54 protein-coding genes (2 of these 54 running past the window's edge) are annotated in these 57,671 nt (G+C 40.8%); 26 read left to right on the top strand and 28 right to left on the bottom strand.

The window, feature by feature from the left end; translation table 11 throughout:
* The 7 genes from NSS65_RS04630 to NSS65_RS04660 all read left to right on the top strand — a co-directional run.
* Positions 1-436, top strand: the 3' portion of a protein-coding gene (locus NSS65_RS04630) for a glycerol-3-phosphate responsive antiterminator (RefSeq protein ID WP_024425304.1). 122 nt of this gene lie to the left of the window's left edge; 436 of the gene's 558 nt are visible here — the last part of the coding sequence; its start codon lies off the left edge, out of view; it ends in the stop codon at positions 434-436.
* A gap of 215 nt (positions 437-651) precedes the next feature.
* On the top strand, positions 652-1,467 hold the full coding sequence (locus NSS65_RS04635) for an MIP/aquaporin family protein (protein ID WP_024425303.1): 816 nt from the start codon (positions 652-654) through the stop codon (positions 1,465-1,467).
* Between the two features lie 15 nt (positions 1,468-1,482).
* The gene (gene glpK / locus NSS65_RS04640) at positions 1,483-2,979 is read left to right on the top strand and encodes a glycerol kinase GlpK (protein ID WP_034282273.1); all 1,497 of its coding nucleotides are present in this window, start codon (positions 1,483-1,485) and stop codon (positions 2,977-2,979) included.
* Positions 2,980-3,118: 139 nt separating this feature from the next.
* The gene (glpD, locus tag NSS65_RS04645) at positions 3,119-4,780 is read left to right on the top strand and encodes a glycerol-3-phosphate dehydrogenase (protein ID WP_065214172.1); all 1,662 of its coding nucleotides are present in this window, start codon (positions 3,119-3,121) and stop codon (positions 4,778-4,780) included.
* 194 nt (positions 4,781-4,974) lie between these two features.
* Positions 4,975-6,720: a phospho-sugar mutase gene (locus NSS65_RS04650; protein ID WP_034282270.1), complete on the top strand. Its 1,746-nt coding sequence runs from the start codon at positions 4,975-4,977 to the stop codon at positions 6,718-6,720.
* Between the two features lie 155 nt (positions 6,721-6,875).
* Positions 6,876-8,021: a GAF domain-containing sensor histidine kinase gene (locus tag NSS65_RS04655; protein WP_046310371.1), complete on the top strand. Its 1,146-nt coding sequence runs from the start codon at positions 6,876-6,878 to the stop codon at positions 8,019-8,021.
* Entirely contained in the window at positions 8,018-8,668 is a 651-nt protein-coding gene (locus NSS65_RS04660; protein ID WP_024425298.1) for a response regulator transcription factor, read from the top strand. Before NSS65_RS04655 ends, NSS65_RS04660 begins: the two co-directional genes overlap by 4 nt.
* Positions 8,669-9,041: 373 nt before the next feature.
* On the opposite strand, the gene NSS65_RS04665 is transcribed toward NSS65_RS04660, so the two are convergent.
* Complete coding sequence (locus NSS65_RS04665) at positions 9,042-9,290, bottom strand: YhdB family protein (protein ID WP_024426598.1); 249 nt, start codon at positions 9,288-9,290, stop codon at positions 9,042-9,044.
* Between the two features lie 248 nt (positions 9,291-9,538).
* Between NSS65_RS04665 and NSS65_RS04670 the strand changes: the two genes are divergently transcribed.
* Positions 9,539-9,802: a YqzG/YhdC family protein gene (locus NSS65_RS04670; RefSeq protein ID WP_224426432.1), complete on the top strand. Its 264-nt coding sequence runs from the start codon at positions 9,539-9,541 to the stop codon at positions 9,800-9,802.
* Positions 9,803-9,911: 109 nt separating this feature from the next.
* Here NSS65_RS04670 and NSS65_RS04675 read toward each other — a convergent pair whose 3' ends face one another.
* Together NSS65_RS04675 and NSS65_RS04680 are read right to left on the bottom strand one after the other, a co-directional pair.
* Complete coding sequence (locus tag NSS65_RS04675) at positions 9,912-11,387, bottom strand: catalase (RefSeq protein WP_024426596.1); 1,476 nt, start codon at positions 11,385-11,387, stop codon at positions 9,912-9,914.
* A 159-nt stretch (positions 11,388-11,546) separates the two neighbouring features.
* Complete coding sequence (locus NSS65_RS04680) at positions 11,547-11,978, bottom strand: Rrf2 family transcriptional regulator (protein WP_024425294.1); 432 nt, start codon at positions 11,976-11,978, stop codon at positions 11,547-11,549.
* A 183-nt stretch (positions 11,979-12,161) separates the two neighbouring features.
* Between NSS65_RS04680 and NSS65_RS04685 the strand changes: the two genes are divergently transcribed.
* Together NSS65_RS04685 and NSS65_RS04690 are read left to right on the top strand one after the other, a co-directional pair.
* A complete protein-coding gene (locus NSS65_RS04685) occupies positions 12,162-13,361 on the top strand; it encodes a globin domain-containing protein (RefSeq protein WP_046310376.1) in 1,200 nt (399 codons plus the stop codon).
* Positions 13,362-13,437: 76 nt separating this feature from the next.
* Complete coding sequence (locus NSS65_RS04690) at positions 13,438-14,850, top strand: SpoVR family protein (RefSeq protein WP_041116958.1); 1,413 nt, start codon at positions 13,438-13,440, stop codon at positions 14,848-14,850.
* A gap of 38 nt (positions 14,851-14,888) precedes the next feature.
* Here the strand turns inward: NSS65_RS04690 and garD are convergent, their stop codons facing one another.
* The 7 genes from garD to NSS65_RS04725 all read right to left on the bottom strand — a co-directional run bounded on the left by garD (position 14,889) and on the right by NSS65_RS04725 (position 24,046).
* Positions 14,889-16,466, bottom strand: a complete 1,578-nt coding sequence (gene garD, locus NSS65_RS04695) for a galactarate dehydratase (RefSeq protein ID WP_342467364.1) — start codon at positions 16,464-16,466, stop codon at positions 14,889-14,891.
* Between the two features lie 13 nt (positions 16,467-16,479).
* On the bottom strand, positions 16,480-17,184 hold the full coding sequence (locus NSS65_RS04700; RefSeq protein WP_034282256.1) for a FadR/GntR family transcriptional regulator: 705 nt from the start codon (positions 17,182-17,184) through the stop codon (positions 16,480-16,482).
* A gap of 71 nt (positions 17,185-17,255) precedes the next feature.
* On the bottom strand, positions 17,256-18,620 hold the full coding sequence (locus NSS65_RS04705) for an enolase C-terminal domain-like protein (RefSeq protein ID WP_176967551.1): 1,365 nt from the start codon (positions 18,618-18,620) through the stop codon (positions 17,256-17,258).
* Between the two features lie 27 nt (positions 18,621-18,647).
* A complete protein-coding gene (locus tag NSS65_RS04710) occupies positions 18,648-20,024 on the bottom strand; it encodes an MFS transporter (RefSeq protein ID WP_046310382.1) in 1,377 nt (458 codons plus the stop codon).
* Between the two features lie 65 nt (positions 20,025-20,089).
* The gene (gene gucD / locus NSS65_RS04715) at positions 20,090-21,556 is read right to left on the bottom strand and encodes an alpha-ketoglutaric semialdehyde dehydrogenase GucD (RefSeq protein WP_034282252.1); all 1,467 of its coding nucleotides are present in this window, start codon (positions 21,554-21,556) and stop codon (positions 20,090-20,092) included.
* Positions 21,557-21,577: 21 nt separating this feature from the next.
* Positions 21,578-22,504, bottom strand: coding sequence for a 5-dehydro-4-deoxyglucarate dehydratase (gene kdgD / locus NSS65_RS04720; RefSeq protein ID WP_061109609.1), 927 nt, complete (start codon positions 22,502-22,504; stop codon positions 21,578-21,580).
* Positions 22,505-22,684: 180 nt separating this feature from the next.
* Positions 22,685-24,046, bottom strand: coding sequence for an alkaline phosphatase (locus NSS65_RS04725; RefSeq protein WP_061109610.1), 1,362 nt, complete (start codon positions 24,044-24,046; stop codon positions 22,685-22,687).
* Between the two features lie 353 nt (positions 24,047-24,399).
* Between NSS65_RS04725 and NSS65_RS04730 the strand changes: the two genes are divergently transcribed.
* A complete protein-coding gene (locus NSS65_RS04730) occupies positions 24,400-25,230 on the top strand; it encodes a C40 family peptidase (RefSeq protein ID WP_041116968.1) in 831 nt (276 codons plus the stop codon).
* 452 nt (positions 25,231-25,682) lie between these two features.
* A complete protein-coding gene (locus tag NSS65_RS04735) occupies positions 25,683-27,083 on the top strand; it encodes an amino acid permease (RefSeq protein WP_061109611.1) in 1,401 nt (466 codons plus the stop codon).
* A 64-nt stretch (positions 27,084-27,147) separates the two neighbouring features.
* Here the strand turns inward: NSS65_RS04735 and NSS65_RS04740 are convergent, their stop codons facing one another.
* From NSS65_RS04740 to NSS65_RS04750, 3 genes are read right to left on the bottom strand one after another with little or no spacing between them, the layout of a single operon-like run.
* A complete protein-coding gene (locus NSS65_RS04740; protein WP_024425288.1) occupies positions 27,148-27,438 on the bottom strand; it encodes a hypothetical protein in 291 nt (96 codons plus the stop codon).
* Positions 27,426-28,484, bottom strand: coding sequence for an anti-sigma factor (locus NSS65_RS04745; RefSeq protein WP_061109612.1), 1,059 nt, complete (start codon positions 28,482-28,484; stop codon positions 27,426-27,428). Before NSS65_RS04745 ends, NSS65_RS04740 begins: the two co-directional genes overlap by 13 nt.
* A complete protein-coding gene (locus NSS65_RS04750; protein WP_024425287.1) occupies positions 28,477-28,968 on the bottom strand; it encodes a sigma-70 family RNA polymerase sigma factor in 492 nt (163 codons plus the stop codon). Before NSS65_RS04750 ends, NSS65_RS04745 begins: the two co-directional genes overlap by 8 nt.
* Positions 28,969-29,338: 370 nt before the next feature.
* Between NSS65_RS04750 and NSS65_RS04755 the strand changes: the two genes are divergently transcribed.
* Complete coding sequence (locus NSS65_RS04755) at positions 29,339-29,941, top strand: 1-acyl-sn-glycerol-3-phosphate acyltransferase (protein WP_024425286.1); 603 nt, start codon at positions 29,339-29,341, stop codon at positions 29,939-29,941.
* Between the two features lie 39 nt (positions 29,942-29,980).
* Here NSS65_RS04755 and NSS65_RS04760 read toward each other — a convergent pair whose 3' ends face one another.
* Both NSS65_RS04760 and NSS65_RS04765 read right to left on the bottom strand, forming a co-directional pair.
* Positions 29,981-31,312, bottom strand: coding sequence for a hemolysin family protein (locus tag NSS65_RS04760; protein WP_034282244.1), 1,332 nt, complete (start codon positions 31,310-31,312; stop codon positions 29,981-29,983).
* 58 nt (positions 31,313-31,370) lie between these two features.
* Positions 31,371-31,811 carry a MerR family transcriptional regulator gene (locus NSS65_RS04765; RefSeq protein WP_034667702.1) on the bottom strand — a complete coding sequence of 147 codons (441 nt, stop codon included), beginning with the start codon at positions 31,809-31,811 and terminating at the stop codon, positions 31,371-31,373.
* Positions 31,812-32,148: 337 nt separating this feature from the next.
* Here NSS65_RS04765 and NSS65_RS04770 point away from each other — a divergent pair, with 337 nt between their 5' ends.
* Together NSS65_RS04770 and NSS65_RS04775 are read left to right on the top strand one after the other, a co-directional pair.
* The gene (locus NSS65_RS04770) at positions 32,149-33,531 is read left to right on the top strand and encodes a hemolysin family protein (RefSeq protein WP_041116973.1); all 1,383 of its coding nucleotides are present in this window, start codon (positions 32,149-32,151) and stop codon (positions 33,529-33,531) included.
* Positions 33,532-33,621: 90 nt separating this feature from the next.
* A complete protein-coding gene (locus tag NSS65_RS04775; protein ID WP_034282242.1) occupies positions 33,622-34,014 on the top strand; it encodes a hypothetical protein in 393 nt (130 codons plus the stop codon).
* Here the strand turns inward: NSS65_RS04775 and crcB (NSS65_RS04780) are convergent.
* Genes crcB (NSS65_RS04780) through NSS65_RS04790 form a run of 3 tightly spaced genes read right to left on the bottom strand, consistent with a single transcriptional unit; the run spans position 34,011 to position 35,493 of the window.
* Positions 34,011-34,376 carry a fluoride efflux transporter CrcB gene (crcB, locus tag NSS65_RS04780; RefSeq protein ID WP_041116974.1) on the bottom strand — a complete coding sequence of 122 codons (366 nt, stop codon included), beginning with the start codon at positions 34,374-34,376 and terminating at the stop codon, positions 34,011-34,013. The two genes, NSS65_RS04775 and crcB (NSS65_RS04780), sit on opposite strands and share 4 nt — an antisense overlap.
* Positions 34,377-34,772: a fluoride efflux transporter CrcB gene (gene crcB / locus NSS65_RS04785; protein ID WP_041116976.1), complete on the bottom strand. Its 396-nt coding sequence runs from the start codon at positions 34,770-34,772 to the stop codon at positions 34,377-34,379.
* A gap of 4 nt (positions 34,773-34,776) precedes the next feature.
* The gene (locus NSS65_RS04790) at positions 34,777-35,493 is read right to left on the bottom strand and encodes a glycerophosphodiester phosphodiesterase family protein (RefSeq protein ID WP_034282238.1); all 717 of its coding nucleotides are present in this window, start codon (positions 35,491-35,493) and stop codon (positions 34,777-34,779) included.
* A gap of 305 nt (positions 35,494-35,798) precedes the next feature.
* On the opposite strand from NSS65_RS04790, the gene NSS65_RS04795 reads away from it, so the two are divergent.
* The 3 genes from NSS65_RS04795 (at position 35,799) to NSS65_RS04805 (ending at position 37,914) form a co-directional block, all read left to right on the top strand.
* The gene (locus NSS65_RS04795) at positions 35,799-35,900 is read left to right on the top strand and encodes a YhdX family protein (protein WP_017360338.1); all 102 of its coding nucleotides are present in this window, start codon (positions 35,799-35,801) and stop codon (positions 35,898-35,900) included.
* A 164-nt stretch (positions 35,901-36,064) separates the two neighbouring features.
* Entirely contained in the window at positions 36,065-37,153 is a 1,089-nt protein-coding gene (locus NSS65_RS04800) for a mechanosensitive ion channel family protein (protein ID WP_342467365.1), read from the top strand.
* Positions 37,154-37,167: 14 nt separating this feature from the next.
* Positions 37,168-37,914, top strand: coding sequence for an NAD-dependent protein deacylase (locus tag NSS65_RS04805; protein ID WP_080769816.1), 747 nt, complete (start codon positions 37,168-37,170; stop codon positions 37,912-37,914).
* 40 nt (positions 37,915-37,954) lie between these two features.
* Here NSS65_RS04805 and NSS65_RS04810 read toward each other — a convergent pair whose 3' ends face one another.
* Entirely contained in the window at positions 37,955-38,809 is an 855-nt protein-coding gene (locus tag NSS65_RS04810) for a polysaccharide deacetylase family protein (RefSeq protein WP_061109613.1), read from the bottom strand.
* A 296-nt stretch (positions 38,810-39,105) separates the two neighbouring features.
* On the opposite strand from NSS65_RS04810, the gene dat reads away from it, so the two are divergent.
* Positions 39,106-39,963 carry a D-amino-acid transaminase gene (dat, locus tag NSS65_RS04815; protein ID WP_111927062.1) on the top strand — a complete coding sequence of 286 codons (858 nt, stop codon included), beginning with the start codon at positions 39,106-39,108 and terminating at the stop codon, positions 39,961-39,963.
* Between the two features lie 45 nt (positions 39,964-40,008).
* Here the strand turns inward: dat and NSS65_RS04820 are convergent, their stop codons facing one another.
* A complete protein-coding gene (locus NSS65_RS04820; RefSeq protein ID WP_034282233.1) occupies positions 40,009-40,515 on the bottom strand; it encodes a universal stress protein in 507 nt (168 codons plus the stop codon).
* Between the two features lie 556 nt (positions 40,516-41,071).
* Between NSS65_RS04820 and NSS65_RS04825 the strand changes: the two genes are divergently transcribed.
* Together NSS65_RS04825 and NSS65_RS04830 are read left to right on the top strand one after the other, a co-directional pair.
* A complete protein-coding gene (locus tag NSS65_RS04825; protein WP_217008509.1) occupies positions 41,072-42,829 on the top strand; it encodes an ABC transporter transmembrane domain-containing protein in 1,758 nt (585 codons plus the stop codon).
* The gene (locus NSS65_RS04830) at positions 42,826-44,841 is read left to right on the top strand and encodes an ABC transporter ATP-binding protein (protein ID WP_217008510.1); all 2,016 of its coding nucleotides are present in this window, start codon (positions 42,826-42,828) and stop codon (positions 44,839-44,841) included. Before NSS65_RS04825 ends, NSS65_RS04830 begins: the two co-directional genes overlap by 4 nt.
* A gap of 117 nt (positions 44,842-44,958) precedes the next feature.
* On the opposite strand, the gene NSS65_RS04835 is transcribed toward NSS65_RS04830, so the two are convergent.
* The 7 genes from NSS65_RS04835 to NSS65_RS04865 all read right to left on the bottom strand — a co-directional run bounded on the left by NSS65_RS04835 (position 44,959) and on the right by NSS65_RS04865 (position 51,237).
* Entirely contained in the window at positions 44,959-45,576 is a 618-nt protein-coding gene (locus tag NSS65_RS04835) for an NAD(P)H-binding protein (RefSeq protein ID WP_041109935.1), read from the bottom strand.
* Positions 45,577-45,861: 285 nt separating this feature from the next.
* Positions 45,862-46,065 carry an alpha/beta-type small acid-soluble spore protein gene (locus NSS65_RS04840; RefSeq protein ID WP_024425744.1) on the bottom strand — a complete coding sequence of 68 codons (204 nt, stop codon included), beginning with the start codon at positions 46,063-46,065 and terminating at the stop codon, positions 45,862-45,864.
* Between the two features lie 236 nt (positions 46,066-46,301).
* Complete coding sequence (ugpC, locus tag NSS65_RS04845) at positions 46,302-47,408, bottom strand: sn-glycerol-3-phosphate ABC transporter ATP-binding protein UgpC (protein ID WP_251220776.1); 1,107 nt, start codon at positions 47,406-47,408, stop codon at positions 46,302-46,304.
* Positions 47,409-47,551: 143 nt separating this feature from the next.
* Positions 47,552-48,427 (bottom strand): helix-turn-helix domain-containing protein, encoded by an 876-nt coding sequence (locus NSS65_RS04850; protein WP_061109616.1) that lies wholly within the window; start codon positions 48,425-48,427, stop codon positions 47,552-47,554.
* A 20-nt stretch (positions 48,428-48,447) separates the two neighbouring features.
* Positions 48,448-48,657: a YheE family protein gene (locus NSS65_RS04855; RefSeq protein ID WP_003211787.1), complete on the bottom strand. Its 210-nt coding sequence runs from the start codon at positions 48,655-48,657 to the stop codon at positions 48,448-48,450.
* A 152-nt stretch (positions 48,658-48,809) separates the two neighbouring features.
* On the bottom strand, positions 48,810-50,168 hold the full coding sequence (locus NSS65_RS04860) for a YheC/YheD family protein (RefSeq protein ID WP_061109617.1): 1,359 nt from the start codon (positions 50,166-50,168) through the stop codon (positions 48,810-48,812).
* Complete coding sequence (locus NSS65_RS04865; RefSeq protein WP_176967545.1) at positions 50,125-51,237, bottom strand: YheC/YheD family protein; 1,113 nt, start codon at positions 51,235-51,237, stop codon at positions 50,125-50,127. The genes NSS65_RS04860 and NSS65_RS04865 overlap by 44 nt, the downstream gene beginning before the upstream one ends.
* 215 nt (positions 51,238-51,452) lie before the next feature.
* Between NSS65_RS04865 and NSS65_RS04870 the strand changes: the two genes are divergently transcribed.
* From NSS65_RS04870 to NSS65_RS04890, 5 genes are all read left to right on the top strand, one after another.
* Positions 51,453-52,586, top strand: a complete 1,134-nt coding sequence (locus tag NSS65_RS04870; RefSeq protein ID WP_326135015.1) for a DUF445 family protein — start codon at positions 51,453-51,455, stop codon at positions 52,584-52,586.
* Positions 52,587-52,707: 121 nt separating this feature from the next.
* Positions 52,708-53,064, top strand: coding sequence for a YlbF family regulator (locus tag NSS65_RS04875; protein WP_024425750.1), 357 nt, complete (start codon positions 52,708-52,710; stop codon positions 53,062-53,064).
* Between the two features lie 450 nt (positions 53,065-53,514).
* Positions 53,515-54,381 (top strand): Cof-type HAD-IIB family hydrolase, encoded by an 867-nt coding sequence (locus NSS65_RS04880; protein WP_039177545.1) that lies wholly within the window; start codon positions 53,515-53,517, stop codon positions 54,379-54,381.
* Between the two features lie 113 nt (positions 54,382-54,494).
* Positions 54,495-55,994, top strand: a complete 1,500-nt coding sequence (locus NSS65_RS04885; RefSeq protein WP_034282220.1) for a coproporphyrinogen III oxidase — start codon at positions 54,495-54,497, stop codon at positions 55,992-55,994.
* 75 nt (positions 55,995-56,069) lie between these two features.
* Positions 56,070-57,344, top strand: coding sequence for a SidA/IucD/PvdA family monooxygenase (locus NSS65_RS04890; RefSeq protein ID WP_081124166.1), 1,275 nt, complete (start codon positions 56,070-56,072; stop codon positions 57,342-57,344).
* A 37-nt stretch (positions 57,345-57,381) separates the two neighbouring features.
* Here the strand turns inward: NSS65_RS04890 and NSS65_RS04895 are convergent, their stop codons facing one another.
* Positions 57,382-57,671, bottom strand: the end of a protein-coding gene (locus tag NSS65_RS04895) for a cation:proton antiporter (RefSeq protein WP_111927074.1). Its footprint extends 934 nt past the window's final position; only the last 290 of its 1,224 coding nucleotides appear in the window; its start codon lies beyond the right edge, outside the window; its stop codon occupies positions 57,382-57,384.

Consider the following 57,671-nt stretch of genomic DNA (forward strand, 5'->3'; position numbering starts at 1 on the left):
CATCATGAATGAGGCAAATGCCCATCATAAAAAAATGTTTGTCCATGTCGATCTCATTCATGGGATCAAACATGATGAGTATGGAACGGAATTTATTTGTCAGGAAATGAAGCCGGCAGGAATTATTTCTACTAGGTCTTCTGTCATAGTAAAAGCTAAGCAAAAGAAGGTATATGCCATTCAGCGAATGTTTTTACTTGATACAAGTGCCATGGAAAAAAGCATGGAGTTCGTAGGGAAACATCGCCCAGATTTTATTGAAGTATTGCCAGGGGTTGTGCCGGATTTAATTACAGAAGTGCGCGAGCGAGCTGGTATTCCAATATTTGCAGGCGGGTTTATCCGCACAAAAGAAGATGTAGAAAGAGCACTTGAAGCAGGAGCTACAGCTGTGACAACATCGAATACAGCCCTTTGGAAAGCGTTCCAAAAGTGAAAAAGATAAAATGTGAAAATTGATTGACAACGTTTTCATCCTCTGATACTATAGCACTAAGTTAATATCATGTGATGGAGAAACGGAGATCCACAACAGCGCTTTACTAGGTGACAAATGACCCTGATGTAAAGTATGTTTGTTGTGGATCTTTTTTCTTTATCTATTTTTACACATTCATAGGGGATGGCAACTGAACCAGAGGAGGAATTTTCATGACACCATTTTGGGGTGAAGTCGTAGGTACAATGCTTCTCATTATTTTTGGAGGCGGTGTATGTGCGGCAGTCAATTTAAAGAAATCGCTCGCATATCAGTCCGGCTGGATTGTAATCGCTTTCGGATGGGGATTTGCAGTAGCCATAGCAGCTTATGCAACAGGTGGAATCAGCGGAGCGCATTTGAATCCAGCACTAACAATTGGGCTTGCGCTTGAAGGAAGTTTTCCTTGGGCTGACGTACCAATGTATATTGCCGGTCAAATGCTTGGCGCATTAATAGGAGCTATTATTGTCTTTTTACATTACTTACCGCACTGGAAAGCAACAGACGATCCAGGTGCAAAGCTGGGTGTATTCTCAACTGGTCCTGCGATTCCGCATACTTTTGCAAACGTACTTAGTGAAGTCATCGGTACATTTGTATTGGTTCTAGGAATCTTAGCGATTGGTGCAAATAAATTCGCAGACGGAATCAATCCGCTGATTGTTGGATTCTTAATTGTGGCAATTGGTCTTTCTTTAGGCGGAACAACTGGTTATGCAATCAATCCTGCACGTGATTTAGGTCCGAGAATTGCACATGCGATTCTGCCGATTCCAGGTAAAGGCCCATCGAATTGGAAGTATGCTTGGGTGCCAGTCGTTGGTCCAATTTTAGGCGGCGCATTTGGCGGTGTTTTCTACAATGCAGCCTTTAAAGCGAACATCACTCCAGCCTTTTGGATTGTAAGCGTTATTTTAGTTGTGGTATTGTTAGGACTCTATGTCTCTACGAAAAATCAAACAAATGCTGTAAATGAAAGTATGTAAGGGGAGGAAAACATCATGGCAAAAGAAAAATATATTCTCGCTTTAGATCAAGGGACAACAAGCTCAAGAGCGATCTTATTTGATCAAGAAGGCAAAATTGCTCATACAGCACAGAAGGAATTTAATCAATATTTTCCGAACCCAGGCTGGGTAGAACATAATGCAAATGAAATTTGGAGCTCTGTTCTATCCGTCATTTCAACTGCTTTAATTGAATCAGGCATTGAAGCAGATCAAATCGCCGGTATCGGAATTACGAACCAGCGTGAGACAGCAGTTGTTTGGGATAAACATACAGGCGCACCCGTTTATAATGCAATTGTTTGGCAGTCTAGACAAACGTCTGGCATTTGTGAAGAGTTAAAAGCGCAAGGACACAATGAAACGTTTAGAAATAAAACGGGTCTTCTCATTGATGCTTATTTCTCAGGGACAAAAGTAAAATGGATTTTAGATAATGTAGAAGGTGCTCGTGAGAAAGCAGAAAATGGCGACTTGCTGTTTGGCACAATTGATACATGGCTCATTTGGAAGATGACAGGCGGTCAATCACACGTCACAGATTACTCCAACGCGTCAAGAACATTAATGTTCAACATTTACGATCTGAAATGGGATGAAGAATTACTTGATATTCTTGGCGTACCTGCTTCTATGCTTCCAGAGGTGAAACCATCCTCACACATCTATGGTGAAACAACAGACTATCACTTCTTCGGCAGAAATATCCCGATTGCAGGAGCGGCGGGAGACCAGCAGTCTGCACTATTCGGTCAGGCTTGCTTTGAAGAAGGAATGGCGAAGAACACGTATGGTACAGGATGTTTCATGTTGATGAATACAGGGGAAAAAGCAATTAAGTCGGATCATGGTTTACTAACGACAATTGCATGGGGCATTGACGGTAAAGTTGAATATGCTTTAGAGGGAAGTATTTTCGTAGCTGGTTCAGCGATTCAGTGGCTGCGCGACGGACTGAGAATGTTTAAAGACTCAAAAGACAGCGAAGCTTATGCAAAGCGAGTTGAGTCAACAGAGGGCGTATATGTCGTTCCAGCATTCGTTGGTCTAGGCACACCATACTGGGACAGTGATGTCAGAGGCGCTGTATTCGGATTAACACGCGGTACTTCTAAAGAGCACTTTGTCCGTGCAACGTTAGAATCACTTGCTTATCAAACGAAGGATGTTTTAGATGCGATGGAAAAGGATTCAAACATCTCATTAAAAACGTTGCGTGTGGATGGCGGAGCTGTAAAGAATGATTTCTTAATGGGCTTCCAAAGTGATTTGCTGGATGTACCAGTAGAGCGTCCAGAAATTAATGAAACGACGGCACTCGGTGCGGCCTATCTTGCGGGAATAGCAGTTGGCTTCTGGAACGACCGTTCAGACATTGCAAAACAATGGAACCTTGACAAGCGCTTTGACCCTAAAATGGAAGAGGACAGCCGCGACTCGTTATACAGCGGGTGGAAAAAGGCTGTAAAAGCAGCTCAAGCTTTCAAATAAACCAAAAGTATGGTATACTTCAAGTAAGTTAATAGAACGGTTGGAGAACTGGAGAGACCGCAGGCACCGAAGTGTAGAAATACGCTTTGGGTGTTTGCGGTCTCTTTTTCTTTACCGTACAACATGGGAGGAACAAGAGATGACTTTTTCTAGCTTAGAAAGAGAACAAATGCTGCAGGAAATGACAAAAAAACCATATGATGTGTTTATCATTGGTGGGGGTATAACAGGCGCTGGTACAGCACTTGACGCGGCTTCACGCGGAATGCGTGTCGGTCTTGCAGAAATGCAGGATTTCGCAGCAGGTACGTCTAGCCGCTCAACGAAATTAGTGCACGGCGGACTTCGTTATTTAAAACAATTTGAAGTGAAAATGGTCGCAGAGGTCGGTAAAGAGCGTGCCATTGTATACGAAAATGGTCCTCATGTGACAACGCCAGAATGGATGCTTCTTCCGATGCATAAAGGCGGGACATTTGGTAAGTTTTCAACCTCTATTGGACTTAGAGTGTATGACTTTTTAGCTGGCGTAAAGCATAGCGAACGCAGAAGCATGCTAAGTGCAAAAGAAACACTTGAAAAAGAACCGCTTGTCAAAAAGGACGGCTTAAAAGGCGGCGGCTACTATGTTGAATACCGTACAGATGATGCACGCCTCACAATCGAAGTCATGAAAGAGGCTGTGAAATTCGGAGCGGAAGCGGTCAACTATGCGAAAGTAAAAGAATTTATTTATGATAAAGGCAAAGTGGTTGGTGTTGTCATTGAAGATGTCATGACGCAGAAAACATACGATGTGTATGCGAAGAAGATCGTCAACGCGACAGGTCCATGGGTAGATCAGCTGAGAGACAAGGACCACTCAAAAGAAGGAAAACACTTACAGCATACAAAAGGAATTCACTTAGTATTTGACCAGTCGGTCTTCCCATTAAAACAAGCGATTTACTTTGACACACCGGATAAACGTATGGTCTTTGCCATTCCAAGAGAAGGCAAAACGTACGTTGGAACAACAGATACAGTGTACAAAAAACAGCTGGAGCACCCGCGTATGACAAAGGCCGATCGTGACTATGTCATCCAAGCGATTCAGTACATGTTCCCTGACCTTAATATTACAGAAAAAGATGTAGAATCCAACTGGGCCGGTCTTCGTCCGCTCATTCATGAAGAGGGCAAGGATCCTTCAGAAATTTCTCGTAAGGATGAAGTGTGGACATCATCTTCAGGCTTAATCACCATTGCTGGCGGTAAATTAACAGGCTACCGTAAAATGGCTGAGCATATTGTCGATCTAGTACGTGATGGACTGAAACAGGAAACGGGCAAAGATTATGGACCATGTAAAACAAAACATATGCCAATCTCAGGCGGCCATGTAGGCGGATCTAAAAACATGGCAGCCTTTGTTCAAGCGAAAACAGCAGAAGGAGCATCTGTTGGTTTAACAGAACCGATTGCACAAAAACTAGCTGAAAAATATGGCTCAAATGTCAGCAGTCTCTTCAAACGTGTCGAGCAGCTTCAAGGGGAAGCAGACAAACGAAATATTCCAGCGTATGTACTGGCAGAGCTTGTCTATGCGATTGAAGAAGAATTAGCCGTTACTCCTGTTGACTTCTTCTTAAGAAGAACAGGAAGCCTATTATTTAATATCAATTGGGCAAAAAAATATGCACAGCCAGTCATCGATTATATGGCAGAACGTTTTGGCTGGGATGAAGCAGCAAAACAGAAATATCAATCAGAATTAGATCAACTATTCCATGAAGCAGTCGTACCGCTTGATGCTGAATAAAAAGAAGACAAAGGGCTAAAGCAAGATCATTTTAGCTCTTTGTCAACAATCTGAAAGCCGATCATGTATCGGCTTTTTTTATTTGTGCAGCATTTTTTCCAGCTGCTAATGATATAGCATGACATAAAGGATGTTTCCATATAAAATAACAGTAGATGTTATTTTATTGATGATAAGAGCTGGGGAGGACGACCATGAGTTGGAAGACGAATTATGAGCGATGGATCAATGAGAAGCACCTGGATACTGAACTAAAGGAATGGCTGGAGACGCATCAAGATGACCACCAGGCCCTTGAAGACTGTTTCTACAAAAACCTTGAGTTCGGCACTGGAGGAATGCGCGGTGAGATTGGTGCAGGCACGAACCGAATGAATGTGTACACTGTTCGTAAAGCATCAGCAGGTCTTGCTGCGTATATTGCGAAACATGGAGAGGATGCAAAAAGAAGAGGCGTCGCCATTGCATATGATTCACGCCATAAATCGCCTGAATTTGCAATGGAAGCAGCCAGAACACTTGCTTCACAGGGCATTCAAACGTACGTATTTAATGAATTGCGTCCGACACCAGAGCTCTCCTTTGCGGTTCGTGAGCTGCATGCATTTGCTGGAATCGTCGTGACAGCAAGTCATAATCCACCAGAATATAATGGCTATAAAGTGTATGGTGAAGATGGCGGGCAGCTGCCTCCATTTGAAGCAGATCAAGTCATTCAAGAAGTAGATGCAATTGAAAATGAACTGTCGATTTCAGTTGATTCTGAAGAAACGTTGAAACAGCAAGGGCTGATCAAAATAATCGGAGAAGAAATCGACCATGCTTATATTGAAAAATTAAAAACCATTAGTGTGCACCCTGAGCTGGCACATGAGGTCGATGTCAAAGTCGTGTTTACTCCGCTTCATGGGACTGCCAATCACCCTGTCAGAAACGGGCTGCAGGCTCTTGGATATCAGCATGTCACTGTTGTGCCTGAGCAGGAAAAACCGGATCCACAATTCTCAACAGTGACCTCGCCGAATCCAGAGGAGCATGCAGCATTTGAGTACGCCATCAAGCTTGGTGAAAAACAAAATGCAGATATTCTCATTGCCACAGACCCAGACGCTGACAGGTTAGGTATTGCGGTCAGAGATCACGAAGGAGAATTTACTGTCTTAACAGGCAACCAGACAGGCGCCCTGCTGCTTCATTATTTATTGTCTGAAAAACAAAAGCTGGGTCAATTGCCGCCTCGTCCCGTTGTGATGAAAACCATTGTCACAAGTGAGCTTGGGCGCGCTGTAGCATCAGCTTTTGGTGCCGACACGATAGACACACTCACAGGCTTTAAATTTATTGGAGAAAAAATTAAGCAGTTTGAAAAGAGCGGAGAATACACGTTTCAATTCGGTTATGAAGAGAGCTATGGCTATTTAATTGGTGATTTTGCCCGAGATAAAGATGCGGTGCAAGCGGCACTTTTAGCCGTTGAAGTTGCTGCCTTCTATAAAAAGCAGGGCAAGTCCTTGTACGATGCGCTTGTCGATATTTTCAAGCAGTTTGGATTTTACCGGGAAGGATTAAAGTCGTTAACCTTAAAAGGAAAAGAAGGAGCAGAGCAGATTTCAGCGATCCTTCATACCTTTAGAACAAATCCGCCAGCTGCCATCGCAGGGCAGCGGATCACAGTGATTGAGGATTATCAATCAAGTCAAAGACAACTTGTGGCTGAAAAGAAAGAGGAAACCATTCACCTGCCAGCATCAAATGTGCTGAAATATTTCCTTGAGGATGGTTCTTGGTTCTGCTTAAGACCTTCCGGCACTGAGCCTAAAGTGAAATTTTATATTGCAGTCAAAGGCACGTCTTTAACAGATAGTGAAGAAAAGCTAAAGCATTTGTCAGAAGAAGTGATGAAAGTCGTTTATGATATTGTGGAAGAAACAGCGAAATAACGAAAGACAAGGCCATCGTGTATGAATGCATGATGGCCTTTTCTCAGCCAAAAGGATGAGAAGAAATCATTCTTTTGGAGAAAGAGCGACGAGGGGGCTCATGGTATAATGAGCGTAATGATAAGTGAAGGCTGCAAATGCCGGGGGTAAACAGTATGGGAGAATACCAAGAGAAGGTTGAAACATTAAAAACGTTAAAAGAAATTGCTGAAAAGCTAAATGAAGGCATGGAAATGAAAGAAACGCTTCATGAAGTGCTCCAAATGCTGATGGATGTCACAGGCTTTCATTCAGCATGGATTTATTTTATAGAAAAAGACGGGTCATATGAACTGATGGCAGAGGTTTCTTTACCTGAAGCACTCGCAAAGCATCAAAAACAGCTCATGTGTCAAAATGATTGTTATTGCATCAACCGGTACACAAAAGGCTCACTGCAATCAGCCACCAATATTATTAACTGCAAACGGATTGAAACGGCAATTGAAGAAAAGCTTGGGGATACAGAAGGAATTACTCATCATGCGACCGTGCCACTAAAAGCGTGTAAGCGTACATTCGGCTTATTAAATGTGGCGGCAAAAGGAAAAGTCACATTTACGCAAGAGGAGCTGAATTTGCTTGAAAGCATTGCACTTCAAATTGGCACCGCCATTCAGCGGATGAAGCTTGTGCAAAATGAACAGCAGCACGCACTTCTGGAAGAAAGAAACCGGCTCGCACAGGACTTGCATGATTCTGTCAACCAGATGCTGTTCTCTGTGAGTCTGACTGCTAAGGCTGCACGGCAAATGACAAGCGATCAACATCTAGGGGAAATGATTGATTTTATTCAGCATTTGTCACAAGATGCTCTGATTGAAATGCGGTCACTCATTTGGCAGCTGAGACCCAGAGGCCTTGAAAAAGGGTTTACGACAGCAATTGAAGAGTATGCACAGCTTTTAGGATTACGCTGCACTTTATCTTTATCAGGCTGTATAGAAATGGACCATTCTCACAATGAAACTTTGTTTCGGGTATGTCAAGAAGCGCTCAATAACTGTCAAAAACATGCGGAAGTAGAAGAAGTCGAGGTCAAGCTTGAGCAATCAAAAGACACGTTGGAGATGAAAATCATTGACCACGGAAAAGGTTTTCAATATGACGAGCAGATGAGCCTTCCTTCACTTGGGCTGAAAGGGATGTCTGACCGCATCCGAAGAGCAGGTGGTACATTTTGTATCCATTCAGAGTTAGGTAAAGGGACTACGATTCATGTAAAAGTGCCATTTTCACAAGAAAGGAAGGGATCGTCATGAGAGTTGTCATTGCAGATGATCATCATATTGTGAGAAAAGGGCTTGTGTTTTTCTTGCAGACACAGTCTGATGTGGACATCGTTGGTGAGGCGTCCAATGGGCAAGAGGCATTAGAGGTTGTCAGAGAAACCCGGCCTGACATTGTCTTAATGGATTTGTCTATGCCTGTAATGAATGGCATTGAGGCAACGAAACAAATGACGCTGGAAATGCCGGACTCCCGCATTGTGATCCTGACAAGCTATGCGGATAAAGATTATGTCATTCCCGCCATTCAAGCAGGGGCGAAAGCCTATCAATTAAAGGATGTAGCACCAGAAAAGCTGCTTTCGACCATGATTGAAGTTCAAAATGGCACCTACCAGTTAGATGGTCATATCACGACCTTTCTCGTGCAGCATCTGACAGAGCCAAAAGAGCAGAAATGGGCATTGATGAAAGAGCTCACCAATAGAGAGCGAGATGTCTTATTTGAGATTGCAAAAGGCAAAAGCAACAAAGAAATTGCCTCATCGCTGTTTATTTCTGAAAAAACTGTCAAAACGCATGTATCTCATGTATTATCAAAATTAGAGCTGGCAGATCGAACCCAAGCGGCTCTGTATGCAGTGGATTATCAAAAAAATCAGCCGAAAGAGCTGCTATGACAGAAGGAGATCTAGACGTCATGCTAAAACGTTTAAGCGCACATTCAATTCAATGAATTGAATAAAAAAGAGAAGCATGAACAGTCTAATTTCTAATAGAAAAACCAAAAAAGACTTGATGAGTGTATGCTCATCAAGTCTTTTTTTATTTTAAAGGAGGGGATGAACCGGTCAATCACAGGTGAATGTAAAATAGGAGGGGAACTAGTGAGGCATATGAATTAGTAAGTGATTTTCGTCATGATGACAAATTAAAAGAGAACTTGAATAAGCTTGCGATCCATACATTAACTCTAACGCTTCCCATTACAGCGCACTGCTAATTGTATATAAAAGGGAAGGGCTAAAAAAAATTCATTTTAGCCCTTTTTCTTTATGTGTACATCGGTTGTGAATAAACTTCAGAAGCAGCAGCCTCTGAAGCATGATCAATGTACTGCAGGAGCCCATATAAACATTTTTCAACATCTGCATCGTTCCGGTTAAATTGATACGCATGTAAGAAATGCTCAATACGTTTCGAGAGCAAATCATCTTGCGTACGTACCATAAGAATAAGTAAATTATCCCATTGCGAGCGATGCGTATAATAAAGTGCTTTATCATAATCCGCCACATTCATTAAACCTTCTCCTTTCCCTTGAGAAGTCTTCATTAGTTTGCTCGGATCATATCGACTTTTTCAGGGGAAAAGTTGGTGTCCGCATCAATCGTGTACCGGGAATTATAGGCTGAATAATTGCTTCATGTATGAAAAAGGAAAGGCTTGCTAAACCTAAACAAAACATATATGAAAGTGAGTTCAATGATATCATGCAGCCGAAATGGTGGATGCTTATTGCAGCAGGAATCGTTTTGCTTGGCAGTTTGATGATTCATCCTGCATCAAAAGCAGCAGTGCAGCCGTTTGAAAATTGGGAAAGACTTGCGTACACAGCGTTTAAAGATGAATATAAAGGTGCCGCATTAAATGATTATCATTACATTGGCCGGACAGAAGTGAATGATGAGCAGACAAAAGATGTGTTTCGCGTCACTGTAAAGGAAGGATCAACTCGCTTTGCCGCACATGCAGAAATTTATTTTCATCCGGTGACTGGTCATTTGATTAGTATTAACGTGTTTCGATTATAAAGAAGTCCCTTTTTTTGTAAAGGGTGCTTGAGGCGTTCAGTCAAAAAAGACAAAGGGCTAAAATAAAGATCATTTTAGCCCTTTGTCCAACAATTTTTTCGAAATGGAATTACTTCATGCTACCTTGAAGATAAGCGCGAATATCCACACCAAGTGAATCTGCTAATCGCTGGCCGTAATCTTCATCGGCACGATAGAAGTTGCAGATTGCAAGTAATTTTGTTTGGTCATTCACATCTTTCAAATCAGCTGTTAGGTTTTTAATCAATGCTTGTTTCTCTTCTTCAGAGTAGCTTCGATATTTTTCTCCAGCTTGTTTGAAATCGTTCGGTTTTTCAATTTTTTGTCTCACCATACGGTCACCGTGAAGAACTGGCTCACTTTCTTTGTAGTGAGGGTTTTCTTTTGGCTGATCGGCATAACGGTTTGGTTCATAGTTAATATGACCGCTTGGACGAGTCGTTGTCATAAAGCCATCCTGCTGGTTATTGTGTACAGGTGCATAAGGGCAGTTAACCGGAATGCGCATGTAGTTCGCACCGAGTCGGTGGCGCTGCGTATCAGGATATGAGAACAGACGGCCTTGAAGCAGTTTATCTTCAGATGCCTCAATTCCTGGAACAAATGCACTTGGCGTGAAAGCAGACTGTTCTGTTTCAGCAAAGAAGTTTTCAGGATTGCGGTTGAGTGTCATGCGTCCTACTTTTTGAAGCGGGTAATCTTCCTCGCTCCACGTTTTTGTTGGGTCACATGGATCATAATCAAGTTCATCATAATCGCTAAGCGGCATAAGCTGAACATATAAGTCCCATGCTGGGAAGTTGCCTTTTTCAATGCGGTCATATAAATCTCTTGTCGCATGCTGGAAATCGTTTGCTTGAATTTCCGCTGCTTCTTCCATAGATAAGTTGCGAATACCTTCAGAAGGTCTCCAGTGATATTTTACATATTTTGCTTCGCCGTATTTATTCACCCATCTAAATGTATGCACACCAGAACCGCGCATTTCAGCATAGCTTGCAGGGATTCCTTCATCAGAGAAAAGCCATGTGAGCATATGAGTGGATTCAGGCGTTAAGGTCATAAAATCCCAATAACGGTCAGGATCTTGAATATTGGTTACAGGATCTGGCTTGAGAGAGTGAACCATATCAGGGAATTTCAATGCATCACGAATAAAGAAGATCGGCAAGTTGTTACCAACGAGATCATAGTTGCCTTCTTCTGTATAAAATTTGACAGCAAAGCCGCGCGGGTCACGCAATGTTTCAGGTGAACCTTTCGGATGAATAACGGTGGAGAAGCGAACAAAAACGTCTGTTTGTTTTCCTTCTTCACTTAAGAAGGCTGCTTTTGTATGTTTCTCCATGCTGTTTTCTACTTCAAACACACCGTAAGCGCCGGCGCCTCTTGCATGAACGACGCGCTCTGGAATACGTTCACGATCAAAGTGTGCGAGTTTTTCAATCAAATGGTAATCATCAAGAAAGGTAGGTCCGCGGTGACCAGCTGTTCTTGAGTTTTGGTTATCGCCAACAGGCACGCCTTGGTTCGTTGTCAAATTTTTATGATTTGAATTTGTCATTCTTTTCTCCTCCTGTAAACAAAAAAGTGTTTTCTAGCAATCTATATACCCTAATTATATTGAATCAAACATGATAGTCAATATTTATTTATAATAATTTTAAATAAATTATTATTACAAGAAGGTAAAGAAAAAGACGAAAGAATAAATTCTTTCGCCTTAAAGCAGGAGCTCTCTAAGAGCATCTTTGTTTTGTGTTAAATCGTTTAGTGTGTATCGGTCTAGAACGCTTAAATAAGCAGTGAGTGCTTCATGAAGTACATGCTTTAATGAACAAATTGGGGAGATGATGCAGCTGTTTTTCTTTGGATCAAAGCATTCAACCATGACTAAATCATCCTCTGTATAACGGACAACCTCTCCAATATTAATGCTTTCTGGGCTTTTTCCAAGCCTGATCCCGCCATTTCTTCCGCGAATCGTTTCCACATACCCGCGTTTTCCAAGATGATAAATCACCTTTGTCAGATGATTTTTAGAAATGCCATAAACATCGGCGATCTGCTGAATATTTGACAGTTCATTATTTTCTCTCGAAGCTAAATAAATGAGTACCCTTAATGAGAAATCTGTGTAATTCGTAAGTTTCATTTTGACGACCTCTAAACCTAATAGAGTTTTGTATCATCGTAACACATTTTAGACAAAAACTGTTCGAGAAAGTGTAAAATGTGACAACATTTAAAACATGTATTATAAATATTGCTTTTAGAGACTGTCATCCATTACGATAAAGATGTATTTAAAATACTTCTTTTGAAAGAAGGAATGACGATGTTATCTAAAGATCAAATGAATGCAATAAAGCAATCAGCTCCTCTACTAAAAGCCGAGGGAACCAAACTTGTCACTGTTTTTTATCAAAATATGATTCGCCAGCACCCAGAGCTGCTCAATCAATTTAATAAAACAAATCTGATGAACGGAAGTCAGCCAGAGGCACTTGCTGCGACACTATATCAAGCTGCACTGCACATTGATCGATTAGAAGAATTACTTCCTGCGGTCAAACAAATTGCCCATAAGCATGTCAGTGTCATGGTCAAAAAAGAACAATACCCAATTGTCGGATATCACCTGATTGAAGCGATGAAAGATGTGTTTGGCTTAAGAGAAGAAGATGCCACTTTATTAGCTTGGAAAGCTGCATATGACATCATTGCGAATATTTTCATTACCATAGAAGCAGAAATGATGGATGAAAATGTGAAACAGACAGGCGGATGGGCAGATGTGAAGCCGTTTGTGATTAAGAAAAAGAAGCAAGAATCTCCATCGCTTATCTCTTTTTATTTAGTACCAGAAGATGAATCAGAGCTGCCATTGTATCAAGCAGGCCAATACATTACGGTTCAGGCAGATATGCCAGGAGAAGCCTATATGTGCAGCAGACAATATAGCTTATCAGACGAGCATCATCCATCTTATTACCGTATTACAGTGAAGCGTGACGGTCATGTGTCTACATTTTTGCATGATGAAATGGAAGAAGGGGACGTTCTTCAAGTGAGTATGCCGCAGGGAATGTTCTGCTTGCAAGGAGACACAAAAGAGCCTGTTTATTTCATCAGTGCTGGGTCTGGTGTCACACCAATGATTGGTTTAGTGAAAACTGCCGCACAAAACAGTCAGACATTCACGATGATTCATGCAGATCGATTAGAGGATGTAAATGCTTTTGAAAATGAGTTTGAACGCGTTCTAGCTTCAGCTTCCCATGGGCGCATCATCCTATGTAACGAACAATTTGCGCAGTCTGGAAAGGGTGAGCTTGTTGAGAAAGCGTCTTCCCGCATTGACCGTCCATTTCTTCAATCGGTGATCGGAGAAGGGAAAGGCCAATTTTATCTATGCGGTTCCCCGGTGTTTACACAGGAGATCATTCATATTTTAAAAGAGCTTGGAATTCCATCGCGCAATATTCATTTCGAAGCATTTGGCGGGCAATCCACAAAAGAAATGGAAGTCGTCTAAACGGTTGGCGGAACATCATGTTTTTTTACATACGCTCATATAGTAGGGATAAGTCCGATGAGGAGGGATGGTTTCCTTGAGCGTATCTGAAAAACGTCTTTTACAAAGAGCGATTGATGAAATTACAGAAATTGCAGAAGGATTTGGTCTAGATTTTTATCCGATGAGGTATGAAATCTGTCCCGCGGAAATTATTTATACGTTCGGTGCATATGGAATGCCAACACGATTCAGCCACTGGAGCTTTGGGAAGCAATTTCATAAAATGAAGCTTCATTATGATTTAGGATTAAGCAAAATTTATGAACTGGTGATCAATTCAAATCCTTGCTACGCCTTTCTACTAGATAACAATACGCTCGTTCAAAATAAATTAATTGTGGCTCATGTATTGGCACACTGTGATTTCTTCAAAAATAATTGCCGTTTCCAAAACACAAAACGAGATATGGTCGAAAGCATGTCAGCAGCGGCAGAGCGGATCAAAGAATATGAGCATATCTACGGAACAAAAGAAGTCGAAGCCTTTTTAGATGCCGTATTGGCTATCCAGGAGCATATTGATCCGTCTCTTGTTCGATCAAAATTAAGCTGGAATATGGACGATGAAGAAAGTGAAGATGATAAACCAAAACGTCAAACGCCTTATGATGATTTGTGGGGAATGGATGAGCCGAAAATGCGTGAGAAAAAGAAAACCGTTAAGCAGTTTCCGCCAAAGCCTGAAAAGGATCTTTTACTCTTTATTGAAGCGCATTCCCGGGAGCTGGAGCCATGGCAGCGGGATGTTCTTACCATGCTGAGAGAAGAAATGCTCTATTTTTGGCCGCAGCTGGAAACAAAGATTATGAATGAAGGCTGGGCATCGTATTGGCACCAGCGGATTATGCGGGAGCTTGATTTGGATTCAAGTGAATCGATAGAATTTGCGAAATTAAATGCAGGTGTGGTGCAGCCATCTAAAACAGGCATCAATCCTTACTATTTAGGGCTGAAAATTTTTGAAGATATTGAAGAACGCTATAACAACCCATGTGAAGAATTAAAAAAAGCAGGGGTCACAGAAGGATCTGGCCGCAGTAAAATGTTTGAAGTCAGGGAAATTGAATCGGATATTTCTTTTATTCGAAACTACTTAACGAAAGACCTTGTGATGAGAGAAGACTTGTACTTGTTTCAAAAGCAGGGGAGAGATTATAAAGTCATTGATAAAGAATGGAAGGCGGTTCGTGATCAGTTAGTCAGTATGAGAGTGAATGGCGGCTTTCCGTATTTGACCGTGATCGATGGCGACTATTTAAAAAATAACGAACTTTATATCAAGCATTGGTATGAAGGCATTGAACTTGATCTGAAATACTTAGAAAAAGTCCTTCCGTATTTATATCAGCTGTGGGGAAGAAGTGTGCATATCGAGTCAGTTCTTGAAGGAAAAGAAGTGATGTTTTCTTATGATGGAAAAGGGGTTCATAGGAAATATCTCGCTTAATGATCATAAAAAAAGATGTCCTCAAACGGACATCTCTTTTATGTGACTGGGGCTGGATTAAATAGACACAAATCGTTATGAATCCCCCAATGATCGGCCCATGTTTCTTTCCGGCCGCTGGCGATATCTAGTATATAATGAAACAGGTCTGTACCGACTTCCTCGATTGTTGCTTCTCCGGTTGCAATACGGCCGGCATCAAAATCAATAAGATCCGGCCATTGTGTCTGTAAGCTGGTTTTCGTAGAAACTTTTATTACAGGTGCTGCTGCTAGGCTGTATGGAGTTCCTCGTCCTGTTGTGAAAATTTGTACATTCATACCAGAGGCGAGCTGCAGTGTTCCGCAAACAAAATCGCTTGCCGGCGTTGCAGCAAATATCAGCCCTTTGGTGGCCGCTTTCTCACCAGGCCCAATCACACTAGATATTGGACTTGTGCCAGATTTGGCGATAGAACCAAGCGCCTTTTCTACGACATTGGATAAACCGCCTTTTTTATTTCCTGGGGAAGGATTTGCACTTCTATCTGCTTGACCTCTGCTTAAATAGTCATCGTACCATTTCATTTCCCGTATAAGTGCCTGCCTCGTTTCTTCATTCAAAGTTCTTGGAGTTAATAGGTGAATGGCATCACGCACTTCTGTCACTTCTGAAAAAAGAACCGTTGCTCCTGCTTTGACAAGGAGGTCTGCTGCATATCCAACGGCGGGGTTTGCTGTTACACCTGAGAATGCATCGCTTCCACCGCATTGTAAGCCTACCACTAAATCCGATACAGGACATGGGACGCGTGTCCGCCTATTGAGTTTCTTTAGTTTGTGCTCTGCAGCCTTCAGAATGGAGGTAATCATTGAAGAAAAGCCTGATTCCTCCTGTAATGTTAAAATATCGTCTTGCCGCTCTTCTGACACAATGCGTGATGGTATGAGTTTTTCACAGCCTAATCCAATGACGAGCACTTCTCCGCCAAAGTTCGGATGTGTGGCTAAGTTTTGGATGGTTCTGATGGGAATGACCGCATCTGGTGCATGAATGGCCACACCGCAGCCGTATTGGTGGTGGAGGGGAATTACGTCATCCACATTTGGATATTTCGGCAGCAGATCTTCCTTGATTTTTTTGACCGCATAGTCAAGAACCCCAACGACACATTGCACGCTTGTTGTAATCCCGAGAATATTTTTAGTACCAACAGAATGATCTGGATTTCGGTATCCCTGAAATTCATAACCATCAAGCTTTTTAAGCGGAGGACCGCTGTATGTTAGGCATGATAATTTGTCTAAAGGAGGAGGAGCTGGCATTTGAACGAGCTCTTCTTTCACCCAGCTTCCCTGTATGATGATTTCGTTAGCGTATCCAATGATTTCACCATATCGCACAATTGGTGCATGCTGTTCAATTGTCTTAAGTGCAACTTTATGCCCTTGAGGGATGCGTTCAGTTAACGTCAATCCACTTGAAAAGCTGGTGCCAGCTGGTAGTCCGCCATCATTTACGATGATTGCTACATTATCCTTTGAACTTACCTGAATATATAGGGGTGCTTCCTTTGCTTTTTGATTCAAGAGATCACTCCTTTGAAAGCGCTGTCTTTTTAAGAGGAGAGGAAGCATATCCGCTTCCGTATCATGGCGTTTGATTTAATCCTTTTAAAATCTTATCACGTACAAACTTCAAATGTTCATGCATATGGAAGTGTGCTTGATATGGGTCTCTAAGCTGAAGCGCTTCATAAATTTTCTGATGATAATTAACGGTCACATTTTTTTCTCGATAAGGAATTTGGCTGTCAATCTTGGCGTGTGATACTAAAAGCGCCTGAATCATGCCTTCAACAACTGGATTGTTTGCACTTAAGGCAATAATCCGGTGGAATTCTTTATCGGCTTCACCATAGTTGTTATCTGTACTTTCCTCAATCATTTCAATGGTTCTTTCTAATTTTTTTAATTCTTCATCACTAATTTTCTCAGCAGCAACGGTGACAAGGCCTAGTTCTAGTACCATACGAGCTTCTAGAATGGCTGGTAAATTATCTTGAGCCAGTGCGAGCATAACTGAAAATGGCTGATTGCTAATTTTATCATTAAAATATGTACCGCCTCGTGTTTTTCTAGTGATAACGCCTAATGTTTCAAGAGAACTTAAAGCTTCGCGCAACACAGGGCGGCTTACCGATAAAATATCCATGAGTTCCATTTCTGTTGGCAGTTTGTCACCAGCTTTTAATTGTCCGCTAGACAATAAATGAACGATACGTTCTATGACTTGTTTTGCTAATGTTTTTCGATTCACTGTTTCAAATTTAAGTTCATCCATACTTTCATTCACGAGTCATTCTCTCCCTTCAGTTGTTCAATTGTAAGACAAAATGAAGGGGAATACAATCATTTACAGTCAAACTACCGAATCAAACACGGTTTTTTCGGGTCGAATGTCCAGCCATTCATGAGATATTGCATCTGAATGGCATCATTTCTTGCACCAAGCTTCATTTGTTTATATAAACGGTTGGCTTCCTCTATCTTTTCTAGATCAATTTGAATACCCAGCCCGGGTTCTTGTGGCACTTTGACACGACCTTCTTTGATTGAAAGTGGGTTCCTTGTTAAATGCTGGCCATCTTGCCATATCCAGTGGGTATCAATCGCTGTTATATGACCTGGTGCAGCAGCGGCAACGTGTGTAAACATGGCCAGAGAAATATCAAAATGGTTGTTTGAGTGCGATCCCCAAGTCAAGCCGTTATCATGACACGTTTGAGCGACTCTAACTGAACCTTCCATTGTCCAAAAGTGCGGGTCCGCCAGTGGAATATCAACTGCATGTAATTGGATGGCGTGTGACAATTGACGGAAATCAGTTGCGATCATATTTGTAGCCACTTGAATGCCGGTAGCTCGTTTGAATTCGGCCATAATTTCTCTTGACGAGAATCCGTCTTCTGCTCCACATGGATCCTCTGCATATGCAAGTACATGTTGTTTTCCTTTGCAAAGCTGAATGGCTTCATCAAGAGACCACGCTCCATTAGGATCAAGTGTGATGCGCGCATTTGGAAAACGTTTTGAAAGAGATTCTACAGCTTCCATCTCTGCTTCCCCGGAAAAGACACCGCCTTTTAACTTGAAATCCTGAAATCCATAGCGTTCATAAGCCGCTTCAGCCAAACGGACAATGTCCATCGGTGTTAGTGCTTTTTGACGCCTTAGCCGGAACCAGCTGCAAGATGAATGATCTTCTTTCAAATAGGGGAGAGGGGTTTTCATTTGATCCCCTATGTAAAATAAATACCCAAGCATGTCAACGACCTGTCTTTGTTGACCTGTTCCTAATAAAGAGGCAACCGGTTCTTCTAAAAATTGACCTAATAAATCCAAGAGAGCCGCTTCTAACGCTGTAACAGCATGTATTGTTGTCCGTAAGTCAAAGGTTTGATTGCCTCTCCCGCTTCTATCGAGGTCTTGATATGTTTGCTGCACCGATTGCAGGATGGCATGATATTGCCCAATTGGTTTTTGGAGGACAAGTCTGGCGGCTTTTTCAAGTGTTTGTCGAATGTTTTCACCGCCGGGAACTTCTCCGACTCCTTGACGGCCGCTGCTGTCTGTTAGTATGACAACATTTCTTGTGAAAAAAGGTCCATGCGCTCCGCTTAGATTCAAAAGCATACTGTCATAGCCGGCAACAGGAATCACCTTCATGTCAGTAATGTAAGGGAGATTGTTTGCTCGTTCCTTTTTGACTTCTTTTAAGTATTGATTCATATAAATCCTCCTTTATATAAAGCGCTTTCAAATAGAGCTGGATGGGACTTGGGCCGGAGGTGTTGAAGGGGGTTCTTTTAACTTCACACGTTTAATGGGACCCACAAGGAATAAATAACTTAAGATTGCAATAACGGCATTACTGCCGACAAAGACGAGCGCACCACTGAAAGAGCCTGTCGCATTGACAATATATCCAATGATAATGGGTGTTGTAATGGATGCAATGTTGCCAAAGGTATTAAATAAACCGCCGCTTAACCCGGCACATTCCTTTGGGGAGGTATCTGATACAACGGCCCAGCCAAGTGCACCGAATCCTTTTCCAAAGAAAGCAAGCGACATAATCGCAACAACAATCCATGAAGATTCTGTATAGTTGCAGATGATCATACTGCATGAAAGAAGCATGCCGATAATAATGGGTGTCTTTCGTGCGAAAGTAAGCGATTTCCCGCTTTTTAATAAAAAATCGGATAACAAGCCGCCAAGGATTCCGCCTAAAAAACCGCAGAGAGCTGGCAGGGAAGCAACAAAACCTGCTTCGAGAATGGACATTCCTTTTGCTTGAACAAGATACACAGGAAACCACGTCAAGAAAAAATAAGTGAGGGTGGTAATGCAATATTGAGCAATATAAACCCCAATTAACATCCGATTTGAAAGTAATTGTTTCACGTATGGCCATTTGGATTCTTTGTTTTGCTGGCTCTTTTCATCGTCCATTGAGGTCAAAGCCCCGCCTTTTGATATGTAATCGAGCTCTGCTGCGTTAATTTTCGGGTGTTGTTTTGGATTATAGACGGTTTTTATCCAAAGAAAAGACAGCAAAATACCGAGGATTCCCATAACAACAAAAACAGAATGCCATCCTAAAGAATGTGTAAGCCAGCCCATAATTGGAGAGAAAATGACAAGCGCAAAATACTGAGCTGAATTAAAGAAAGCAGAAGCTGTTCCACGTTCAGAACTAGGAAACCATGCAGCCACTACACGGCTATTGCCTGGAAAGGAAGGAGCTTCCGCCAGCCCTACTAAAAATCGCAGGGTAAAAAGGAGAATAATCGCAGTACCCGCTGTAAAAAAACCTATGGCACCTTGAAACAATGTAAACAAAGACCAAAAGAAAATACTGCAGGCAATCACCATTTTAGAACCGAATTTATCCAATAAATAACCGCCAGGCAATTGGCCAATGACATATGCCCAGCCAAAAGCAGAAAAGACATAACCCATTGATACAGAGCTAAGACCAAGGTCATGTTGAACAGAATCTCCAGCAATAGAAAGGGTAGCACGATCTGCATAATTGACAGAAGTGACAAGAAACAGCATGAAGACGATAAACCAGCGGACAGACGTTTTTTTATCAGTTTGTGAAGCATGGAAGAGGTTATTTATCATCATTTCTTCTCCTTTTCTAAAATAGAGAATTGAGGAGGGCAGATGCCCTCTCAAATGCTTCAATTTTACGATTTAATGAAAACGGTTTGAATGGCTGTAAAGAATTCCTTTGCCGCTTCTCCTTGTTCACGAGAATGAGAGCTTGATTGTTTCATTCCACCAAATGGTGCCTGTAACTCTACACCAGCACTTTCTGCATTAATTCTAATGAGCCCAGCTTGGATATTCTGAATAAAGGACAGCATACGACCGATATTTTGTGTGAAAATAGAAGCGCTTAAGCCAAAAACCACATCATTGGCAATGTGAAATGCTTCATTGATATCTTGCACTTTGATTAAAGCAATGACAGGACCAAATATTTCTTCTTGAGCGATGGTCATGTCTGAGGTGACATGTTCGAAAATAGCAGGCTCAATAAAATAACCATTCTGATAATCACCATCTGTTAATGGTTCCCCGCCAAAAAGGAGGGTGGCACCTTCTTTTTTTCCAGTTTCAATATAGGAAAGGCATTGATCAAGCTGCTGTTTGCTTGCGATCGGACCCATCCATACGTCTTTTTTTAAACTGTCCCCAATAGTGATCTCTTGCGTTTTTTGAACGAGTTTTTCTTTAAAGGCATCATAGATGTCTTCTTGGACAATGACTCGGCTCGTTGCTGTACATTTTTGTCCAGTTGACCGGAAGGCTCCTGTAATGGCTGCTTCTACCGCAAGATCAAGATCCGCATCATTGGCTACGATAACGGGGTTTTTTCCTCCCATTTCAAGCTGATACTTAATCCCGCGATCAAAGGCTTTCTGACCGATGGCTTTACCCGTTGCATTTGATCCAGTAAATGTAATTCCTTGGATATTTGGATGTTCAATCATTCCTTGACCTACGACAGCTCCCGATCCTGTGACCATATTGACTACTCCTTTTGGAAGGTGGGCATCTGCAAAGCAGGCCATGATTTTTGCGCAAGTAACGGCAGTTTCTGTCGCAGGTTTAATGACGACCGTGTTCCCATAAATGAGTGCAGGAGCCATTTTCCAAATAGGGATCGCAATAGGGAAATTCCAAGGAGAGATGATGCCTACAACACCTAATGGAACCCTTTTAGTGAACATGAGTGCCTCTCGGTCAGTAGAAGGAATGACATCGCCTTCTTTGCGCATTCCTTCGCCGGCATAGTAGCGGAGAATGGCTACACCGCGTGCCGCTTCTCCTTTTGCCTCAGGCAGAGTTTTACCCATTTCTTTTACAGCAGTAATGGCAATGTCATCGAGACGTTCTTCCAGCAAATCAGCTGCTTTATAAAGATATTGTCCTCGTTCTGCACCTGATAAATCTCGCCACATCGTCTTTGCTTCATGAGCTGCAGTGATGGCTGCGTTTACATCTTCGAGACTTGAGCGCTGCACATATCCAGCAGCCTCCTCTTTGTCGGCAGGATTTTGAATGGGGATCACTTCTCCTGTGGAAGCCTTTACCCATTCACCATTGATATAATTGAAGTACGTTTTTTGTTTCACTGAAGTGGACATAATATGAGCTCCTTTCTTTCGTTAATTCACAGCCGCTTTTTTCGGGAAGCGTTCCATTGCGTGCTGTAAAATGTTCTCTAGTTCTTGATAGTGTTCTTTTTCTACAGGAACAACAGGCGGTCTTGCTGAATTGCGGACAGAATGTCCCATGATGTTCATGCCGGCTTTAATGAGTGAGACGGCATAGCCCTTTCTCTGTTGGCGAATCCGGTTAATCGGTAGAATAACAGTTGTGTAAATGTCCTTGACCGTTTCTTGATCACCCGTTTTTAGTGCGTGATAAAACATTCTTGAGATGTGCGGGATATAATTAGAAATTGCGGAGGAATAGGAATGAAAACCAATCGGTAAGTAAGCCGGCATTGTGACCTCTGCCATAGGCAATCCATTTATATAGCTGAGCCTGCTGCCTATTGTATAGGAAAGATTCACGTTTAAATCCATATCACCGACCCCATCTTTTACACCAACAAGCTGTTCAAAAGAAGTGAGCCGTTTGATTTGCTGCACAGAAAGAACAGCATTATCTCGTTGATATAAGATGGCATTTAGGTTTGTACTTTCTATAATGGTTTTGGCGTATTCATATAGTCCTTCTTGTTCACCATGAATTAAATAAGGAGGGAGTAATAAGTAACCGTCAACGCCTTTTTTCTCGGAAATTTTCGCCCACTCCAGTGCGGTATTTAAATTTCCGCCAACTCCTGAATAAACAGGAACTTGACCACCGGCAGCTGCAAGTGCCACATCAATCATTTGCTCGTATTCTTTTTGACTAATAGACTGAAATTCTCCCGACCCACATGCAATAAAAATGGCATCGAGCCCTTCGTCTAGTAAGAATTGAATGTTTTGAAATAGTGCTTCCTCAGAAAGCTGACCATTTGCTTGAAAAGGAGCGATAGGAAAACCTAATATGCCTTCTGGTGCTCTTCTACCTTGAATCATTGCTAAAAACCTCCTGTAATTTGTTAAAAAGAAAGGTAAGCGCTACCAAAAACTCTTTTGTTTAATTGTAAGACAAATAAACAATTTGTCAATATCTTTATTTTCAGAAATTTCAACTGGAAGATTGAACAATAAAAAGAGCAGGCATTTTCTACACCTGCTCTTACAATGTTCTTCGTTTTATTGATGAAGTAATTTAAAGATATGTTTTGCTTGATCTGTATTTTCCATCAGACCTTTTAGCTGCTGGCTTGTTGGGCCATACGCAAAGAATGGAACTTCATCACCGGTATGACCAGAAGTTGTCCAGCCTGTATGTGATCTTGTATTGATCACTTCTTCAATCGCATCATCAATTTTAACAGTATCTTTTGTTTCAGCGGCCTTTTGAATAGATGCTGTTTCTTCTTTTGTGAAATCAAGATTGATATATTGTTTCAGCGCTGACTCGACAGTCATGCCGCTGACAATTTTGTTTGCGATAAAGTCAGGCGTTTTTTTCGCTGCTTTGACCGGTTTGTAATCCCAGCTGCCTGAACCGTCTGCTCCGAAGGAAAGTCCGCCAGTTGAATGATCTGCGGTCGTGATGACTAACGTGTTTTTATCCTTTTTCGCAAAACGGATCGCTTCTTCAAATGCTTTTTCAAAATCCTTCATTTCGCTCATCGCACTGACAATATCATGATCATGTCCAGCCCAGTCAATTTGACTGCCTTCGACCATAAGGAAAAATCCTTTTTTGTTTTTAGACAGCTGTTTGATGGCTGAGGATGTCATATCTTGCAGGGAAGGGGTCGTTTGATCACGATCAATGGCTTTATCGAGACCTCCATCAGCAAAAATGCCTAACACCTTTTCATTTTTGTTTTTTTGTAAGGCGGCTTTATTGGTGACATAATCATAACCGGCTTGTCTGAATTCCTTCGTCAGATCACGATCCTTTCGGACAAAATCGACAAGTCCTCCGCCAAGCATGACATCGACTGTATGCTGTTTCCCGATTTTCTCATCGAAGAAATCATCAGCGATGGCTGCAGTGTTTTTCCTAGACACATCGTGAGCGGCATACGCAGCAGGCGTAGCATTTGTTAATTCAGATGTCACGACAAGACCCGTCGATTTTCCTTTTCGTTTGGCTTCTTCTAAAACGGTTTTTAGTTTTTTGCCGTTTTTGTTTACACCAATGGCATTGTTGTATGTCTTTTTACCAGTGGCCATGGCTGTACCAGCTGCTGCTGAATCGGTAATGTTACTTTTAGAGTCGTCAGGGTATGTTTTATGCATGCCAGTGAGGTAAGGGTCAAACGCTGTTTGCTTTGAAAGGTCACCGTTGTGTTTAAATGAGCGGTAAGTTGAAAGATAAGGTGTTCCCATGCCATCTCCAATCAGCACGATCACATTTTGCACGTCATTTTTCGGCTTCTTTTTAGCCTCAGCTTTGTCAGCTTGTCCAAATTCAATCCCTGAAAAAATGCCAATCGATAGCACAGATGCTGCTGCCACTGCAGCAATTTTCGTTTTCGAGCTTTTCAACACACTCATTCATTTTGCCTCCTCATTGTTTATGTATCGCTCTTACGTTTACAATGGTAGAGCAGAAGTGTGGATTCCTCTTTACAGCACCGTAAAGTTCACTTTAAAATTGTAAAGGTCCACTTTACATAGAATGAACCAAAAAGAGAAATGAATGTATCATTTATCCATGACAAGATGCGATTATTTTGTCATGATTGTGTAATAAAAATGAAATAAAAAGAACCCTAAAAAAAAATAAATTTTGCCGAATTAATAAGCATAATGTCGTAGGAAGTCAAGACTATTTCTTCTGGTATTTGATCCTTATAATAGGGAGTAGATAAAAATTCGGATCAGATAGATACATACAGGAGGAACAAATGAAAAAACAATTGATCACAGCTGCAAGTGCAGTTCTACTTGGGACGACATTATTTGCCGGCGCTGCCTCAGCACAATCAGTAAAAGTTCAAAAAGGTGACTCTCTTTCTGTTCTAGCGAAAAGATACAAAACAAGCGTGAGCAAAATTAAATCAGACAATAAGCTGAAATCTAACGTGATTTATGTTGGACAAACCTTAAAAGTGAATGGCACTTCTTCGAAAAAAGCAGTGAAGACATCAAAAACAACAACAAAAGTAAAAACGGCTTCAGCAACTGCCACTCATAAAGTTGTCAAAGGTGATACATTATCTAAGATCGGCAAAAAATACGGGATGACTGTGAAAGAGTTGAAATCGTTAAATAAACTTAAAACAGACCTCATTAAAATCGGGCAAAAGCTAAAGGTGAAAAAGACGTCTAAAGTAAAGGCGAAACCTGTGAAAGAAAAAACAGTCTCTACTTCTTCCTTAAACACGTCTAAGCTCATAGCAGATGCTAAAGCGCAAAACGGTACTCCATATAGATGGGGTGGAACGACACCGAAGGGCTTTGATTGCAGCGGATTTATGTGGTATATCATTAACAAACAAAAAAAGATTTCAAGACAAACAACTGAAGGTTTCTGGGGATCGATGAAAAGTGTATCCAAACCAAAGGCTGGAGATTTTGTCTTCTTTACAACGTATAAATCGGGTCCATCTCACATGGGTGTCTACCTTGGGAACAATAAGTTTATCCATGCTGCTTCTGACGGTGTAACGATCAGTGATATGACATCAAGCTATTGGAAGCCTATTTATCTTGGAGCGAAAACATTTGTAAACTAATTCATTTTAAGAGACTGCTATGAAGCAGTCTCTTTTTTCATATATCATTTGTGCCGCAGAACTGGTCTTTTTCTCATAGATCACTATCGGTCTAAAGGCTTTAAAATAACATAATTGTGACCCCGCTTTTAAAAAAAGGGTCTTATTTTTGTTGAATAATAAGTATATGAAAAAAATATAATCTTCCATGTTGTATCATAAATAGAGGGAGACAAACTATCAATTGAATAAGGATTGAAGAAAATCTAACCGTTTTATTGACAATATTTTCGTTGATATATAAGAATTTTCACTCTATTTTTCAAAAAAGTGTTTTCATTTTTTAATTTTCATATATAATAATTTTACGCCACCAATTTATTGCGCTAAATTTAATCTAAATATTCAGAAAATATTGTGAATTATATGAATGTGGCGTCTTTAGACTGATACTAAGTTTTGGGAGTGATGGTATGAGCAATTCGTTGTTTAGAAAAAAGAGCATTTCAGAGCTCATTGCGGCAACACAAGGGGAAAAAGCATTAAAAAAGGAATTGGGTTCATTTGATTTAACCATGCTGGGCATTGGAGCCATAATCGGGACAGGGATATTTGTTCTAACAGGTACAGGAGCCGTCACTGCGGGGCCAGGACTTGTGCTATCATTTGTCATCGCAGGTCTTGCTTGTTTGTTTGCAGCACTGTCATATGCGGAATTTGCTTCCACAGTGCCTGTGTCAGGGTCTGTGTATACATTTACGTACGCATCAATGGGGGAATTTCTAGCATTCATCATTGGCTGGGATTTAATATTAGAATATATGCTGGCTGCTAGTGCCGTTTCAGCGGGCTGGTCAGGCTATTTTGTGTCTTTTTTAAATGGGATAGGGATTCATATACCAGTTGAGTTAACAGCAGCACCAGGTGGTTTAAAGGGGCACGTGACATATTTTAATCTTCCAGCATTTATTATTTTAATGGTCATCACCTTCCTGCTGTACTTTGGTATTAAAGAATCAAAACGAGTAAATAACATCATGGTTATTATGAAAATTGCTGTGATTCTGCTCTTTATTTTAGTCGCTTTGAAATATGTAAAACCTGAAAACTGGACACCATTCGTTCCATTTGGGACATCAGGGGTCTTAAGTGCAGCAGCCCTAGTATTCTTTGCATTTATCGGGTTTGATGCAGTTGCTTCTGCGGCAGAGGAGACAAAAAATCCATCACGCAACCTGCCTAGAGGAATTATTACTTCTTTATTGATTTGTACGCTGCTTTATGTCGTTGTCAGTGCGATTATGACGGGCATCGTTCCTTTTATGAATTTTGAAGGAGTATCACATCCAGTGTCTCTCGTTTTACAAGTAGCCGGACAAAACTGGGTGGCTGGTATTGTGGATGTCGGAGCGATTCTAGGGATGACAACCGTGATGCTTGTCATGCTGTACGGCCAGACACGCGTGATGTTTGCTATGTCTCGTGATGGCTTGGTGCCAAAGGTATTATCAAAAGTTCATCCAAAGCATAAAACTCCTTACATCAATACATTGTTCTTCGGTACATTGTCAGCATTAATGGGTGGATTTATTCCACTTGATGAGCTGGCAAGTTTAGTGAACATCGGGACACTTTCAGCATTCATTTTGATTTCAGTGGCGGTCATTGTGATGAGAAAAACGCAGCCGGACTTACCGAGAGCCTTCAGATGCCCAGCAGTTCCGCTTATTCCGATCTTAGCTATTCTATCTTGCGGATTGCTCATTTATAAGCTTGGTGCAATCACCTTTGTACGTTTCTTAATCTGGCTTGCCATTGGGCTGGTTGTGTATTTCTTATATTCAAGAAAGCATTCAGAATTGAATAAAAAATAAATGAAAAAAGCCCGTGATGCTTGGCATTAGTCAAGTAACACGGGCTTTTGCTTTTGAGTGCTGATTAAAAACCTAATTGAAGATCGACATCGATTGATACGATGGCATAGACACAAACAATGACAAAGATATTCAGTACGACACCGAGGAAACCTGGACCCGTACGGCCTTTTTTAATGAACAGTTCAATAATGCCAAATGGAACTGCGGCCATTGCAAAAGGAAGCATTTGAAAAGAATAAAATGTCACGTTGCTGATAATGGCGAGGTTTAGCATGAGCAGGGATAATATCGCTGTGCCGACAGAAATCCAGCCAAATACATTATGCTCTTTAAAAATTCTTACCAATTCCATAATTCCACCTCGCTCACTTTTGCCGTTTTAATGCGTTTTGTCTTTACAAATTTCTCAATCTCTTTTGAAGGCCCAGTGACCACAGAGCCATAAATCGTGACGCCATTTTGATCGATATAGCGTATACGATTAGACAGGTCAAGATCAGGTCTGCCAGAGATCGTTGTTGCCCATGTCGGGTGCTGATTAACATAAGCAAGGGCATCTTTGAATTGATCTACCTCAGTTTTTGATGTGTGCTGAAGCTCTTTTAAAAATTCAGAGTCCTTCCCAGGAAAGCCGATTGGCCGCTGATTTCCACTTAATGAATCCTCTGTTTTAATCGCATTCCACAGCACTTTCATATCGTATTTTTTAGCAAAGGAATAAACATCCTTTGGTGTGTAAGCTCTGTCATAGGATACATACACTTCACTTACTGTTCCTTCAGGAAGCTTGTCTAACGTAGTGAGTGTTTGTTTTTTTGAGGCATCTGCCTGCGCCGAAGGATGGGTAAAGAAACCCTCCGTTTCGCGTGCGCTGTCACCATAATAAGAGATGGTAGGCTGCTTTAATTTATCGAAAAACATCTCGATTTGTTCGCTGCCAATAGCTTCTGTTTTATTGCCAATTTGCTTTTGCAGCTTCAATTCGGTGTTCATCCCAAAAAGTTTGACCTGACCTTTTAAATCCTTCATATCAATGGCCACGTTTGGTTTGGTTAAAGCGACGGTGACAGCTGCTGTTTCCATGAAGTGATTGCCTTTGCTCTCGGCGCCGCCAACGCCGTAGTATAAATAACTTCCTAATGTACAAAGCGGTAAAATAATGAGTGTCGATATGACAGCAAGTACGGAAATACGTAAATATGACTTTCTTTTTCCGTATTGTAAAATGGCTTTTTGCTTCTCAGGACTGATGGAAAAATCTGTCCAATCTGAGTCGTTCAGTTCCTGGCTTAAGCGTTTTTCGTTTTCTTCAAGTTCTTCTTCAAACGCTATCATTTCTTCCTCATTCATCTCACCATTATTATATTGTTCCCATCGCTTGTTAAACTCTTCATTCATCATTAACACCTCTGTTGTAAAGTGCTTTTAGGCGCTGCCTTGCACGAAATAAAACACTTTTAAAATTTGCTTCAGTAATATTCATGACCTTGGATGCTTCCTTGTAATTTAGCTCTTTTAAATAATACAATGTCAACGCTTCCTTGTAGTTATCTGGAAGCTGCTCCAAATACATGGTGAGAACTTCCTTTATTTCAACCTGTTCAGCAGGGCTTTGTACAGACGTTTGTAAAAGACCGCCAATGAGGTCATCCGATATGGTCACTTCTTTTTTATGTTTCCTGACATAATCAATAAAAGCATTTCGTGCCACCTGAAATAACCAAGGTTTCACTTTGCTATGGTCGTAGGAATGAATATGTATATACGCACGCATAAAGGTTTCCTGCAATAAGTCTTCTGCCAAATGTTTGTCTTTTGTCATGGAGAGCAGAAACCTGTAAACATCGTTCATATACATTTGATAAATTTCATCGATCGTCACTGATTTTTCTCCCCTCTATGTTATACACGCATAAGAAAGGCATAAAGTTGCACGAAACTTCTCATTACCGTACATTACTCATTTCTTTCGCCGAATCAAAATCATTTCTCCTTATCATAGCGAAATTTGCATCATTTATAAAGTATTTTCAATAGAACAAATCAGGAAAAAACATCGAAAAACGACAAAATTGGACACAATTCCTATTCTATTCTCCCCTAAAACCTTGTGCTTGAATACAGTCAGAACGTTCATTTTAAACGAAAAAAATAGGGAGGATTGGACTGCGTACAAATTTTTAGTACCAGGTAATAAAAAATTTGTTATAATAGAGACAAATCCTTCATTCTTCAAACAAAGGAAGTGCACTATGTATAAATTTTCAGGCTATACCGTCAAATTATTATTTGGTCTCCGAGGTGGAATCAAAGTATATCAAAAAGAGAATCTGCCAACTGATCGGGGTTTTGTCATTGCTTGTACACATGAGGGTTTTGTGGATGTTCTTGCATTAGGCGCAGGAATTCTTCCGTTTGAGATCCACTACATGGCGAAAAAAGAATTGTTTGCAAATAAATGGATCGGTGGATTTTTAAAAAAGATTCATGCCTTTCCAGTTGATCGAGAGAATCCTGGGCCAAGCAGTATTAAAACGCCCATTAAATTATTAAAAGAGGGAAAGATCGTTGGGATTTTTCCAAGCGGCACACGTACTACAGAGGATGTCCCTTTAAAAAGAGGAGCGGTTACCATTGCGCAGCTCGGTAAAGCGCCAATTGTTCCAGCCGCATACAAAGGACCTTCAAATGCGAAAAGCCTTTTCAAAAAAGGGAAAATGCGCTTAATCATCGGTGAACCGATTGAGCTGTCTGAATTTGACCATCTGCCGCCAAAAGAAAGATTAGGTGCCATGACAGAAGTATTAAACACAAGAATCAAAGAGCTAGAAGCTCAATTAATGGAAAAGGCATAAGAAAAACGACCGCTTGCTTAGGCAAGGGTCGTTTTTGTCTTAAGAAGCGCCTTCTTCAGCTGCTTCTAATAACTGTTCATTTAACTTTTTTACTTCGATGTATGCCACATGGTGTCCATCGACTTCATTAATAATAAATTCATAGCCTTGTTCACGAATGGCGTCATTTTTCTCTACTTCATATTTCTGAGTAAGGAACCAGCCGCCGATTGTGTCGACCTCTTCATTATCAAGCTGTATACCTAATAGCAGGTTGACTTGATCAACAAGAACCTTGCCATCAAAGATGTAATGGTCTTCTCCAAGTTTACGCACTTCGTTGATTTCATCAATGTCGAACTCATCACGAATTTCACCAACGATTTCTTCAAGGATGTCTTCAACGGTGACAAGACCTGCTGTACCGCCATATTCATCTGATAAAATGGCCATGTGTACACGTTCACGCTGCATTTTGAGCAGTAAATCATGAACAGGAACCGTTTCAATCACATGAATAATCGGATTTACAAACTTTTCGATCGTATCGCTTGTAGAGCACTCACCGCTAATGCAGGCAGTGAGAACCTCTTTAATGTTAAGAACACCGATAATGTTGTCTTTGTCGCCATCTTCAATTGGATAACGTGTATATTTCTCTACCTTTGTTACCTTCAGCATTTCCTCAATGGTAATATCATATGGGAAGCTGACAACTTCGGTACGAGGAATCATAATTTCTTTCGCCAGACGGTCATCAAATTCGAAAATTTTATTTACATATTTGAATTCAGACTGGTTAATCTCGCCGCTCTTATAGCTCTCTGATAAAATAATCCGCAATTCTTCCTCAGAGTGCGCCATGTCATGCTCAGATACTTGCTGAAGACCGAACGCTTTCGTTAACAAACGAGCAGATCCATTTAATACCCAAATAAACGGGAACATCACTTTGTAAAAGATCATCAGTGGTCTAGCAAAAAGAAGGGATACTTGCTCAGCCTTTTGAATGGCGAGTGTTTTCGGTGCAAGTTCTCCAACGACAACGTGTAAAAACGTCATGATACTAAACGCAATAATAAAAGTGACAATAGAACTAGCTGATTGAGGAATGGACAGCTCTGCAAAGAGCGGCGCAAGCATATGCGCAATTGTTTCTTCCCCTAACCAACCAATACCAAGGGCGGTAATGGTAATACCAAGCTGACAGGCTGATAGGTACTCATCAAGATGAGTCGTTACATGCTTGACAGCAACTGCTGTTTTATTACCTTCTGCGATTAACTGATCAATTCTTGAGCTTCTTAAGCGAATGATCGCAAACTCTGATGCAACGAAAAACGCGGTTAAAGCTATAAGTAAAGCGACTATGAGTAAATTAACTATGTCCAATTAAGGCCTTCGTTCTGACTTTGAGAACGAAGGTAACACCTCCTGTTTAGTAAAAATTTTAACTTAACAGCAGTAAAAATGATTGGACAGCCGTCATTTTTTCAGGAGTAAGCTGCTCTTTTAGTTTTTCACGTTGTTCTGGCTGAAGCTGCTTACAACGTGCCAAAATGCGGTCCATATGCTCATTCATCCGATCGATATCAGAGGTTAAATGGACAAGTTCATCATGATCTTCCTTTTGAGAAGGGAATTGTTCATCTAATCTGGATTTGATGTCAGAAAGAGCCAATCTCTGCTGTTTGCAAAGAACGATTAATTGTAATCGTTTTAAAGCATATTCATCGTAATAACGATAATTTGAGCAAGATCTAACAGGCGCAAGCAAACCTAGATTTGTATAATAATCTACAGTTCGTTTCGTCACCTGTGCAATCTGTGCTAGTTCACCAATACGATACTTTTTCTCAGCCCCATCTGAACATCTCCTCCTAACCGTCACGTTATAGTTTATGAAAATAGTTTAATATAATTCTAGTCTGAAACACAAGTTAATTGTTCATATTTCCTGCCAATAAGAAGAAACAGAGGAGGATTTCCCTCAATTTAGTCAGTCATGTCAAAAACAGCATGATGATACAGGAATTTTCAGATTATTTATGGTAAGATAAAATGAATACCGTTTCATATATATGTAGAGAGGCGGAATTTTACGTGAACCGGAGGTGGTTAAGTGGGGCCCTCAATGTAGTCTTATTTAATCAGTTAACCGTTTTGCAAAACATAACATCATCAATCAGGAGGTGACTCCTTGTTCTTCTAAGAAAGAGCAAGGTTAAATGGACGATATTGTTAATCTGAGTATAGTCGGTGTTTTGATTGCTTTAACAGCTTTCTTTGTAGCATCTGAATTTGCCATAGTAAAGGTGAGAAGTTCAAGAATTAATCAGCTTGTTGCCGAAGGGTCCAAAAAGGCCATCATGGCGAAAAAGGTGACATCAAGGCTAGATGAATATTTGTCAGCCTGTCAGCTCGGTATTACAGTGACATCCCTTGGTTTAGGGTGGATTGGTAAGCCGGCTGTGAAAGAACTTTTGGTTCGAGGTTTTGGTTTGACAAACATTCCTGATTCAGCAATCAGCCTGATCTCAGCAACACTTGCGTTCTCTATTATTACCTTTTTGCATGTAGTTGTAGGTGAGCTAGCACCAAAAACGCTTGCCATTCAAAAGGCGGAAAAAATGACGCTATGGCTGTCAGGCCCGCTGCATGCATTTTATATCCTTATGTTCCCTTTCATTTATGTGTTAAACGGATCAGCCCGTTTGCTAACTAAAATGATGGGCATCGATATGGGGTCTGAAAAAGAACATTCCCATTCTGAAGAGGAATTGAAGATTTTATTATCTGAGAGCTTAAAAAATGGGGAAATCAACCCATCAGAATATAATTATATGAACAAGATTTTCGATTTCGATAATCGAATTGCCAGAGAGATCATGATACCGCGGAGAGAAATTTGTGCGATTCCAGAAGATATGCCGTTAGATGATATCCTCGCCATCATGACGCAGGAAAAGTATACACGTTTCCCTGTTTTTTCAGGAGATAAAGACCATGTCATCGGCATGCTGAACAAAAAGCAGCTCTTTGCAGATCTTGTGTATCAAGGAGAAAAAGATCAACTGAAAATTCAAGATTATATATATCCAGTGATTGAGGTCATCGACACGATTCCTATTCAAGAGCTTCTCGTTAAGATGCAGCGTGATAGAATGCATATGGCGATCTTAACTGACGAATATGGCGGAACGTCTGGACTTGTCACAACGGAAGATATTTTAGAAGAGATTGTCGGAGATATTCGAGATGAATTCGATGAAGATGAGCAGCCAGTTATTCAAAAAAGAGCCGATCATCATTATGTTTTAGATGGCAAAGTGAGATTAGATGAAGTTCAAGATTTGATCGAGATCTCTTATCATGATGAGGAAATTGATACAATCGGCGGACTCATCTTAAAAGAGAATATTGATATCAGAGAAGGACAATCCGTCTATCTTGATGATATTCGAATGAAAGTGCTGGAAATGGATGGACGCTACGTTAAAAAGATCGATTTGAAAAAAGGCGTCACATCGTCAGAAAAAGGCAGCGCACGCACTGGGCTTGATATAAAGGAGCCGCTTTTAGTAAACGAAATGACCTTGAGCGAAAAATAAGCTCAAGGTTTTTTTAGGTATTTAGTCTCTTTTTAACGAATGTATGTTCGGTATATAATAAGAACAAACGTTCGATAGAGGGGGATGGACATGCTTTGGTATGAAACAGCAAGTATCACGGAGAAAAAAACCTCAATGAAACGAATTGAGTTTCATTTAAAGAATTTCAAAAATTATCAAGCAGCGATCTTAAATATCGAAAGGCAGCTTGAAAAAAGAAGCCCGCATCATCTCGACCACATGACTCGGAAAAAGTTAGAAGAACAAAAAAGTCAGTATGAACTCATCGTTGCTTGTATTGAAACGGCATTAAAAGAGTTGGACGAAATAGAGCAGCAGCTCATCGATTACAAATATTTTCGAGATTGGCGGATGGCAAAGTGTGCAATGGAAATTGGCTATAGTGAAAAAACACTCTTTTTGATGAAGCGCCAGCTCATGGATCAGCTGCTCATCAGCTTAGCCGCCATTACCAATATTTAAATAAGATGCTGTCCTATTTGATAAAACGCAGCAAAGAGACATAAAGACCCGATGATTGTGACCAGCAAGTAGACAGCAAGAAGTCCAATTTGCCGCTCATGCAGCATGGACGCAGCTTCTACACTAAATGTAGAGAATGTTGTAAAACCACCGAAAAACCCAGTACCAATGATCATAAGCAGCGGATCATTGTCAGACACTGCACCTGTCAGTAAACCTAAACCGGCAGCGCCGAGTAAGTTGATGAGAATAATACTATACGGAAAACGAGTATGAAACTTGGTTTTCTGAATCGATTGACTGAGGAAAAAACGAAGGGCACTGCCCATCCCGCCGGCAACAGCTGTATAAAATACAATCATTTATCTGCTTCCTTTCGGCTGCTCATGTTGTTGAAAGAGGCGCTGAGCGGTGATCAGTCCACATAAGGCAGCGCCCACTCCAGCAATCACTGAGAGTAGAATGTACATGATACTTGATGTGAACAGTCCATCCTGTAATAAGAGAACCGTTTCTTTAGAAAAAGTGGACATTGTCGTAAAACCACCGCAAAATCCTGTTCCGATCAAAGCAGCAAGATATTTTTTTCCTTTCCGAAACATAAAATATCCTGTTGAAAAGCCAAGAAACAGACTGCCTGTCATGTTTTCAATCAGTGTTGCATAGGGGAATGTCTGGCTGACAACGGATTGGCTAAGTTCATATCTGCAAAGGGTACCAACCAATCCACCGATAAATACGGCGAGATATGCTTTCATTTAATCATTTCTCCTTTAGAAAAAATGGCGGGTGATCCGTCACCACTCCATCAATGAGGTATGTTTTCATCCTGTCGGCTGTTTTTTGATCTTTCACTGTCCATATAAAGACATCCATTCCAAATGAGTGGATGCGGTCAATCCACCATCTGTTGATCATCGTTTTCTTCATATTAAGGCAATTCGCAAAGGAGCTGTACTCCGCTAATTTCCTTTTCGTCAGTTTAAAGGCAGAGGGTTTTATAATAAAAGCTGTTCGAAGAGAAGGGGCGTAAGCTTTGACTCTTTGAAGTGCATTGGCATCAAAAGATTGAACCATGATGTGACGGGAATAGGCAAACCGGTTGATGATGTCGACAACTGCCTTTTCAATCCCAATCTGCCGTTTTGGATGCTTGATCTCAATCAGTATCCCGACACGATGAGTGTACCTTTCAAGAATTTCCTGTAAGGTGGGAATTCGTTCGTTGGCGTACTGTGAATCAAACCAGCTTCCTGCATCCAGTTTCTTCAGCCGATCAAGTGTATAACTTTTCACTAAGCCGCTTCCGTTAGTTGTTCGATTAACGGTATCATCATGGATGACGGCTACGTGCTGATCCATTGTCAGCTGGACGTCTAACTCAATATAATCCGCACCTTGCTGAACAGCTAAATCAAATGCGGCGATTGTATTTTCTGGGGCAGCGCTTGAAGACCCTCTATGCGCGATAATATACACATGCTCCAGCTCCTGACATAAGTTCTGGTCTTATCATATCAAATTTTTGCTGTTTTTCCTTCTTTACTATATGGAACGATGGAGAGCTGTATGTAATGGAACATGGCGTGTGGTGAGAAAGCATCGTGTATAAAAGGTGAAAAGTTGCAGGAATATCCCAAGCTCTTATTGAGTAAATCTGAACTACATCATTTTTTCTTCGATCAATTTTGTCCAAATCGTCAGCGTTCGTCAAAATATTAGTGCTTTCGTCATGTTGACTGAAAATTCTGATGTTTTATAATGATGAAAAGGAGGCGAGATGATTGGGTAAAGGGAGAATTAGAGTGGAAGAACGTATTAAGGCTGAAACGGATGCTGAAATGTTTAAAGCGACTCTCCTTGATCAGGCTCAGAAGAAAAAGTAGTTTGCTGCCCGTCGATATGTCTCTAGCCAAAATTTCATATTTGAACTTCATGCCTCGGGATCAGTCCCGAGGCTTTTTATGTAGAGGTCAGACATTTAAGAGAGGACATGAACGAAGGTTATATTATAAACTAGAGAGGATTGTTTTAAAGGAGAGAGACAGACATGTTTACACAAAAATGGATGGATACATATTTTACAGTAGATATTGCGATCCAAATTGGTATTAGCCTTTGTATTTTATTGCTTTTTTTATTGCTTCGGAAAGTATTTACGAAGTATTTATTTCAGCTTCTGTTTAGGCTGACGAATCGGTCTAAAACGGAGGTCATTAACCAAATTGTTGTGGCATTTGAAAAACCAGCCAGGCTGTTTTTCGTGGCACTTGGTTTATATTTTGCGTTAAGACAGGCACCATACTTTGAGCATCATATGGATATCATCATTAAATTGTATAGATCTTCTATTATATTAATGCTGACGTGGGGGCTTTGTAATTTAACCGCTGCATCTTCTTTCTTGTTTCAAAAGGTCAATTCGAAATTTGAATTAGATTTGGATGATATTTTAGCACCATTTTTATCAAAGGTACTTCGTTTCATTATTATTGCACTGAGTATTAGCGTCATTGCACAAGAATTTAATTATGACGTAAATGGACTTGTGGCAGGGCTTGGTCTAGGTGGTCTAGCATTTGCGCTCGCTGCTCAGGATACAGTGGCTAACTTTTTTGGAGGGATCGTCATCATTACGGAGAAGCCTTTTACGATGGGCGACTTTGTGGAGACACCAAGTGTACTTGGGACTGTGGAGGACATTACATTTCGAAGCACAAGGTTTCGAACACCTGCTGAAGCCGTCGTGACCGTTCCGAATTCTACGCTTTCTAAGGAGCCAATCACAAACTGGACAAGAATGAATAAACGTCAGATTACGTTCTCTGTTCGCGTTTCCTACAATACACCAAAGGAAAATATTGATCAGTGTATTAAGCGTCTCAAACAGATGCTTCACGAGCATGATGGGGTGCATAAAGAGACGATTATGGTAAATCTCGATGTACTGGCAGACAGCTATTTGAACTTGTTTTTCAACTTTTACACTAATACGACAGCTTGGTCTGAAAACCTTGATATTAAGCAGGATATTAACTATCGCATCATAGATATTTTCCACGAGGAAGGCGTAGAATTTGCTTTCCCTGGTCAGGCCATTTATATGAAACAAAAAGGTGAGAAGCAGCTGGGTGAATAAAGGAGGAATGGTGCGTGGATCAAACAAAAGTGGAAGCACTAAGAGAGAAATTATCACAGGCTTCACATATCACAGTACTCTCAGGTGCAGGTATGAGTACAGAATCGGGTATTCCTGATTTTAGATCAACGGGTGGTCTGTGGACAGAAGATACTTCCCGCATGGAGGCGATGAGCCGGTCCTACTTTTTATCAAACCCTCATCAATTCTGGCCGAAATTTAAGGATTTGTTTCAAATGAAAATGAGTGGAGAATACGAACCAAATAGCGGGCATACCTTTTTAGCCAGCCTTGAGCAACAAGGGAAGCATGTGGATATTTTTACCCAAAATATTGACGGTCTTCATAAAAAGGCGGGAAGCCAGCATGTATATGAACTCCATGGCTCCATTCAAACGGCCACTTGTCCATCGTGTCAGGCGGTATATGATCTGCCTTATTTATTAAAAGAAGAGGTGCCGGTCTGTCAAAGGGTTTCCTCAGACGGCAGTACGTGTGGACGTGTGCTAAAAACAGATGTTGTCCTATTTGGCGATATGGTCAAACATTTAGACCAAGTAGAGACATCACTTCAGAAAACGGACATGCTCCTCGTCATGGGGACTTCCCTGGAGGTAGCGCCAGCAAGGTATATTCCAGAAGATGCAGCTCATGATCCTTCCATCTTCATGGTGATGATGAATTTGAGTGAAACAGAATTCGATCCGCTTTTTGATCTTGTCTTTCATGAGCGAATTGGCGATCTCGTGAAAGCTTTATAAATCATTAAAAAACCCGCATCCTAAAGGTGCGGGTTTTACTTTATTGCTGCAGCGGCTTCATTGTTTCATCAAGGACTTCAAATGTATAGCCCTTTGCCTTTAGCTGCGTGATTAAGCTGCTTAAGTATTTTGCCGTCGCCGGCTGATCATGCATTAAGATGATTTTTGGTTCTTTTGGATATTTTGTCTCCAGCACTTGCAGCTGATTTAATACCTCTGGTACATATTTTGAGCTTTTATATTTCCAGTCAAGACTGTCAATGGTCCAGTCCCAGTAGACAAAGCCTTTTTGTTTTAAACGTGCTTTTTGCTGATCGGTTAAATTTGGGGTGCTGCCATAAGGTGTTCTTACAAGATGGGTATACTCACCTGTGACAGAAGCCAAAATGCGCTGATCTTCCTTCATCTCGTTAACAGGAGAATCACTTTTTTGATAAAAGCGTTTCACATCATGGGTAATACCATGAAGCCCTAATTGATGACCTTCTTGATGGAGTCTTTTCACTGCTGCCGGGTGTTCTTTAATCTGCGGTCCGAGCATAAAGAATGTAGCTTTCACTTGATGCGCTTTTAGCACATCTAACAGCTGATTTGAAGTCGCTGATGGACCATCATCGAAGGTTAAAAAGATCGTTTGATCCGTTATATGTTTATTTGAATTGATCTTAAAATGTGCATCTAATGTTTTCCGAGAAGCATCTTTTGCTTTCATACTAGTACTTGTGTCCCTAAATTGACTGCTCGCAGACAATTTAGCCGGCTGATCTGCTGCCTGCATATTGGTTTTGGACATATCCCAAATAAAAAAGAGGATTAGTGTCAGGATGACAAAACCAATCGCCTTTGAGAGCAGCATTGTGTTTGAAGGTGTCTGTTTTTTTTTAACCCGTTGCATTACAATCGCTCCAATAAATCAAAAATTTGTGTCGAATCATGTAGTGGATTCTGTCTTATTTCGCTGTTTTTTGTCGTGTTTATATGGAGTAAGTATACAGGAAAAAAGAGCCTATGAATATAGAAGATGCTAAAAAACTGGAATCTTTTTGGTTATCAATCTATATTTGTTACAATGAAAGGTTATCCATTTCATATGATGTGAAATAATTCTGAATAATCATTGAAACGAACCCATTTATCCGCTAAGATAGCATCAGATTCAACCATTATTGCAAAGCGAAGGGGAGATTCCATATGAAAATATTGTACAATGGAGATTTCATTGAAAAAAAGGATGCACATGTTGATATTGAGGACAGAGGCTATCAATTTGGTGACGGAGTCTATGAGGTCATCCGTGTATACAATGGTACTTTGTTTACGTTAAAGGAACATACAGAGCGTCTGTTCAAGAGTGCAAAGGAAATTGGCATTCATCTGCAAGGTACAGTATCAGATATGGAAGAAAAGTTACAACAGCTCGTCGCTCACAATCAATTAACAGATGGCGGTGTGTATATTCAAGTCACGCGGGGTGTCGCCCCTCGTAAACATCAATATAGTGATTCTCTTACTCCTCAAATCACGGCATATACGTTCCAGGTGAAAAAGCCTGTTCAAGAGCAGAAAGCTGGGGCAAAAGCCATTTTATCTGAGGATCTTCGCTGGTTAAGGTGTGATATCAAAAGCTTAAATCTTTTATATAACATCATGGAAAAGCAGAAAGCATCTGAAGCTGGTGCGTTTGAAGCAATCCTTGTGAGAAACGGTTTTGTGACCGAGGGAACCTCCTCGAATGTATATGCCGTGATTGATGGCGTGATTCGTACTCATCCTGCAAACAATCTCATTTTAAACGGCATTACTCGTAGAAAGCTGCTGGAGGTATGTGAGGAAGAAGGATGTACGGTTGAAGAAACTCGTATAAGCAAAGAAGAACTGCTGAGCGCTCAGGAAATCTTCATCAGCTCGACGACAGCTGAAGTTATTCCGATTGTTGAAATAGATGGCGAGCCCGTAGGGGAAGGCGTTCCAGGAGAGCTGACAAAGCGCGTACAGGAAGGCTTCCAGCAAAAAATTAAACATGAAAGTGAAGCATCCATCTCTTCATAAATAAAAAAGGCTGTAAACCAATGTTTACAGCCTTTTGTGATGCATTTATTTCACAATAAGCACAGGTATATCTGATTTTGCTGATAACTTTTCACTCACACTGCCAAACAGCATTTTTTTCAATCTGCTTTGGTCACGTGCTCCCATGACGATGAGGTCTGCTGATATTTCCTCCGCATATTCGATAATCGCTTCTGCTGGTTCTCCTTCTACAATTTCAATGGCAGCCTCAAACTGCTCCTCATTTAAAAGCATTCGTGCTTCCGCAACGACCTCTTCTGTATGGTCTTCAAAAATCAAGGGACTTTGCTGTTCATCGTGAGGTACATATACAGGGGGAGTTTGAAGATCTGCCGTACCGCCGCCGATATAAGCTCCGCCAGTCATTGGGCGCGGTGCATCAAACACCTGTCTGTCTGTTTTGCCATCATGTGCATAGGTAACGGTCAGCTTGGCATGTAAGGTTTTAGCTAAAGCGATTGCCTTTTTTAATGCTTTCTTACTGTCTTCATGTCCATCAAACGCTACGACCATCCGATCAGCTTGAAACAATGTCCTCATTCCTTTCAAAAGGAGTCTTTACACTCATGGTATACCCGTTAATAGAAAAAGATACACATGAAGGAGAATGATTTTTGTTAGAAAATTTCATTTATTGAAAAATATTTATTGACAAAATAGTGACAGCCACTATAAGATAAAAAAAGATTCAAGAGCCAAAAGGAGGAAATGTCATGTGCAACATTGGAAGAATGAAATCAAACTGCATGAATGGGTTGATTCACGTGACAATTACACCTTCATTGGTCATTGAAAAGGAACTCGTCTGTTCCAATTGATCGGATGAATCAAGGCGTATGTTGCGTATTTGTCAACATGCGCCTTTTTACATGACGAAAAGAGGCGTACCAGCAAGCTGGTGGCCTCTTTTTTTGTTGAATTCATTTCGCATTTCGAAATAATGGGATGGAGATCAACGAATAAATGAAGAGGAGTGAAAGCATGTGAACATGCCAAAATCAAGACAAATGACAAAAACTCAAAAAACGAAACAAGGTGACTTGCAGGAAAATTTAGAAAGCGGCTAGCTTGAAAAGGAGAGACAAACATGTTTTCAGTATTTGCGAAATTAGGCTGGTTCTTTAAACAAGAGTGGAGGCGTTATACTATTGCTATTACGCTCCTGCTCATTGTGAATGTGCTTGAAATGCTGCCGCCAAGATACCTTGGCCAGGCAGTTGATGACATTCGTTCTGGTCAATTTACAACATCCAGTATTGTGTTTTATGTGACCATTTTTTGCTTACTAGGTGTCGTCGTCTATACACTTACATATTTTTGGATGTATCAGTTATTTGGCGGCGCAAATGTCATGGAGCGTGTGATGCGTGGGAAACTGATGCGCCACTTGCTTAAGATGACGCCTACCTTTTATGAAAAGAAAAAAACAGGCAACTTAATGGCATTAGGTACAAACGACTTGAATGCTGTGGCCTTAACAACAGGCTTTGGCGTTCTGACCTTGGTTGATTCCACTGCTTATATGCTGATGATCTTCTTTACGATGGGGCTGACGATTAGCTGGAAATTAACCTTAATGGCGATTATTCCTATGCCGCTGATGGCGCTCTTGATTGCGTTTTATGGAAGCAAAATCCATGAGCGCTTTACAGTCGCTCAAGATGCATTTGGTGATATGAACGATCGCGTTCTTGAATCAGTGGCAGGTGTCCGGGTCATTCGCTCTTTTGTGCAGGAGAAACAAGATGTCGAACGCTTTCGCGAAATGACAGATGATGTATTTCAAAAAAACATGCGAGTGGCGATCATTGATTCTTTGTTTGAGCCGACAGTGAAATTACTTGTGGGGATCAGCTACTTAATCGGAATCGGCTACGGAGCATACCTCGTGTTCCAAAGTGATTTAACCATTGGGGAGCTTGTTGCATTTAACGTCTATCTTGGCATGATGATCTGGCCAATGTTTGCGATCGGCGAATTGATTAATATTATGCAAAGAGGAAATGCGTCGTTAGACCGGTTAAATCATACACTCGGCTACAAGCCGGACGTAACAGATGCTGCTCAGCCGAAAACGTTACAAGAGCCTGGAGATATTGAGTTTGATCATGTGACATTCAGGTATCCAACTTCATCTAAAGATAATCTCATTGATGTGTCCTTTACCGTTCGAAAAGGACAGACGATTGGGATTACAGGCAAAACAGGAAGCGGTAAAACGACCATTGTCAAACAGCTTCTGCGCCAGTACCCGGCAGGTGATGGGCAAATCTTGCTATCAGGTGTTCCAATCCAAAACATTGAATTAGATCAGTTATTTCAATGGATCGGATATGTACCGCAGGATCATATACTTTTCTCAAAAAGCGTGGAACAGAATATGCGCTTTGGTCATCGTGACGCGAAACAAGATGAGTTAGCACAAGCAATCAAAGATGCTTACTTTGAAAAGGATTTACGCCTTTTGCCAGAGGGTCTAGAAACCATGGTTGGGGAAAAAGGTGTGGCGCTGTCAGGCGGACAAAAACAGCGAATATCCATTGCACGTGCTTTATTAATTGATCCAGGCATTTTAATTCTGGATGACTCATTATCTGCGGTAGATGCAAAAACAGAAACCGCTATTTTAGAAAATCTAAGACAAAACCGTCATGGCAAAACGACGTTTATTACAACTCATCGCCTATCAGCTGTTGAACATGCGGATCTCATTCTTGTCATGGAAGAAGGACGCATTGTCCAAAAGGGCACCCACAACGAGCTCATCCAGCAGGATGGGTGGTACAAGGAACAATTTTTGCGTCAGCAGCTGACAAATCAGCTGGAAGGAGGGGATGAGGCATGACAACAGGAAGAAGACTCCTTGCCTACGCACTCCTATATAAGAAAGTATTGTCTGTTGCCTTAATCTTTCTAATGATTGCAGTTGGTGCTGAGCTGACAGGACCGTTTATTGGGAAGAAAATGATTGATGATCATATTTTAGGTGTAGAAAAACCGTATGTCGAGGTCAATGAAAAGACAGACAAAACCGTTTATTACCAGGGAAATAACTATATACGAAGCGATCGATTAAATAATGGAATGGATTCTGGAAAGCAAATCAATGTAGTGCAAGTCGGGTTCGGTTACTATTTTGTGAATGAGCCGATTCGTTTTGATGGAAACAGAAAAATATCGGGAGATCAGCTCACCATTGATAATGGGAACAAGCGTGAAACCTATGAGGTAAAGCGTTTATCAAAAGAGGAGATTTTCGCTTTTTATCAGCCAGAAATCAGTGGTTTGGTGCAGCTTGTTCTATTTTATCTAGGACTGCTCATCGTTGCGATTTTCTTTCAGTATGGGCAGCATTATTTGCTCCAGAGGATTGCAAATCGAATTATTCAAAAAATGAGGGTAGACGTATTTGAGCACATCCAAACACTGCCGATCCGATATTTTGATAATTTACCGGCTGGAAAGGTTGTCGCGAGAATCACAAATGACACGGAAACCATTCGTGATTTATATGTAACAGTCCTTGCTAATTTCGTGACGAGTGCCATTTACATGATTGGGATTTACATTGCCATGTTTTTGTTAAATGTAAAGCTGGCACTCATTTGTTTGGTCGCAGTACCGATTATTTTCCTATGGTCGATGACTTACAGAAAGTTTGCATCAGTGTACAATCACCGCATTCGTTCGATCATCAGTGAAATCAATGCCAAGCTAAATGAAGCCATTCAAGGGATGACAATCATTCAAGCGTTTCGTCATGAAAAAGCGACGCAAGACGAATTTGATGAGCTGAACAACAATCACTTTCGATATCAGCGAAAGATGCTGCATTTAAATTCACTTCTTTCACATAACTTGGTTAACCTGCTGCGAAATTTAGCATATGTGGCACTCATTTGGTATTTTGGAGGTGCTTCGTTAAGTGCGACAGGCATTGTGTCCATTGGTGTGCTCTATGCGTTTGTCGATTATTTAAATCGATTGTTCCAGCCGATTACAGGCATTGTGAATCAATTCTCTAGGTTAGAATTAGCAAGGGTTTCATCGGAGAGGGTTTTCCGATTACTAGATGAACCAGGAACAGAAGTGGAAGAGCCTGTTCAGAAGAAGCTGGAGGGACACGTTCAGTTCAAAGATGTCACCTTTGCTTATAATGAAGGGAAAAATGTCTTAAAGAACATTACGTTTGAAGCAAAGAAAGGTCAAACGGTTGCACTTGTGGGGCATACTGGTTCTGGGAAAAGCTCGATCATGAGCTTGCTGCTGCGTTTTTATGACATTCAGCAAGGAGACATTCTCATAGATGGCGAAAGCATTTATGATCAGTCGCGCCAAACGCTGCGTAAACAAATGGGCATTGTGCTGCAAGACCCGTATTTATTTTCTGGAACAATTGCTTCCAATGTGAGCTTAGGAAATGAAGACATCAAAAGAGAAACCATTGAATCTTCATTAAAGCAAGTAGGCGCAGCAGAGTTATTGAAGCACCTGCCAGAAGGCTTTGATGAACCAGTCGTTGAAAAGGGAAGCACCCTTTCCTCAGGGGAACGTCAGTTGATTTCATTTGCGCGCGCATTGGCGTACGATCCAGCGATATTAATTTTAGATGAAGCCACAGCCAACATTGATACAGAAACAGAAGCGATCATTCAGCGGGCACTTGATGTAGTCAAAGAAGGACGGACGACTTTTGTGATTGCTCACCGATTATCCACTATTAAGAAAGCCGATATGATCTTGGTGTTAGAAAAAGGTGAAATCGTCGAGCGTGGCAGTCATGAACAACTCATGCAGCAAGAAGGGCTGTATGCACAAATGTATGAACTGCAAAAAGGTGCTGTTGCCAACAGCTGATGAATAGTAGAAAAAAGAGCCTCTTCCAATTGAATGAGGCTCTTTTCCTTTGCATGAAAAAGTCGGAGATTCTGTTCTCGACTTTTATTGATTATATTGTTTGGACAGGCTGCATCATCAATAAGCGATGCCGACGCGTTGATGTACAAACTCCTTCGAATTTAACTGCTGATATAAAAAGTGTGCGGTATCTTCAACTGAAATTTTCTTTCCATCTATAGGGAGAAAATCTTTCTCATAGCGATATGACCGTGTCACTTCTCCATTTGGTAAATAGGTTGGACAAATAATGGTCCAATCTAGATCAGTCGATTGAAGGATTTCAAACGCTTTCGCATGCTCTTTAGCTGCTCGGGAAGTGGTCCGTCTTGATTCATTTGTTTCAAAACGGTAGAGCTCCGGCTGCTTTCTTGCTTTTAAAATACCTGCTGTACCAATTGTAATAATTCTAGATGTATTTGTTTGCTTCATGGCTTGTACGATATGCTCCATTGAAACAGATAATGTATCGTCACCATCTGTTGATAGACAGCTCACAACAATATCTGCTCCTTTGATTGTCTCAAGCACATCTTCCCGATTTCTTGAATTGCCGGTGACTTGAAACATACCCGCAAGCATTTCTTCTCGGTTTGTTCGAATCAATGAACGAACCATGTAACGATCATCTACTTGAACGAAACGAAGAAATGCTTGTCCTACACGTCCATGAGCACCGAAAAGAGCTATTTTCATCTGTTCGATCCCTCCACTACATACTATAAGTGAAAAGGGCACAAAATGGTACAACTTTTATGTGATGCTTTTTTTATATAGATGAAAGGACCGAATACTATGAGCATATTCACATAATAGAGAGATACCTACAAATTGTAAAAGTTCAAAGTTCATACCAGAAATAATGTCCATGAAGATCCGCTCCTTTCTACTACATGATATGAGCTGAAAGGAGTTTGGTGAGGGATAAAAACAAAAAAAGAAGACACCATAAGAGGTGCCTTCTATGATCCAAATATGAAATTAAGCTTTTGTTCCGCCAAGGTTTTGTTGAGCGAAAGACACAAGACGTTTTGTAATTTCTCCACCAACTGAACCGTTAGCACGAGATGTTGTTTCTGCTCCAAGGTTTACACCAAATTCAGAAGCGATTTCGTATTTCATTTGATCGATCGCTTGCTCTGCTCCAGGAACTAGTAATTGGTTTGAACTATTAGAATTTGCCATGATGTGATTCTCCTTTTTGTATATGTTTTGTTTTTTTGGTTGGGTTTGCTGGAATCGCACCAGCGAAATGATCAAGTCATTTGCCACTTGGCGAAACCCAATGCAGTAACTGCTTTGTACTAAGTATTATGGTTATTTCCGAAAAAAACATACGAGAAAAGAACATGGTAAATGTTGTGTTAACATACAAAAAACCATCACCCAATGATGAGTGATGGCGCTGCTTATATATCTTCTTATTCTGCTGAGCGGATGCGCAGCTCCGTGTCTGAATCAAAGAAATGGGCTTTGTTCATATTAATCGCAAGAGGGATAGACTGTCCGGCCTGTACATCGGTACGAGAATCAACACGTGCAATAAACGATTGACCATCGATAGAAGAATAAAGCATCGTTTCTGCTCCCATTAATTCAGCTACTTCTACATCAGCATTAATTTTTGTGCCTTCAGACGCCTCTATAAATACTGGTTCATCGTGAAAATCTTCTGGTCTGATGCCTAAAATGACATCCTTTCCAATATAGCCTTGGCTGCGTAATACTTTCATTTTTCCTTCTGGTACACGAATATGAGTTTTTCCAACCGCAATGGCACCGTCTGAGAGCTTTCCTGTGAAAAAGTTCATCGCAGGTGAGCCGATAAACCCACCTACAAACACATTCTCTGGGTTTTCATATACATCTTTCGGCGCTCCAACCTGTTGAATAAATCCATCTTTCATGACAACAAGGCGGGTTGCCATTGTCATGGCTTCAGTCTGATCATGTGTCACATAGATAAATGTCGTTTGCAGACGCTGATGAAGCTTAGAAATTTCAGCACGCATCTGAACACGGAGTTTTGCATCTAAATTAGAAAGCGGCTCATCCAAAAGAAAAACCTTTGCATCACGTACAATTGCTCTGCCAAGTGCAACACGCTGCCTTTGACCGCCAGACAGTGCTTTTGGTTTCCTGTCTAAATATTGCTCAAGCCCTAATATTTTAGCGGCATTTCGAACCCGCTCATCAATTTCTGCTTTCGGAAACTTCCGAAGCTTTAATCCAAAAGCCATATTATCGTACACATTCATATGAGGATATAATGCATAGTTTTGGAAAACCATTGCGATATCCCGGTCTTTCGGTGCTACATCATTCATCCGTTTTCCATCTAACAAAAAGTCTCCTTGTGAAATTTCTTCAAGACCTGCAATCATGCGAAGGGTTGTTGATTTTCCGCAGCCTGATGGACCAACAAACACAATAAATTCTTTATCTTCTATATGTAGATTAAAGTTGTCTACTGCTGTTACCTTGTTATCGTACACTTTATAAATTTGATTCAGCATCATTTCAGCCATTAGCTGTCAGCCTCCCCAGTCCCTCTTTTTTGAAAGCGCTTTACTAGTAAATAAAGTGTATAAAATGAGGAAGAGTCTGTAAATGGACAACGTGCACAACATCCTATTTTCATTTTTGGGCAGGGTGCTCATGTCTTCGTTCTTTATGAAAGATCGAGTAGAATCATCATCAAATAAGCAGCTGATGCTTCTGGAAAATGTCGTATATCTAGACCAGTGCGCTCAATAAATTTATCAATTCGATATTGAAGACTGTTTCTGTGAACATATAACGCTTTTGCTGCCTTGGATGCGTTTAAATTACATTGCATATAGGTCATGAGAGTGCGATAAACATCCCGGTCAAAGACCGCTTCTTTAAAAGCATCTGAAATAGCGTGAGAGAGTGCAGATGCATCATAACAAATGAACGATGGCAGGCATTGATAAAATGTGGCAGCCCCTGATCTAAGCTTTTCTCGCTGCAGATGGCATAAAAAGAGCTGTTGTTCATTTAATAACCTCATCTGTAAATGGTCATTAGGCAAATGCAGCTGTCCTTGCATAAAGACTGAGTCTGTTAAAAAATCACTTGTAATAGCCAGAGACAAATCATTTAACTGATCTAATTGACTGTTTTCTGATGTGGCGTTTGGTTGAATCAACATAGCTGTTTCAGGGCCTGTCCATATGAAATGAGTATGTTCGAGGCTGTTATTCACAGCCTCTTTTATTTGCTGTCTTTGTTCTTCTTGATGGATCATTTGAAAATAATAAACACGGACGGGATGTTGGACAGTTAGTGGTTTGTTTTCAAAAAGATAGCTGAACCATTTTTGTTCATCTTCGGTCTGCGCTTTTTGAAACAGATCAATTGGTGTAAGAAAAGAGTTGAGAAGAAGTGTTTCTCTTTCTGAAAGCTCCGATTTGTTTACTCCAAATATTTCACCTTCTTCTGTTTGATACCAAAGAATTTGTTTGTCATGAGTAGGTGTGCTGATGATATGGTCTCCGTAAACAAGTTTTAATTTTTCTAACATGGCGGGGCTCCTTAATCAGTTTAATCATAGACATGGAACAGCATTAATTCGTGGATTTCTTCTTTTAAAGTTGGTTCTACTTCATGGGGCGGAAGCTGAGAGCCCCATTCAATGTCACCTGTTTTGTGGTAGATGCCTTCATAGTGCGCACCGTTGTGGAAAAAGGATATTTTCCAGCCTGGCAATTGTGCTTTCTTAAAAAGGGGTTTCCATTGAAAATGAGAAATCATATCATCATTGCCTCCTTGCTTTTATTGATGTAACAATAAACAAACACGACAACACGGAAACAACCTTGAACTTGATTTTATTGTATCTCATCTCATGAAAAGAGCATAGAAAAAGCATAGATTTAAGAGCACTGACATGTGACAAAAAAGCGTCAGTAGACGTTCGCGTGATCTGAAGTTGTGAGTGCCGTTTTTGAAAGGTAAGATGCGTAATCCATGATACTTTTCCCAATCATCCATTCTGATTTTTTCAAAGAGACATGCTGGAAAATCTCTCGGCCAGGGCGAGAATTAGCTTCAAACATCCAAATTGCACCTGTTTGATCAATGCCTAAGTCAAAACCGATTTCACCGATATGCCCGGACATTTTTTTATCTATCACCTGGCTGAGCATGATGGCAGTATGAGAAAGCTGCTGTAAAATCTGCAAACGTTTCTTTTCTTCTGGAAAGACAGCATAAAGTGTTTTCACCGTTCCCCCGTGTAACTGGTGAGTCGTGATGTTATGATCTCCAGAAACCTTTGCTGCTGCTGCTGTGACTGTCCAATCACCTTCTTTATTTTTATTCGTATGAACTCTGAAATCCATCGGTTGATTGTCTATTTGAAGGAGCTCAATTCTTTGTTGTGCAATAAATTCATGAATTGCATGATCTTTTCGCAGCTTTTGAACAAACTGATCTATTGAATCATATGGAATAGACCTTCCCGAATTTGAGTATACAGTGATTCCGTGATTTTCCTTCTTTAACTGATAAATACCGTCTCCATGACTTCCGTTTATCGGTTTTAAGTATATAATTTGATGCAGGTGGAGAAGTGTTTCAATTTTAATTAGAGCGTCCACGGGATCTAATTGTACAGAATGTGGGAGTAAGGACCATGTTTTTTCATCTGTTAATAGCTGTTCATGAATCTCCCATTTATTAAAAAAGTAAGGATTGAACCAAGGGATATCATAGTCTTGAGTGAGTTTTCGCTTCGTTTCTTGTATGAGTGCCGACTGAGCAGCTTTTCTATTTGGAAGCCGGTCATAAATGACTGACGGAAGGGGAAGTTGTTTTTTAACCCATGAATCTTGGTGGTACAACAGTCCTTCTACAATTCCTTTTTCCCAATCAATCGAATGTGACCCAAAAAGATAGGCAAAACCAGGATGCTGCCTGAAAGAGTGCAGCAGTTTGATAAAAAATTCTGATCTCGTTCCCAATGGCTGTGTACTTTGCTCAAAACCCGCAGTGAAAATGCCCATCAACGGCCCTATAAAAAGTGTATGGTCAATGATGATCACATCAGCTTTTGATGGGTAAGGAATCAGTAATCCTCTGTATAGATCTTCAGATAATAAAATTTTATTTGGATGCAGATGATAGGAAATGTTGAAGCCATCTACTAAACGGGACCCTAGAGCAAGAGAATAGATGGCATCTTTCTGTTTATAATGGACGGGAAGATGAATTGTTTTTTCACTTGTGAGGTGTGGGGCGATGATGCAGCGATTTCTGTTCATAAGAAACCTCCTTCGGTTGAGACTTTATCGTTTGCGCATGTTCAAGAATGGTACGAATCAATTGGTGTTCCTTCTCAGGGTAAGCTTTTAAAAAAGCGGACCGCCCTGGCTTTGATCTGATATTTGATATGAAAAGTCTGCCTTCACTTGAATGAAGTAAGTCTACTGCGAATTCAAAGCAAGGAGAGTAAGTTTTATCTATATAAGCTGGGATTGATGCCTGAATGGATGCAATATCATCTAAAAGGAGCTCCTTGATGTGTGGCTGCAATGTATTTAGATAGTGTTCAAAGCCTATCACAGGAGCTGATTTTTGTGTATGACTTAAAAGACTATTTTCTGCAGGTGATTTTGTGTGAATTCCCATGCGTTTCCATTGATTTTGTGAATCTTTCATAAGGAAAATCTTGATTTCATTGAATAAAATTTCTTTTTGATCATTCGTGTTGAAAAATTGAAGAAAATACCGGCCTGCATATTTTTTGCACCAGCGCTCCAGCTCTGACGTACGAGAAAATGTAATGGTTTGATTGGAACTTAGCTGAACGGTAAATGTTGATTTGCCATCAAAGGAAATGAAGTAAGTAGATGCTGCATGCTGATGGGAGAGAGGCTGCATTCTACAATAATCGCCAGCCCCGCACTCCCTTACCATATTGATCAGGTCTGAGGGCTCTTTTAATATAAAGCAGCCAGGTAAATATGGCTGTAAAGCAGAGCGGAGACGGAGCTGCTCAAATAGCACCATTTTATTTGAAATGCCGGTATTCAAAAAATTTGTTTTTGGATATTTTTTTAGCCATTCCATGATGGGTTTTGCTTTTTTAGATAGTGCGTCATGCCGGTAAAGACATCGGTCATAAATCAAGTCGGGAATCGGAAATTGTGCGTCGGCAAACCCTTGGCCATTCGTATATGTTTGGCCTTGTATCAAATTTGAAGCCGGCTTTAAATCAAATGGTGTAAAACGAACAACCACTAAACGATAAGAAGAGGCAGCTTTGGCGAGCTGCCGTGTGAATGCCTCTTCATACTGCGGAGAAAGGCTCACAATACCTAATGTTGTCATTAAAAAACACCTTCTTTTCAACTTCTTTTTTTTACCATCACAAAAACATTTTTTTATGATTTTACATAAAGCTTACGCTCCTTTATCATTACGACAGATCGCTTGATCATATGTCTCGCTGCATGCTTCATTTGCTTGGGAACTAGACAACAACTATAATACGTATAGATCAAAACAATAAACCTCGGGTGTTGTTTGAAAGGTAGATGACGACTTTGAATATATTCACAACGTTTATCTTTATGATTGTTATCGGCGCAGTCATAGGAGCAGCGACAAACCATCTTGCAATTAAAATGCTTTTTCGGCCTTATAAGCCATATTACTTATTCGGAAAACAGCTTCCATTTACACCAGGGCTTATCCCTAAAAGAAGAGACGAAGTAGCCAAGCAGGTTGGTGTCATGGTTATGGAGCATTTGCTCACGCCAGAAGGTATTCAAAAGCGATTTGAATCATCGGATGCAAAGCAGGAGATCCTGCGTACAGTCCATCAATATATTGACAAAGGCGCAAATATGCAGATCACCGTATTCTCCCTGCTAGAAAAATTCGGCGTTACAGAGGCTGATGTCAAAGCAGATAGATGGCTCCATCAGTGGTCTGACCAGAAGCTCGCTTCATTGCTTGAAACATATAACGAGCAAACTTTATCTGAATTGCTCCCGGTAGAAGTGGAAACCAAAATATCATCAAAAATTCCAGATGCAGCAGATTATATTTTAAAGAGAGGCATTCATTATTTTGAAAGTGATGAAGGCAAAGCCAGGCTTGGCAATATGATTGATGATTTCTTAAAAGAACGGGGAATGCTTGGCAGTATGGTCCAAATGTTTCTAGGGAATTCAAGCTTAATTGACCGTGTGCATCCAGAAATTATCAAGTTCTTAAGGAATGCAGAAACAAAAAGATTTTTATCAGATTTACTTGTTCAAGAATGGGACAAGGTGAAGCTATTTTCTCTTCATGAGCTTGATGAAAAATGGAATGTGAAGGAACTTATTTTTAGTGTGAAAAATCAATTGCTTTCTCATTTCTCTACAAAGCTGATATTAGACAAACCAGTTGGAACATATGTCAGTGCTGTAGCGGATGACCTTAAAACACATTTTGCGCCAGTGTTGATTGATAAGGGGATCGAAGCGGCTTCAAATGCTTTAGAGAGTCTGCTTGCAAAGCTGCAATTTGAAGATATCATTCGTGAACAAATTGAACTTTTCCCGCTTGAAAAAATGGAAGAGCTTGTAGTCAGCATCTCTAATAAGGAGCTGAAGATGATAACATTTCTAGGCGGTCTTTTAGGCGGGATGATTGGTGCTATCCAGGCTGTTTTTGTGGCGCTATTCTAAGACAAGCTATAGAAATTTTAATGAATTCATTGTATATATGTGAAACGAAAGCCATAGTTTGTTATAGTGGAGTGGTGTCCGCCGATCATATCGGTGATAACGGATAGAAAGGAGACATAACATGTCTGTAAATCTTTATGATGTTGCATATGACCTTGAAAAAGCATTGCGTCATAGCGAAGAATATTCAACTTTAAGAAATCTTTATGATGAGGTAAACGCGGATGAGTCCTCTAAAAGAATGTTTGAGAACTTCCGTGACATTCAAGTAAACCTTCAACAAAAACAAATGACTGGTCAAGAGATCACACAAGAAGAAGTGGAGCAAGCTCAAAAAACAGTTGCGCTTGTTCAGCAGCACGATAAAATCTCTCAGTTGATGGAAGCAGAACAACGTGTGAGTGTTCTTATCGGTGAATTAAATAAAATTATCATGAAGCCACTTGAAGAGCTTTATGGGAATCCAGAAGAAAACTAATGGAAAGGGCGATGTCATTCGCCCTTTTTTGTTTTATCTTTTCTCCTCAATATCTTTTAAAAAAAGGTTGTCGAAGCACATAAATTCTGCGATAATACTTATATTGAAAGTGCTTTCAAAAGGCGCTCTCAAGGGACAATTGGGTGCGTTTCACTTGGGATTTATGGCGTGAGCCAAACGAGAGAGAAGCGCTTCTGGGAGAAACGCAAAGCATCATAAGGGGATCTGATATAAGCAATGCTTTGGTGTGTAAATGATAAGGGGATCATGGGGAGCTTCATCACTCCATTGTAACGCATCCAAACCATACATAAAAAAAAGCCTAGGGGTAGGCTTTTTTTATTTATCCATCTATTCATAACCTGGGGCTCTTTCAACTGCATGTTCTAAAGCACCAAGCTAGGGCATATCCTCATCGTAAGTACAGTCATCAAGAAGGGGGATGCCTCAGTGTCAAAAAAACTACTTGCACTCAATATAGATGGGACGTTACTTCGTTCCAATGGTAAAATCCATTCTGCTACAAAAGAAGCTGTGGAATATGTAAAGAAAAAAGGGGTTTACGTGACGATTGTCACCAACCGGCATTTTCGTTCCGCTCAAAAAATTGCCAAGGCGTTAAAGATTCCAACATCAACCCTTGTGACGCATAGTGGTGCATTTATCGCCGATAAACTCGATGAGCCGCTTCATGTGAAAAAATTAACGGAAGAAAAGACTTTTAATCTTGTGCAAATCCTTGAAAGCTTCGATTGTAATGTCCGCTTGCTGCATGAAAAATTCTCGATCGGCAACCGGAAAAAAACGCAGTCTCAGCTGATGGGAAAGACGCTCATTCATCCGTCTGATCCAATTTTCTATCCTGTCCAATTTGTTGAATCGTTAAGTGATATGCTGATGGATGAACCAGTCAGTACACCAGTGATTGAAGTATATTCGACCGCGGAGCTTCAGCCTGAGATTCACAGGACCATTCAACAAGCATTCCCATCTGTTGATCTTATTAGGATCAGTGATGAGAAAATGAATATTGTATGCAAAGGGGTTTCGAAGGAAGCGGGACTTTCTCTTTTAACCTCTGCACTCGGTTTTACTTTAGAAGATACGGTCGTCATTGGTCATGGAACAGATGACATTCCAATGCTTGAATTGGCTGGTTTAGGTGTTGCTATGGGAAATGCCCCCAATGATGTCAAGCGTAAAGCCGATTGGGTGACGCGCTCGCATGATGAACAGGGTGTGGCTTATATGATCAAGGAATACTTTAGAATGCAGCAAAGAGAAGGATTTTTGCATCAATTCGATATTAAGAGATAATACAGTGAAGGCCCTGTCAATCAAGAAATGACAGGGCCTTCGTCTGTTCCCTTCATTGCTTTTCCTACATGAATTTTGTAAAATGAAACAAGTTTGAAGATAAAGGTGATATGATGCGAATTTTAATTAAAGGGCTGTCAGATGAACGATTTCATCGCCCGCTTGTCAATATAGCCAATTTATTTGAAGAAGATAGTGAAGTGATGTTTGATCCAAGTGAATTGGATGATGGTTTGGTCATGGTATTTAACTGGAAGGAAGAAAATGGCATGGTGGAAGCATCTGGTCATATCGATGGATCAGACATCACCAGTCGTTTTTCGCGGGATGTCCCAGAGAGCTTGAACGATAAGGAGCGCTGGAAACAAATCAAAAACACAGTGCTGTCTGTTTATTTACACTTGCTTCAGGAGCACACAGGAATGACACAAAAGTGGGGCATTCTCACAGGAATACGTCCTACGAAATTGCTTCATAAGATGCTGAGAGAAGGCATGTCAAAGGAAGATGCACATGCGGCATTAAAGCGTGATTACTTGATTCATGATGAAAAAATCAATTTGATGCAGGAGATTGTCGATCGTCAGCTTCAAGCCATTCCAGATCTGTATGACCTTCAGCAGGAAGTGAGTATTTATATTGGTATTCCTTTCTGCCCCACAAAATGTGCTTACTGCACGTTCCCTGCTTACGCCATTAAAGGACAAGCTGGCAGAGTGGGAACGTTTTTGTTTGGTCTGCATTATGAAATGCAAAAAATGGGCGCATGGCTAAAAGAACACGGGATCAAAGTGACGACCGTTTACTTTGGCGGAGGCACGCCAACGAGCATTACAGCGGAAGAAATGGATTTGCTGTATGAAGAAATGTACCGCTCGTTCCCAGATGTGAAGCATATACGGGAAGTGACTGTCGAAGCAGGGCGTCCTGATACGATTTCGCCTGATAAGCTAGAGGTGCTAAACCGCTACAATATTGACCGGATTAGCATTAACCCGCAATCGTATGAGAATGAAACACTAAAGGCTATTGGCCGGCATCATAGTGTCGAAGAAACGATTGAAAAGTATCACTTATCAAGACAGTACGGCATGAATAATATCAATATGGACTTAATCATTGGATTGCCGGGAGAAGGGCTCAAAGAATTTCAGCACTCCTTGCAGCAGACTGAAGAGCTCAAGCCTGAATCTTTAACCGTGCATACACTCTCCTTTAAAAGAGCATCTGAAATGACGCGCAATAAGGAGAAATATCAAGTAGCCGACCGAGAAGAAATCACACGTATGATGGATGAAGCGGTCACTTGGACGAAAGCACATCATTATCACCCATATTATTTATATAGACAAAAAAATATTTTGGGGAATCTTGAAAATGTCGGGTATTCATTAGATGGACAGGAAAGTTTGTATAATATTATTATCATGGAAGAAGTACAGACAATCATTGGCATTGGATGCGGTGCAGCAAGTAAATTCATTGATCCACGATCAGGAAAAATTACGCAGTATGCCAATCCAAAAGATCCAAAATCGTATAATGACCGCTATGAACACTATACAGAAGAGAAAATTCAATTCCTTGAATCATTATTTGTTTCTCACGTTTAAACACTGCGATGACGCAGTGTTTTTTTCATTTGTAAAAGGGTATATAAGTGATAAAAAGTTAAAGCAGGTGTACATATGATAGATGTGATCGGAATTGGGATTGGGCCCGCCAATTTAGGGTTGGCCGCTTTGTTAGAGGAGTATGAGGATGTCTCATGCTGTTTTTTTGAACAAGAGTCTGAGTTTGCCTGGCATCCTGGTATGCTGATCAAAGGAACGGATTTGCAAGTTTCCTTTTTAGCAGACCTTGTCACAATGGCGAATCCAAGGAGCAGGTATACATTTTTAAATTATTTACATGAAGCAAATAGACTTCACCGGTTCTATACATTTGAACAGTTTGATATCCCGCGGAGAGAATTCAATGAGTATTTATCATGGGTGGCAGGAGAATTAGACAGCTGTCAGTTCGGGATGAAGGTAGAAGAAGTGACGGACTGCCAAGAAGGCTACCTTGTGAAAGTCAGACGGCTGAACGATGGATCGCTTTCTGAATATCGTGCAAAGCATGTCGTGTTAGGCACAGGAAGCAAACCAATGATTCCAGTCGATGTGCCTGAAGCAGCATACCCATATGTGACCCATAGCAGCCGTTATTTAGATCAGCAGAAAGCACTTCATGAAGCTGAGTCGGTGGCGGTGATCGGCTCAGGGCAGAGTGCAGCTGAAATTTTCTTAGACCTGCTTCAGCATCAAAAGAAAGGACAGCAGCTTTCATGGTTTACGCGTTCTAGTGAATTTAGAGAGCTGGAGACGGCAGAACTTGGCCAAGAGCTTTTTACACCAAAGTATGTCGAGTATTTTCATTCGCTTCCTTATGAAGAACGTATGAACACATTGCCCAGACTGACAGGATTAAGAAATGGCATCGATGCATCAACGCTTTCGCGCATTTATCAGGAGTTGTATCATCGCTCCGTTTCAGGTGAAGAGCCATCTGTGCTCATTCAGCCAATGACCGAGCTTGAAGCGATTCAAAGAGGAGAGCATCAGCCTTTGGAGCTGCATCTCAAGCAGTGGCAGCTGAAGAAAGAAAAAAGCATAACTGTAGATCACGCTGTATTGGCTACAGGATACACACCGAATATTCCTGAATGGTTTAGCGCATATGAACCTTTGATTGAATGGGAAAGTGATGAGCATTTTAAAGTGACAGACGACTTCAGGCTTGTGTTCAAAGACAAGCGTTCAAATCATTTCTTTACATTCACGAATCTTGATCATTCTCATGGAACAGCGGCGACCAATTTGAAACTATCGATTTACCGCAACCAGAAAGTCATTCGAACCATTCGCGGTGTCGAGGAAGCGCCAGTCAAGCAAGAAACTGCATTTCAGCAATTTGAATAAAACATAGAAAAGGGCCCAAGCATAGGGCCCTTTTTCATTAGATCGTCGTTTCTTTTTTTACTTTTGGTTTTTCAGGTTTCCATTTGAAGATTTTGTTTAGGATTTGATAGATTTTCTTAGATTCTTTCGTTACGAGCGGTCCTAAGATCGCAAGGATTAAGACATACAATGCAGCAAAGGGCTTCAAAGTAGCGGCAAGTCCGCCGGCAATGCCAAGCTCGGCAACAATGATTGAAAACTCTCCTCTTGATACGATGGTTAATCCAATATTAGAAGAGGCTTTATGAGAAAATCCAGCTCTCCGTCCAGCGAACATTCCGGCAGTGA

The organism is Bacillus sp. FSL K6-1006 (assembly GCF_038593175.1).
Classification (GTDB): Bacteria; Bacillota; Bacilli; order Bacillales; family Bacillaceae; genus Bacillus; species Bacillus safensis.

Bases quoted from the DNA above. Each gene is read 5' to 3' on its own strand.
- gucD (WP_034282252.1), bottom strand. From the start codon at position 21,556: ATGTCCACTTCAGTGAAACAAAAAACGTACTTCAATTATATCAATGGT.
- garD (WP_342467364.1), bottom strand. From the start codon at position 16,466: ATGCTTCCTCTCCTCTTAAAAAGACAGCGCTTTCAAAGGAGTGATCTC.
- NSS65_RS04675 (WP_024426596.1), bottom strand. From the start codon at position 11,387: ATGACAAATTCAAATCATAAAAATTTGACAACGAACCAAGGCGTGCCT.
- NSS65_RS04860 (WP_061109617.1), bottom strand. From the start codon at position 50,168: ATGAACAGAAATCGCTGCATCATCGCCCCACACCTCACAAGTGAAAAA.
- NSS65_RS04670 (WP_224426432.1), top strand. From the start codon at position 9,539: ATGATTCATCCTGCATCAAAAGCAGCAGTGCAGCCGTTTGAAAATTGG.
- NSS65_RS04745 (WP_061109612.1), bottom strand. From the start codon at position 28,484: ATGAATGAAGAGTTTAACAAGCGATGGGAACAATATAATAATGGTGAG.
- NSS65_RS04725 (WP_061109610.1), bottom strand. From the start codon at position 24,046: ATGAGTGTGTTGAAAAGCTCGAAAACGAAAATTGCTGCAGTGGCAGCA.
- NSS65_RS04665 (WP_024426598.1), bottom strand. From the start codon at position 9,290: ATGAATGTGGCGGATTATGATAAAGCACTTTATTATACGCATCGCTCG.
- NSS65_RS04655 (WP_046310371.1), top strand. From the start codon at position 6,876: ATGGGAGAATACCAAGAGAAGGTTGAAACATTAAAAACGTTAAAAGAA.
- NSS65_RS04885 (WP_034282220.1), top strand. From the start codon at position 54,495: ATGCGAATTTTAATTAAAGGGCTGTCAGATGAACGATTTCATCGCCCG.
- NSS65_RS04685 (WP_046310376.1), top strand. From the start codon at position 12,162: ATGTTATCTAAAGATCAAATGAATGCAATAAAGCAATCAGCTCCTCTA.
- NSS65_RS04850 (WP_061109616.1), bottom strand. From the start codon at position 48,427: ATGTTAGAAAAATTAAAACTTGTTTACGGAGACCATATCATCAGCACA.
- crcB (WP_041116976.1), bottom strand. From the start codon at position 34,772: ATGAAAGCATATCTCGCCGTATTTATCGGTGGATTGGTTGGTACCCTT.
- NSS65_RS04770 (WP_041116973.1), top strand. From the start codon at position 32,149: ATGGACGATATTGTTAATCTGAGTATAGTCGGTGTTTTGATTGCTTTA.
- NSS65_RS04830 (WP_217008510.1), top strand. From the start codon at position 42,826: ATGACAACAGGAAGAAGACTCCTTGCCTACGCACTCCTATATAAGAAA.
- NSS65_RS04635 (WP_024425303.1), top strand. From the start codon at position 652: ATGACACCATTTTGGGGTGAAGTCGTAGGTACAATGCTTCTCATTATT.
- dat (WP_111927062.1), top strand. From the start codon at position 39,106: ATGAAAATATTGTACAATGGAGATTTCATTGAAAAAAAGGATGCACAT.
- NSS65_RS04800 (WP_342467365.1), top strand. From the start codon at position 36,065: ATGTTTACACAAAAATGGATGGATACATATTTTACAGTAGATATTGCG.
- NSS65_RS04740 (WP_024425288.1), bottom strand. From the start codon at position 27,438: ATGGAATTGGTAAGAATTTTTAAAGAGCATAATGTATTTGGCTGGATT.
- glpK (WP_034282273.1), top strand. From the start codon at position 1,483: ATGGCAAAAGAAAAATATATTCTCGCTTTAGATCAAGGGACAACAAGC.
- NSS65_RS04680 (WP_024425294.1), bottom strand. From the start codon at position 11,978: ATGAAACTTACGAATTACACAGATTTCTCATTAAGGGTACTCATTTAT.
- NSS65_RS04890 (WP_081124166.1), top strand. From the start codon at position 56,070: ATGATAGATGTGATCGGAATTGGGATTGGGCCCGCCAATTTAGGGTTG.
- NSS65_RS04710 (WP_046310382.1), bottom strand. From the start codon at position 20,024: ATGATAAATAACCTCTTCCATGCTTCACAAACTGATAAAAAAACGTCT.
- glpD (WP_065214172.1), top strand. From the start codon at position 3,119: ATGACTTTTTCTAGCTTAGAAAGAGAACAAATGCTGCAGGAAATGACA.
- NSS65_RS04730 (WP_041116968.1), top strand. From the start codon at position 24,400: ATGAAAAAACAATTGATCACAGCTGCAAGTGCAGTTCTACTTGGGACG.
- ugpC (WP_251220776.1), bottom strand. From the start codon at position 47,408: ATGGCTGAAATGATGCTGAATCAAATTTATAAAGTGTACGATAACAAG.
- NSS65_RS04775 (WP_034282242.1), top strand. From the start codon at position 33,622: ATGCTTTGGTATGAAACAGCAAGTATCACGGAGAAAAAAACCTCAATG.
- NSS65_RS04865 (WP_176967545.1), bottom strand. From the start codon at position 51,237: ATGACAACATTAGGTATTGTGAGCCTTTCTCCGCAGTATGAAGAGGCA.
- crcB (WP_041116974.1), bottom strand. From the start codon at position 34,376: ATGATTGTATTTTATACAGCTGTTGCCGGCGGGATGGGCAGTGCCCTT.
- NSS65_RS04755 (WP_024425286.1), top strand. From the start codon at position 29,339: ATGTATAAATTTTCAGGCTATACCGTCAAATTATTATTTGGTCTCCGA.
- kdgD (WP_061109609.1), bottom strand. From the start codon at position 22,504: ATGATTCAAGGTAGAAGAGCACCAGAAGGCATATTAGGTTTTCCTATC.
- NSS65_RS04735 (WP_061109611.1), top strand. From the start codon at position 25,683: ATGAGCAATTCGTTGTTTAGAAAAAAGAGCATTTCAGAGCTCATTGCG.
- NSS65_RS04835 (WP_041109935.1), bottom strand. From the start codon at position 45,576: ATGAAAATAGCTCTTTTCGGTGCTCATGGACGTGTAGGACAAGCATTT.
- NSS65_RS04825 (WP_217008509.1), top strand. From the start codon at position 41,072: ATGTTTTCAGTATTTGCGAAATTAGGCTGGTTCTTTAAACAAGAGTGG.
- NSS65_RS04660 (WP_024425298.1), top strand. From the start codon at position 8,018: ATGAGAGTTGTCATTGCAGATGATCATCATATTGTGAGAAAAGGGCTT.
- NSS65_RS04705 (WP_176967551.1), bottom strand. From the start codon at position 18,620: ATGAATCAATACTTAAAAGAAGTCAAAAAGGAACGAGCAAACAATCTC.
- NSS65_RS04855 (WP_003211787.1), bottom strand. From the start codon at position 48,657: ATGATTTCTCATTTTCAATGGAAACCCCTTTTTAAGAAAGCACAATTG.
- NSS65_RS04650 (WP_034282270.1), top strand. From the start codon at position 4,975: ATGAGTTGGAAGACGAATTATGAGCGATGGATCAATGAGAAGCACCTG.
- NSS65_RS04810 (WP_061109613.1), bottom strand. From the start codon at position 38,809: ATGCAACGGGTTAAAAAAAAACAGACACCTTCAAACACAATGCTGCTC.
- NSS65_RS04875 (WP_024425750.1), top strand. From the start codon at position 52,708: ATGTCTGTAAATCTTTATGATGTTGCATATGACCTTGAAAAAGCATTG.
- NSS65_RS04840 (WP_024425744.1), bottom strand. From the start codon at position 46,065: ATGGCAAATTCTAATAGTTCAAACCAATTACTAGTTCCTGGAGCAGAG.